Origin of the sequence: Leptolyngbya sp. FACHB-60, from assembly GCF_014695775.1 — a bacterium.
Taxonomy (GTDB): Bacteria; Cyanobacteriota; Cyanobacteriia; order Phormidesmidales; family Phormidesmidaceae; genus Nodosilinea.
Genome location: NZ_JACJOX010000047.1, coordinates 1 through 49,805 on the forward strand (window position 1 = coordinate 1; position 49,805 = coordinate 49,805).

A 49,805-nucleotide genomic window follows, 5' to 3' on the forward strand; every position below is an offset into this window, starting at 1 on the left:
CTGGATTCGCTCCCATTGGTCATCGCGCAGGGCATAGCGTCGGCTTGTCATTCCGCTGAGTCTTGCTTTAAGGACTACCCTTCAACCCTAACCTAATTGATGACACGCCCTAGTTCCGTTGCTGCTGCCTCACATCAAATTGGTATGGCGCACTATAGAATAGGAAGGTACGATGCAGCTGAAGTTGCTTATCGAAAATCTCTAGAAATAAATACTCAGATTGGCAATCGGGTTGGACAGGCAAGTAGCTTAGGAGAGCTAGGAAATCTCTATGATTATGGTTTGAAGCGACTAGAGGATGCAATTATCTTTTATAAGCAAGCAGCTGAGATTCATGTTGAATTAGGGGACTTGCGGCATCAAGGCATCGCGCATCATAATATTGCGAAGACTTTGTATAGACTTAATTTTTACGATGAAGCCCGTGAACAAATCTTACAGGCAATTAAATGCTATCAACCCTATGGCACTGCCGTAGGAATCTGGAAATCTTTCAACATTTTGTATAAAGTTGAAGTTGCCACAAAGAAATTGGCGGCAGCTCAGATAGCATGGCAGCAGGCCCGCAGAGCCTATTTCATTTACAGGCAGGAAGGAGGTCAAGCACAATTTGATGGCGGCAAACTCGTACAGCAGATCTTAGATCTGCTGAATCAACAGCAGAACGTTCCATCGCTGTTTGAGGAATTGGCTGCGTTGTCGAACGAGCCTGGTATAACAGCCTCGCTCAAGCAACTCATCCAGGCAATAGCCTTCATCCTCAATGGCTCCCGCGACCCCGCATTAGCCGACGACCCCGCCCTCGATTACGACGATGCCGCCGAGGTGTTGTTCTTGATTGAGCGGCTATCGTCCCAAGTGCCGGGTGCCTAATTTGGCTGTGTGGCAGGTTCACAGGTTTGCCCAGGCACCAGTAACTCACCCGTGAGATGGTTAGTTGAGAGGTTCGGGTAACGGTATATGGGGTCTTGCCCGTGGGTTTTGTGGTTTCGCATCACGCTTGGGCTCAGGAAGCGAGGGTATGCTATTGGCAGGGCAGGCAGGTAGAGTCGCCACCGACGGTATCGTCCCTGGTCCAACGTTGCGTCAACGACATCCCTATGAATTTTTCTGCCCTTAACCGTCCCCTATTTTTGGTCGCCAATTATCCCCCTCACAGGGCCTGGAAGTTCTGTTCCCTCTGGGTTGGCCTGACGGTTTTAGGCTGTGGATTAGCCATGATTAGCGTCCCTGCTGAGCCAACCCAAATCACTCCCTACGTTTTGGGAGCTGCAGTTGGTCTCTTGCAGGGTTCAATGCTGCGTTTGGGGGCTTCGGGAACGGTGCGATGGACCCTGGCCACTATGTTAGGGGTAGTGCTGAGCAGCATGATGCGGCCTTATATTGCCTTTTACAGCAGCTTAATCATGAGTGGAGCCGTAGGGGGCATAATAATCGGTGGTATTCAGGGGCTGGTCTTTTATACCCAGATTCCTGGTATGGCCTGGTGGGTTTTAGTTCAAGTCATTAGCGGTGCGGCTAGCTGGGGGCTGGGCTGGTTTATTTTGGGTTCTGTTACCCGAGCTATCGGCCATACAACCACCGGATTGATTTTGACGAGCTCTGTTGCGATCGCCATGATGTGGGGTATTTCTGCCACCATGACAGGTATGGTGATGTATCGGTTGCTGGCTCTACGCCATGATCGCCGTACGTGACGGGCTGCCCACCGCCGAGCCAATGAATCCATTCACGCCTGGCCTGCGCTCGCATCAACTAACCGCGCCAATTCTTCCTCCAGCGTATTGGCCGGCATGGTGACTCCGGCCTGCCGATACCAGTACCGGGCGTTGCTGTTGTCTCCCTCAACCCGATGCAGGTAGGCATGAATTAGGCAGGCGTTGCGATCGCAATAGGGCTGCACCAGCTCGTGGGCATCCTACTGGCCTGCTTTGGCGAGGGCTAACGCTTTGGCATGGTCACAGGTCATAATCTGTCCTCCTTCCTCGGTTACGACGACGCGGTGGCTGTGTTGCTCTTGGTTACGGCGGGTGAGCCGTTCTCCTAACCCGTAGGATACGCAAATCAGCACCTGCCGATCGCGTCCAATGTCGAAGCGTTACTCGATATCGCCCTCTTGTTATAAAGCAACGCTTCTCTGTTACTCTGTGACGCGCTTCCATGACAAAGCAACAGCCGCTTGTTATAAAGCAACGCGCTTCCATGACAAAGCAACAGCCTTCCATCGCGAAGTAACGTCCTTCCGTCATAGAGAAACAGCCTCCCGTTACTAAAAAACGGCCTCTCGTTACAAAGAAACGCTCCCCTGTTACAAAGCTACGCCCTCTAGTTCTTCTAGATCACTTCGTCCTTACCTGGCTCTCTGGGGATATCCACCTCGATTTAGGCAGTCAACTTCTGTCAATTGGGCTCCCAATTCTGGCCTCGCCCGCACTAGCGTAGAAGTAGGGTCGGGCAGCTAGCCCGCACCGAGACCCCAGAAGGTCAGACATGATAGAACTTTTAAGAACTCTTGCCCATGCAGAGCGATCGTGTGGTTGGCGTTAAAAGTGACGGCACGATTCACAAAGCTGCCTGATATCGGTGCAAAGCTTCCCCCAGAGAGTAAGGTTTCACCATGGTCTTACCCCTCACCCTTCAGCACCTCACGGCGCGACCCATTACCCCAGAGAACTTTGCTCCCTTTGGCCAGGTTATCTTCCCCAGTGCCGACGGAGCTACCTTTGGCCCCGCGGAAGCCCAGCTCAAGCTGGATGCTGGTATCCCCCGCTTTTACATCATGACGCTGAAGAACAAGGGTACCCGGTTTCGCACCATTACCCGGCATCAGCGCTGCACTCAGTGCCTAGGGGCGCTGGCGGGCAAAGATTGGTTCATGGCGGTGGCCCCGCCGGAGGCGACTGAGCAGCCCGACCCGAGTAAAATTTGCGCCTTTCACATCCCCGGCAACTGCTTTATCAAGCTAGAGGTGGGCACCTGGCACGCCGGGCCATACTTTTGCCATCCCACGGTGAATTTCTACAACCTAGAGCTGAGCGATACCAACATTACCGACCACCAAACCTGTAGTTTGGCCCAGGACTTTGGGCTGGAGTTTGAGATTGTCGGTGGGGAGTAGAAGAGTAGATGGGTGGATGAGTGGATGGGTAGATGAGTTAATGGGCCATTCGCGAAACGTTCCGTTCTGGAATCGCCGCCTCGGCTAATAGCGGTGGCAGCACGTAGGCCGTAGCTTGCTTAATGGCGGGCGATCGCAGCCCGTAGGGCACCTTGCCATTAGCGGCAGTGGCATACTGGCGGCAAAACTCTGCCAGGTCAGGGGCCGACTGGCTGGGCGAGAGGTTATTAAAGATAAACGTCAGCTTGCCGGGGGCGCTGAGGGCGGCATTGCAGGCGCGATCGCAGGCGGCCATGCAGCGCACCGACTGAAGGGTGATTTCGCCCTTGCTGATTTCGGCATTTAGGCAGTCGGTCAGCCGGTCGAGCAAGTGCTGCCCTCCGGGGGTATCGCCCGCGCCAGACTCAGCGGCGGGGAATTTGCACAGCGCACAGACAAACAGGGTGGGTTGGGTCATTGGTTCGAATCGATAGGTGAATAAGCTTTGCAGGCAGCCTTGAAGCTTGGACAGCCAACAAAACTAGGAAGATTAGAGCTGTGGGGCGACGGTGAACTCGGCGTGGCGATTCCGGGACGGATCGCTTCGCGAATCGCCCATCTGGCGCGAGCACTCCGGCGGCGGCACCGCCCAGCCCTTTAGGCAGCTCACGTAGGGGTGCGAGTCGCCAATCAAGAGCAAGATCGCATCCTGAGCGGGGTTGTAGGTCGCTATAGCCTCTGCCACAGCAGGCGATTGATCGGCTAGTAGGCTGAGGTCGTGACAGCAGGCAGCCCAGGCACCTGCGGCCACAAAGCGAGCAGTGTAAGGTACCGCCGTGCAGCTCCAGTCCACCGTGGCGGTGCTAGCGTGAACTTCGCACAGCACCAAGCCTCGGCCCTGTTGTAAAAAACCTTGCCAGGCAATGTGGCCCATGGGCAGCCAGTATTCGCGAATAAACAGCGGCTGCCAGTCGCTACAGCCTTGCCACACGCTGATGTCTACGCGCACAGCCAGCACCGGCGATGGCGTGGGGCTTGTTGCGGCATGTGAAAAATCCCTCCAGGACCACAGCGCCCTAGAGCAAACCAAAGACTATTCATAGTCATCTGTACCTCGCAGATGGAAATAACGTTGGGCATCCATCGGCGGGCATTCTGACTCACACGATTTTAGATTGGCAAACTGGCGATTTTGGCAGGAGTGAAGCCAAAATCTAAAGTCCAAAACCTAAAATCGGTTCACAGCTGCGGGACAGTGGCAGATTTGCGCTGCGCTTTCCCCGTTTCCTTTAGCGGCTGAACCCCGCTAAAACCGACAGAGCTGCATCCTAACACCTTAAGGGCGAAGCGATCAGCAACAAATCGTTGCGATTTGACAGCAAGGCTATTAATCGCTAGCACTACCGCTGCTAGGGGGTATGGCGACGACGGTAGGCATCCATATAGACCACGTTGTCTCCGGCGCGGTGGTCACCATGGCCAGCCAGCAACCCCGAGGCTTTGACCTGCTGAGCCAACGCCACCGTTAGAGTTGAGCCCGCCTCGGGAGGCACTAGCAGCTCCTTAAAGCTGACTTGGATCTCAGTACCGGGAGCCCAGTCTTGCTGGCGCACCCAGCAGCGATCGCGCTCGCACCGCACTACTACAAAATCGGGTATGTGGTCGCCTTGACCCTTGAGGCGAACCCGTGATCCTAAACAAATCGTTAAGGAAGCCATAGCGCTGCACCTGAAATAGGCTGGCCGTTATAGATTCAACAGTAGTTCACTTGAACTTATTTTTGAACGGGAAATTCACAAAAAATTGATTTTTTATTGGTTTCATTTTAAGGGATGTTTCTCCCCTTTGGGGTTAACTGTTGGCAACGGAGGTAACCAGCTAATCTAGACTGTCCAGCTGGCTACCTCTTCAGTGCTGGTGTGCTGTGGCAGACTAAGGAGGTTGTCGGCTTTGGTTGTCTATGCCCCCTCAGACTACCTCGTTATCGCTGGCTGCGGCACTGCGGCAGCGCCGCGATCGCCTGGCTGAGCTTCACCCAGGGCCAGTAGTGCTGTGGTCAGGGCAGGCGGTGTCGCGCAACTTTCCGGCCAACACTTATCCCTTTCGGGCCAACAGTCATTTTTTGTACTTTGCGGGCCTGCCCCTGGCCAACGCTGCCCTTCACCTCGAAGGGGGTCGGCTGACGCTGTTTATGAATGACACCTCTCCCGAAGCAGCTCTGTGGCACGGGCCAAGTCCCAGCCGAGAGGCGATCGCCGCTGCCATTGGAGCCGATGCCGCCTATCCTTGCCAAGACCTAGACTCCTATTTGGCTGAAGCGGCAACCCTCCCCGCTCAAACCGCTGCTGGCCCAGAGTGCAGCAGAGTCTTGGCCGCAGCCCTGGTGACCCTGCGACTGCACCACGATGACTACGCCCTCGACCAAATTAAACAGGCGGTGGCGGTCTCTGTCGCCGCCCACAAAGCCGGTATGGCCTCCACTCTAGGGGCGACCACTGAGGCCCAGGTGCGGGCCGCCATGGAGCAGGTGATTATCGGCCAGGGCATGACCTGTGCCTACAACAGCATTGTCACCGTCCATGGCGAAGTGCTCCACAATGAGCAGTACCACCATGCTCTGGCTCCGGGCGATCTGCTGCTAGCCGACGTGGGAGCCGAGGCCCCTAGCGGTTGGGCTTCGGATATCACTCGCACCTGGCCTGTGTCTGGGCAGTTCACCGCAGCCCAGCGAGATATATATAACCTGGTGCTGGCTGCCCACGATGCTTGCATTGCCGCCGCCCGCCCTGGAATTGAGTACCGGGATTTACACCTGCTGGCCTGCCGCACTCTGACGGCGGGGTTGGTCGACTTGGGAGTCCTGAAGGGAGATCCTGATGCCTTGGTTGAGCGGGATGTGCACGCCCTATTTTTTCCCCATGGAGTGGGGCATCTGCTGGGGCTCGATGTGCACGACATGGAAGATTTAGGGGATATGGCAGGCTACGCGCCGGGGCGATCGCGCAGCGATCGCTTTGGGCTCAAGTTTCTCCGCCTGGACCGGCCCCTAGCGGCCAACATGGTAGTCACTATCGAACCTGGCTTTTATCAAGTACCTGGTATCCTCGGCCCGGCGAGGCAGTCGGGCCGATATGACGACGCTATTAACTGGAACCGTCTCAAGACCTTTGACGGGGTACGCGGCATCCGTATTGAAAATGACGTGCACATTAACTCAACGGGCTGCATCGTATTAACCGCCGCCCTACCCACCCGCGCCGATGCTGTAGAAGCCCTAGTTAGCGGAGCCTAGGGCGTTTTCCCAACCGACTCCAACCTGGGGGTTTACAAAGTCTTAGCTTTTGCCAAGCTGTTCATCTCTCTGGGGCTGATATGATTTCAGTGAGCAGTTTTTAACCATTTCTTATGGATTCTGTAGACCTCGCGCCTCAGGCTCAGCCAAACCTACGGGTTGGCCTAGGGCGGGTACTCATCGTCGAAGATGAAGAACTGATTCGAGAAACACTGGCCCTTGGGTTGGCCGAGGAAGGGTTTGATGTTCTCGTTGCCGAAGATGGTTTGACTGCTCTCGATATGCTGGGCGGCACATCGGTGTCGAGCCGCACCGACCGGCCCGAAGTCAACCTGGTGGTGCTCGACCTCATGCTGCCCGGCATGAACGGGCTTGACCTCTGCCGCCTGCTGCGCCACCAGGGCATCGATGTGCCCATTCTAGTGCTGAGCGCCAAGGGTACCGAAACCGATCGCGTAGTGGGGCTCGAGATTGGTGCCGACGACTACTTGAGCAAGCCCTTTGGCATGCGGGAGCTGGTTGCCCGATGCCGGGCGCTGCTGCGCCGACAGCGGGGCAAAGCTAGCGTTGAAAAAGACAACGTGCTCCGATTTGAAGAAATCATGCTCCATCCCCAGGAGTGCCGCGTCTTCTTGAAGGGTGAAGAGGTTAACCTTTCCCCCAAAGAATTTCGAATTCTGGAACTGTTCATGAGCCAGCCCCGACGGGTGTGGTCTCGGGATCAGATTATCGACCAGGTTTGGGGGCACGATTTTATGGGCGACAACAAAACTGTAGACGTGCATATTCGCTGGATTCGCGAAAAGCTAGAGGTTGACCCCAGTCATCCGCAATACCTGAAAACCGTGCGTGGCTTTGGTTATCGCCTGGGTTAGGAGCTGTCAAAACCCGTCCCCAGGGGGCTATGTTAACTTCTGCGGAGTGCCACTTCACAGGACTTTAACTTCAGCAACAAACAAACCGAGTCCTTAGATTGTCGTTTAGGCTTAAGGGGCAGGAGCGAAAGTCGTCTGCGTGCCAAGGCTGAGAGCGTGGCCGTAGGCTGTGATGTTTGACCTGTCAGCAGCTCCAACCCTGGTAGAACGCTATGCCGCTCACCATTTTAATTGCCGAAGACGACGAGGGCACTCGCCTTGCGTTATGCGATTATTTAGAGCTTGAGGGCTATTCTGTGCTGATGGCTAGCCACGGCGAGATGGCGCTGAGTCAGGTGTTTAGCCACCAGCCCCAGCTTATTATTACCGACATCGGCATGCCCGGCCTCGATGGGTTTACTCTGGTGCAAAAAGTGCGGCAGTACCCGGCTTTTCGGCTGCTGCCAGTGATTTTCCTCACTGCTCACAATCAGACCCAAGACCGGATTCGAGGCTATCAGCTTGGCTGTGACCTCTACTTGCCTAAACCCTTCGAGCTGCGAGAGATAGGGGCGATCGTGCGCAATTTGCTGGAGCGATCGCAGCTGATCCAGTCCGCATGGATTCAGCAGGTGGCCCTCAGTACCGCTCAGCAGCGTGCTCTTCAGTCCAGTGAAGTAGTCAGTGAAGCGATTGCGCCCTGGACCCCTGATCCTGCCGATTTGGTAACTGAGTTTACAGCTCGGGAACAGGATGTGCTGACGCTGCTATCGGATGGGCTATCGAATGCTCAAATCGGCGATCGCCTGTTTTTGAGCCCCCGCACCGTCGAGAAGTATGTCAGCAGTCTGCTGCGCAAAACCGAGACCAGCAACCGTTCTGAGCTGCTGCGGTTTGCCATTAGCCACCACCTGGTGCCCTAGTCATCAACCCGTCCAAAACGACTGTGCCTTGGTCATAATTGAAGAGATAGCCCGGCTCCCTATCTGAAGCTCAGGCCGTTCGACTTGGGGAATCACCATGGTGCAATTCTGGATGACAGTAATTCTCAGTCTGTCGCTGGTACCTCTAACCGCCTGCCAACTCCAGGAGGCACAGCCCTCTGAGTCCACCACTACCGCTGAACAACCCGCTGCCGCAGTACCCGAGTTGCCCGGCGAGTATAACGACGGGCTGGTAGTTCCTGGCGAACGGGTGGGCCCAGTTACGGCCCAAACCAGCCGCGCCGATTTGGCCAATTTCTATGGCGAGGCTGCCCTGAGCGATCGCCCCATTTCCCTAGGAGAAGGCAGCACAGAGGTGGGCACAGTGGTCAATCCTGGTACTGACCAACAGTTTGCCGTGGTATGGAATGACGCCGCCCAAAGTCAGCCCCGGCTGCTCAAAGACTTTGGCAAGGCTTGGCAAATTCCAGAGGGGTTGGGGGTGGGTGCACCCTATACTACGGTTCAAGCCGTCCTAGGCGACTTCGACCTCTATGGCTTTGCCTGGGATTATGGCGGCACGATTGTGCTTGAGGGCACCGACCTAGACCAGTACGACGACACTCTATGGCTGCGCCTAGCCCCCTCGGACGAAGCCATAGCAGCGAACCTTAAGGCCTACGAGGCCATGATGGGTGACGGCATATTTGCTAGCCGTGACCCTAATTTAACGGTGCTTGATCTGTCGGTGTACGAAATGGTCGTGCCTTTCAACGTTAACCCTTAGCCCGTCAGGCCGCTGCGGGTTGGATAGCGGCGCAGCTGGCTAAAAAAGCTAGACGGATTAAAGCTGCGCGGATCCATACGGTTGCCGGAGCGATCGACTGCCTGGTGGGTAGTAATCCGGCTATCAGGAATGGTGGTCTGAGCCAGCAGCCAGGCTAGAGAATCGTACTGGGCTTGGGTATAGCCGCTGTGGCTACGGCGGTTGTTGAAGCCATCGCCAGGGGTCTCTAAAGACACGTGGTAAGCAAAGTTGTTCACCGAGGGGGGAAACGCTGAATTAGTGCGCACAGCCTCTGCTCCATTGGGGCCATTGAACACTGAATTGCCAGCCCCAAAAGCCCGTTTTTCAGGAGGCACAATGTAGTACACCGTGCCATCGCGACCAATTAGGGCATGGTAGCTGACTTGGTCTTGGTCGCGCGGGTGCCGTGTGCGAAATAGGTTGAGGGCACTCTGGGCCGACCCCACGGTTTCATGCAGCACGGCAATGAAGTCGTTGTGCACCACCTGGCCATTGATGTCAGTGAGAAAGCGATCGCCGTAGTTAGTGGGGTCGGCCAAGGCCGTCACCTGTCGGGGCGGAGCCGCCTGGGCCAGCTCTGGCGGGGCAGCAAAATCAGTTGGCCCCGGCTGAGCGGCCTTGAGCGGCTGGAGCGTTGCTGCCGCCGTAGTTTGCATAGGTGGCAAACCGCTCACGGTGAGCATAGGTTCTAAAGGGCCTGCCGCGCGGGCAGAGCCGAGCCCCAAGCTCAGCAGCGCCACTAGCACCCCCCCTAACCCTATCCAAATCCAGCGACGAGCCACGGCAACCTCCGGGTGCATTGTCAGACTATTTTGTAGCGCGAAATGGGCTCAATGAACCCTCATCCTGAGATGAAACCCCTAGACCGTCGCAGGCTCGTTAAGAAGCCCAGCGATCGAGGGCCCGCTGCCCCCCCCAGCGAGCGACAATTTCGTCGTCGTAGCTGTCAGCAATGCGAATCACGGTGGCAACGGAGTGATTTAGATCGAGGCGATCGCAGGTATCACCCACCAGACTGTGCTCAAACACAATGTCATCCTCAGCATCGTAGGCAAAGCGGCCAAAGTAGATGCCGTTGTTTTCCCGCAGCAGGTAGTAGCTCAGTTCGGGGGTCAGATCAATCGCGGTTACTACATAGGCTCGCGTAGTAATCAGCGTTTCATAGTCGTGCCAGGGCACCACTCGAGTCGAGGCCACCGCCGACCCCAAGTTCACAATGAAAAGGGGTTCATCCTCAAATACCACCAGCGCTTCGCCAAACAGCTCATGCATCCAGGGCAAAATTCGATGGTAAACCGCCTCCTGGCCAGGGGTCTTAAACTCCATACAACACTCGTAGAGGAACGAACAGCAGAACCTTAGCCGTAAACTAAAGCCTTAACAGATTAGCCCTAGAACGAACCCCAGGAAAAGCTGCATCCCAATTGTCTCACTCTTGCTTTAACGTCAGCTCTCGTTCGATGCCTATTTGCGGCTCAGCCGTATGGTGACACTGGCTGGCGCGCCATACTTCTGGCAGGGGTATTCAGCAGCCCCGTGCTCCTTGCCAGTCGCAAATTCCAGCCGTTCTAGACCAAAATCTGTCGTAGGCTACAGCGCCTTATAACTCTGAATTTGAGACGTCAGAATTAAGGGTGGCCCTTACAGTAGGCTTTGGATAGGTCCTCTGTCCTTATCTATAGCGCCCCCTCGTTATTTCTATGGCCTGCATTATCTTCACCGACCTCGACGGCACCCTGCTCAATGGCGAAACCTACGCCTACCAGGCGGCCTTGCCCACCCTGGCTAAGCTCGCTGACCAGGGCATTCCGGTGATACCGGTCACGAGCAAAACCCGTCAAGAGGTCGCCCAACTGCGGCAGGATGTCGGCCTGCGCGATCCCTTCGTGGTGGAAAACGGCAGCGCCATCTACATTCCCATCGACCACACAGGCTTTACCCTGCCGCCAGGCGACGATGTCGATGGCTACCGGGTGCTGCAACTGGGCTGTAGCTATGTCACCGCTCGCGCTGGGCTAAAGGCGATCGCCCAAGATCTCGGTCGCCCCCTCAAAGGCTTTGGCGACTGGACTGTAGACCAGGTGGTGCAACTCACCGGGCTATCCCCCGAAGAGGCCAAGCAGGCCAAGGCCAGGGAGTTCACCGAACCCTTTATGACTCCCAAAAATGTGCCCGCCGACCAGCTGCGTGAGGCCGTAGCAGCCATGGGGTTTCGGGTCGTGATTGGCGATCGCTTTTCCCATTTAATTGGCAGCGAAGCGGGCAAAGGCCGGGCCGTGCACCAGCTGGTGCAGCTCTACCAAGCCAGCGGTTCCGGGGCCACGTCCATCACTACCATTGGGCTAGGCAACAGCCCCAATGACCTCGACATGTTAGAAAACGTCGATTATCCGATTGTGCTACCCAGCGCTCACGGTCCCCATCCTCAGCTAGCTGACCGCGGTTGGCAGGTCGCGCCAGCCCCAGCGCCCGAAGGGTGGGCGATCGCCGTAGAGGCCGTCCTCGAAGCGGTCATGGCCTAGCAATGGGCTAGCACTACTGACAACACGGGTTTTTGAAGCTCTTGTAAATCTGGCGGAGCGAAATTAGTGAACTTGACCAGGGTTCGCTAAGGTACCTACTGCGGGCGTTAGCCTCAGCGATAAGCCAACCTGGCAATCTGGGCAACCTAGCAGAAAAGATTAAATTAACCACGTTGGGTAGTTATGAACGTAACTTTAGGCGACCTGGTCACGGTCATGCTCGCGGTTTTGCCGCTGCTGTTGCTGGCCACCTCAACCTTTTTTGCCCTCGAGTGCCTGATGGCTTTAAGCAGCGCCCAATCGTCCGCCAATTCCTCTACCCTACCTGCCGATCTTTCCCTAGCAGTGCTGGTGCCCGCCCACAACGAAGCTGAAGGCATTGCCGCGACCTTAGCCACCATTTTGCCCCAGCTGCGTCCTAGCGATCGCCTGCTGGTGATCGCCGACAACTGCACCGATGCCACGGCCGATGCCGCCCGCCAGGCTGGAGCCACCGTGATTGAGCGCCAGAACCTTACCCAGCGCGGCAAGGGTTATGCCCTCGACTTTGGCATCAGCCATCTCACGGCTAACCCACCCGACATCGTTGTTTTTGTCGATGCCGACTGCGATCTACAGCCCCACAGCTTAGCCGCCCTGGCCATTCAGGCCTGGCACAGCCAGCGCCCGGCCCAGGCTGTCTACCTCATGGAGAAGCCTCCTATTTCTGGGCTTAAAGACGGCATTTCAGCCTTTGCCTTCAAGGTGAAAAACTGGGTGCGCCCCCTCGGGCTATACCGCCTGGGGCAGCCCTGTCTGCTGACCGGCACTGGTATCGCCATGCCTTGGGAGGCCGCCATCGCCGTCAATATCGCTAGTGGTCACATTGTCGAAGACATGAAGCTCGGCCTCGATTTGGCTCTGGCCGGCTATGGGCCTCAATTTTGCCAAAGCGCCTGGGTCACCAGCCGCCTACCCAGCGGCAACCAGGCCGCCACGACCCAACGCACCCGCTGGGAGCATGGTCATCTGCAGATGTTGAGCGAGTACGTGCCCAAGCTGCTGGGTCAGGCCTTACGTCAGGGGCGGGTTGACGTCCTCGTTCTAGCTCTAGAGTTAGGAGTACTGCCCATTTCGCTACAGGTCATGGTGACCTTGGCGATCGCAGCCCTCTGCCTGGCTGCGGCCCTCGTTGGGTTGAGCTGGCTACCCGCCTACCTAGCCTTAGGGGCAGTACTCACCCTCAGCACCGGGGTCAGCCTAGCCTGGGTGGGCTACGGACGTAGCGATCTCTCCCTTAAAGATCTGCTAACCGTGCCGCTCTACGTGCTCAACAAAATTCCGTTGTACTTCAAATTTTTGGTTAAACCCGAAAAAAACTGGGTGCGCACCGAACGCGACGGGTAGCGTTCTACCTTTGCAGTAGCTCCCCTCAACCGCTAAGGCTACGCCATTAGGGAGGCTTCGGCCGTCCTTGAGGTCTTTGGCAACACCGCCAACAATACTGCGATTCTTTTAAGTTTGGTAACGCTTCCCCAAAGACTCCTCATAAAAGCGCTGGAAAACAACGCTTCATTTCAAAGCAATGGTGAGGGACATCGCTGTAGTGCTATGTCATGGGTACTCTACAGGTATCTTTGAGGGGTGACACCCCCCACAGCGCCCCTAACCTATGAAACTGCGCCACAAAACTCTGCTGCTAACTACGCTGCCTCTGCTAGGGCTGATGGCAATTCTTTACGGCAGTTTTTCCGTCATTTTGCAGCGTAGCTACGGTCGCTTTGAGCAGCAAGATGCCCACCGCAACCTGCAACGGGTCGATGAGGTGCTAGCCGGCGACCTCGCCCAGATCCAGAGCCTTACCGAAGACTGGGCCGCTTGGAATGACACCTACGCCTTTATCCAAAACGGCAACCCTGACTACCTCGAGTCGAATCTCAGCAAGTACGCCTTTGAACGACTACAGCTCAATGTTGTAGCCTTCATCAACCCCGACGGTGAGATCGTCTACGGCACGGGTTTTGACGTAGACAACAGAACCTTTCTACCCCTACCTTCCAATCTGACCCAGCAGCTTAATCCCACCAGCCCGCTGATGCAGTTTGAGCACCTGGCTTCCCACCACCAAGGGTTAATGATGGTGGATGGCCACCTGATGCTGGTTGTTGTAGAGCCTATTTTGCGCAGCGATGCCACCGGCCCATCCAGGGGTGCCCTCCTCATGGGGCGAACCCTAAGTGCCAGCGTCGTCGAATCCTTGGCGCAGCGCACGCGGCTCGATCTACAGCTCCATCCCCTAGGTCAGGGCGAATTGTCGGAGTCACTCCGCCCTATTCTTACGACCCTCAGCGATCGCACCGACTCGGCCACCCTAGTGCGCCCTCAAAATGACGATACCCTAATGGGCTACACGCTTTGGCCTGATGTCTACGGCACTCCCCAAGCGCTGCTAGAGGTCAAGCTGCCCCGCGATATCCACCGACAAGGGCTGATTAGCCGTCACTATCTCGGCTGGTCGCTGCTCGGATCCTGTCTTGTGTTTACCAGCGGTATGCTGCTGCTGCTCGACCGAGTAATTTTACGGCGGCTGCTGGGGCTCAGCCAGCAGGTGCAGCACATCGGGCGCTCTAACGATCTCACCCAGCGAGTGTCGGTGCAGGGAACCGATGAGCTTAACCACCTGGGCTGCCAGATCAACGACATGCTGAGTGAACTACAAATCAGCAATCAAAAACTGGCCCAGGAACAGCAAAAGGCTGAGCAGCTCTTGCTCAATATTCTTCCAGCACCGATCGCTGGCGAACTGATGCAGACCAAGGTGTCCGTTCCCCAGCACTTTGACGAGGTGACAATTCTGTTCGCCGACATTGTGGGGTTCACCAGCCTGTCGCACCATCTGTCACCCATTAAGCTGGTCGACCTGCTGAACCAAATCTTCTCGGCTTTCGACAGTCTGGCTGAGCAGCTAGATCTAGAGAAAATTAAAACTATTGGCGATGCCTACATGGTGGCGGCGGGGCTGCCCACACCTCGGGCTGATCACGCGGAGGCGATCGCCGAAATGGCCCTAGCAATGCAGCAAGTAACCGCCTCCTTTCAGGCCGAGTCGGGGGAACCGCTGGAGATTCGCATTGGCATCAACACCGGGGTAGCAGTTGCCGGAGTAATTGGCACGAAGAAATTTATTTACGATCTTTGGGGCGATGCTGTCAATGTGGCCAGCCGCATGGAGACCTCTAGCGAACCCGGTCAGATTCAAGTGACAGCCGCTACCTATGAGCGCCTCAAGGACAGCTACCGGTTCGAACGCCGCGGCTGCATCGCCATTAAAGGTCGTGGCGAAATGGAAACTTACTGGCTGCGCGGTCATCGACCCGAAGCCCTGTTTTGCGCGCTTCGCAGAGAAAGCATTCAACCCACCGCTCCCTAGGGCTCTGCTGGGTGCGATTTACAGGTTAGGGGTCTCCTAGTGCTTCAGCGCTAGAGGACTCCTAGCTTTTGGAGTCAATCCTGTTTAGTCATCCTCTAAGAGCGCTGTGGAGAATCCTCTACAGCTTTAGGATTGACTCCGCCCGCGTCTCCATAAGCATCCCCTGTCTATCTGGGGAATGTGGTTCGAGGTGACGTTGCTGACAGATCACTCATCAGGCATCTGTGGACGACCAGCCCTAAAATCTAATTAGATTCTAAAAGCTTAAAGTCGCACAACCTTTTAACAAGCGGGTAACGCGATTCGAACGCGCGACATTCACCTTGGCAAGGTGACGCTCTACCACTGAGCTATACCCGCATTAAAAACCAGTGTCAGGAGCAATTCCGTTTCGCTGGTTTTGACTTTATCTAGAATCTCAAAAAATTGTGACTATGTCAACATTTTTTTGGATTTTCTTGGGCAATCTTCAGCCCTAAAGCGAGTCCGCCTCCGGAATCACGACGGCTTGAGCTGCCACCGGCATCCCAGGCCCCAAGCGGGCTGAGCCATTGCCCGCACCACTGCCCATGGCGGAGTGAATCACTCCCATTAAACTGGCCATTTCTAAAGCGCTCATGGCATAGTCCCAACCGTGGTTGGCTTTAATACCCGCCCGCTCTAGGGCCTGCTGCAGCGTATCTGTAGTGAGTACGCCAAAGATGATCGGCACACCGGTTTGGAAACCCGCTGCTGCCACGCCCTTGGCTACCTCCGCCGCCACATAGTCAAAATGGGGCGTCGAGCCACGGATGACGGCTCCCAAGCAAATGATTGCGTTGTAGCGGCCGCTAAGGGCCAACTGCCGAGCCACCAGTGGAATTTCAAAACTGCCGGGCACCCAGGCGTAGTCAACCTGGGTGCCTTCGGGGTTAACGTCTATACCATGGCGCTTCAGGCAATCTTGGCAACCCTCCAGCAGCTTACCCGTAACTAAATCGTTGAATCGGCCTAGCACAATGGCAAACCGGGGAGACCCTGTGGAGACTAACGTGCCTTCAAAAACCGCCATAAATATTCTTTCTACACCACAAAATAGTTGAGGCTGCCTACGACTACCACCAGAGCGCCCCAAATAACAGAGCCGAACAAGATCAGTCGTTTGGACTGATCCCAGTCTTGAGGAGAGGCGTAGGCTACGGGCACATACACCACCAGCACAAATGACATCAGAACCAGGGCAAACAGCGCGAGTTGAAACAGAATTACCATGGGTTTATATTTGCTCTCTCAAACACAGCAGCGGAGACGGCGGTGAACAACCTGATCAGCCCAGGCTAACAGCCACACTACCCTAACCAGTACGCTATCAGAAAGAGGCCCCGCCGGAAAGTATGGCCCTAAAAAAGGCCCGAAATTTATGGACTTAGTCCTTTGCCACACCACTGCCGATTTTGACACCCTAGGGGCTGCCGTGGGGCTGGCACGCCTACAGCCAGGACGGCGTATTGTGCTGACCGGAGGCTGCCATCCGACGGTGCAACGATTTTTGGCCCTCCACCGTGACGAGTATCCGCTGATTGAGCGGCGAGCGGTAGATCCAAGTCAGATTAATCGCCTCACTTTGGTCGATGCTCAGCAGCGCGATCGCTTTGGCCCAGCAGCCGATTGGATTACCCAGGCCGAACACAACCAGGTGCCCATCGAGATCTACGATCACCATCCCACGAGTGCCGAGACGGTGCAGGCCCAGGAGACAATGATTGAGGCTGTGGGAGCAGCCACCACTCTAGTTGTGGAGTCCCTACAACAACAAAAGATTGAGCCAAGCGTCGCTGAAGCTACAGTCATGGCCCTGGGCATTCACGTCGATACCGGTTCGCTGCTGTATGAGGGGGCGACGGCGCGGGATGCCTCTGCTCTAGCCTGGCTGATGGCCCATGGGGCCAGCCTCGCGATTATTGCCGACTTTGTAGAACCAGGACTGAGCCCCACTCTGCAGGGGTTATTGACCGAGGCCATGGCCTCCCTCCACGTAGAGGCAGTGGGGGGCCACGCGTTGGCTTGGGTATTGCTGCGGGTTGACGGGTATGTGCCGGGTTTGTCGGGGCTGGCAGAGCGACTGATATCCCTAGTCGATGCTGATGCACTGCTATTTGGGGCCCACTACGCCGCTAAGGAAGAAGCGGACGCCGATGGGTTGGCAGACAGCGATCTATCCGACCCATCGCTGGGGATTCAAAAACTCACGTTGATTGGCCGAGCCCGAGGCCGAGTGAGCGCTCACCTCGACTGGGGCACGGTGCTGACTGCCTTGGGCGGCGGTGGGCATGCTGCGGCTGCCTCGGCCAATCTTACGACGGAGGACCCCTTAGGGACAGTGCAGGAGGTCATGGCGGCGGTGCGATCGCACTTACCCCGCCAGCCCACCGCCCGCGACCTGATGTCGTCGCCGGTACGCACCATTCGCCCCGACACCACGATCCACGAGGCCCAGCGGATTTTGCTGCGCTACGGCCATTCGGGTTTGTCGGTGGTCGATGAGGGCGATCGCCTGGTCGGCATCATCTCCCGCCGCGATCTGGATCTGGCACTCCACCACGGTTTTAGCCACGCTCCGGTCAAGGGCTATATGGCTACTAACCTCAAAACCATTGTCCCTGACACCCCCCTCACCGAGATCGAGCACCTGATGGTGACCTACGACATTGGTCGCCTGCCGGTGCTGCACCAGAGAGCGCTAGTTGGCATCGTTACCCGCACTGACCTGCTACGTCACCTGCACCAGGGGCAGCCCTCTCCCTCGGCCCAACCTGCTCTGCTAGACCCGCCTGCCGCCATTACCTTACAGCGAGCTTTGGAGGCTAGTCTGTCGTCTGTCTTGCAGGACATTTTGCAGCAAATCACCGCTGCTGCCGAGGAGCGAGGCTGGCACCTCTACCTGGTGGGCGGCGCGGTGCGCGATCTGCTGATCTGCACCGATTCAATTTCAGCGGCTCTACCGGACCTCGATTTAGTAGTTGATGGGTTCTTCAGCACGGCTCAAGTAGGGGCTGGCGTTGACCTGGCGACCGTGATCAAGGAACGGTTTCCAGAGGTCGATTTACAGGTGCATGGGCGCTTTCAAACGGCGTCGCTGGTCTGGCGCAAAGAGTTAGACCATCCCCTGGCCGGACTGATGATTGACATTGCCACCGCCCGCACGGAGTTTTACCCCTACCCCGCCGCCAATCCCGAAGTCGAAGCTAGCTCCATTCAGCAAGACCTCTACCGTCGCGACTTTACGATCAATGCTCTAGCGTTGCGGCTCACCAATCCTGGGTCTGGGCAGCTGCTTGACTACTTTGGCGGTCTCATTGACCTGCGCCAGGGCACCATTCGAGTGCTGCATGCCAACAGCTTTATTGAAGACCCAACCCGCATCTACCGAGCGGTGCGCTTTGCGGTGCGGCTAGGGTTTAGCCTTGACGCCCAGACCGAAGGCTATATTCACCACGCCATGGCCAGCGGTGTCTACAGCCAAATGCAGCACCAGATGCGGCGAGCCCCGGCCCTACAGGTGCGGCTCAAAAACGAGCTGAAATACATTCTTGAGGCACCCTACTGGCAATCAGCGCTAACTTTGCTAGACCAGCTTGGGGCCCTGCGCTGTCTCCACAGTGAGCTGACCATGACCCCAGCCCTATGGCAGCAGCTGCGACGCCTCAGCCGCTGGACCAAGCACTTTGGCTGGCCCGAGTTGGGACCGCCCTGGTTGCTGCGGCTACAGGGGCTGCTGGCCGCCATACCGGCTATGGCGCGATCGCCCCTGGCCACCCATTTACAGCTGCCCGATCGCGCCATTGAGCGTCTGACCCACCTCGATCAATGGGAACAGCAGTGGCAAATCCTGGTGGCCAACGAGCCCGCCCCCAGCCAGCTATATGCGGCCTTTAGTCAAGCTGATCTTCCTACTCACCTGCTCATCAGTGCTCGCCATCCTCGGCAGCTGGGCTCTGCCCTGTGGCGTTACCTCATGCAGTGGGCTTCCACTGCGCCCCTGATCGACGGTGACCAGCTCAAAACCCTGGGCTATCGTCCCGGCCCCAGTTTTAGGCCTATGCTGGAGGCGCTGTTTGCCGCTCAGCTTGACGGTGCGATCGCAACCCAGTCCGACGCGATCGCCTTTCTAGAGCAGCACTATCCTCAATGCTAAGGGAGCACAAGCTACTGCCACCTCTCCCCCGTCGGATGAAGAAAGGGGTAGAGTGGCAAAGATCATTGACTCCCTCTGCTTTTATGACCCTAGCCGTGGGCACTGCCCTGCAAAATGGCACCTACGTGATCGATGCGTGGGTGGCTGACGATGCCGTTGGCCCTGTCTATCTAGCGATGGATGTGTCTAAGGGGCAGTGGATACAGCTGCGCATTTTGGGCAGTCGTAGTCCAGAAAACTTGCCCGATGCCCCACAGCGACAGTTGTTTTATCAGTACCTCGACCAGGTTAATAGTCTTAAACAGGCTGCATTTCCAGCACGCTTGGGGGGGTTTGAAGAAGAGGGCGTTTGCTATCAAACCCTGGCCAGCCCCCCCGGCACCCCCCTCGATCGCCTGATGACTGAGGCCGGTTCCCTCGCACCTCGCACCAGCATGGCTATCATCCAGCGCCTTGTAGAAGCCTTTGAGATGCTTTACCCCCTGGGCTGGGCTGGGCTGCGATTGACCCCTGACCAGGTGTGGTACGAGCTACAAGAAGAAATCCTCACGTTTACGGGCTTTGATTTACCCCCCGCCATCCCCTACTCCACCGACAAAGAACAAGTGCCCTTAGAAGAATCAGCCATGGTGCGCGGGCTTACCCACCTGCTGTACTTTTTGCTAACTGGCCAGCGGGCTGAAGCTACCAACGCTCCCTTGGCAGTGGAGGTTCGTCGTCGCCACCCCGATCTACCCACTGCTGTCGATACGGTCTTGGCCCTGGGCAGCCCCAGGCTTTTGAACGGGGCCACGCCCACCTTAGCACCGCTGCCCACCGTTACCCTGGCGGAGTGGAAAGCCCTCCTGCCGCCCCTCGAACAGCTACCATCGACACCAGCACCCAGGGCAGTACCCCAGCCCTTCACTCGCCCCGCAACTAGGGCAGTATTTAACCAATCTGACCCTGGAGCCCAACCCCAAACGACCATTGACTATCCTGCGCAGGCCAGAGCCCCTGTTGGCACGACCCAGCCTCACCGCCGTTCGCTACCAATGCTGGCTTTGGTAACGACTGGGCTAATGGCCACGGCCAGTGGATTAGGATTTGGCCTCTATGCCCGGCTTCAGCCCGCTAGCTCTGCCAGCCAGGAGCTCCTCAGTCCCAATCAGTCGTTTCCTCCCCTACCCGACTGGGATGGCGACGACCTCTGGCAGCCCTGGGCTGACACTCCAGCCCAGCGCGATCGCCCCGACTACAGCAACACGCCACCGCCGGGGTCAGCGCCAGTACCTGACTTTGCCCCTGACCCCCAAGAACCTGCGGCCCCGCCCCCAGCGGTGCCCCAGCCTGAAAATGTCCCTGAGCCTGTGCCTGAATTTATTCCTGAACCCGTGGAAGACTGGGAGCCAGTAGCCCCCCAGCCCGAACCCGAGTTTGAACCCATATTCCCTAGTGACCCGGCACGACTGCCGGTTGAACCCGCTCGGGCACCGCAGCCGCTGCCCGCCCCAGTTCCTGTAGAGCCCGCTCCGGCGGAGGGAGCAGCCCCACCACCCCTAGCTCCACCGCTTCAGCCACCGGCCCCGGCTCCGTCCTCTAGCTAGACGGTTTGCTAAATAAACCAAAACTTAACCCAATATCCGCCCAGTGCTAGAGGAATAAGGACGTTATAATTCTCTACAGTTAAACGAATTCTGTTACATCACCCGTTTTCCCTGAGGTTTGCCATGAGTAGCCCCGTGCTGCATGCGTTTTATGTTGGCCGCGCCCTAGCCGATGCGGTTAATGAGCGCGCCGAGCGGTTGTTGACCGATGGATTGAGCCTGGTGGGTAAGTTTGACGCCGAACAGCGGGAACACTTTCGCCAGTTCACGGAAGAAGTAATGGCTCGGGCTCAGCAAGCAGAGGCGGAAGCTGGGGAACCCTACATGGGAAGCACAGCATCAGCTGCGCCAGGCTCAGTCACCGATTTACAAGCCACTATTGACACTCTGCGAGCCGAAATTGCCCAGGTGAGAGTTGCCTTGCAGCAGTATCGGGCTACTTCCCAGGTTTAAACACTGTTTTGGCTCTATGCCAGGGCTGAGTCTGCTGGGGCTGTTGCCCGAGGCTGTATTGGTCTATAAGTTGCTGCCATCCCTTCTGTTCTAGGAATCTGAGTGTCTGCTGTTTCTGACTCCTCCGCATCGGCCAAGCGGCCTTCTCCTCTCGACAACGGCGAGGGTAACTTAAGCTATGTTGAAGGCATGCATGGCAGCTTAAATACCTCAGGTTTCGAAGCACCCCTAGACGGAGCTGAGCCCGTTCCACTAGCCCTAGCCAGCACAGCAAGTCTGGCCGCTGCTGCTGGTGAAAAGACCCCGCCTTTCCGCCAAGACTCCTACCGCTGGAACCAGGGCCGATACTCCCGTCAGCGTCGGTTTGTCGATATTTGGGGTTTTGTGCTCCGGCTTTTGTGGGCCCGGTGGCTCTACGGCAAGGCTTGGAGCTACGGTGGCACCATCACCGCTGAGGCTCAGACAGTCCGGCGACGAGAGCTGGCCGTTTGGATTCGCGAAACCTTACTCGATTTAGGCCCAACCTTCATTAAGGTGGGGCAGCTTTTCTCGACCCGTGCTGATATTTTCCCCATTGAGTTTGTGGAGGAATTGTCGAAGCTTCAAGATCGGGTGCCGGCCTTTAGCTATGAGCAGGCCCGCGACATTATCGAGGCTGACCTGGGCAAGCCCATCCACACCCTTTACCGCACCTTTGATCCGATTCCACTGGCGGCAGCGAGCCTGGGGCAGGTGCATCGGGCTCAGACGCACAGCGGCGATGAGGTAGTGGTAAAGGTGCAGCGTCCGGGGCTGCGATCGCTCTTCACCATCGACCTATCTATTCTCAAAGGCATCGCCCGCTACTTTCAAAACCACCCTAGCTGGGGCAAAGGCCGTGACTGGCTAGGCATCTATGAAGAGTGCTGCCGCATTCTGTGGGAGGAGATCGATTATCTCAATGAAGGCCGCAATGCCGATACCTTTCGTCGCAACTTTCGCGGCGAAGACTGGGTCAATGTGCCCCGCGTCTTCTGGCGGTTGACTTCCTCTCGAGTGGTCACCCTGGAGTATATGCCCGGCATCAAGATTAGCCACTACGATGCCCTTGAAGCCGCTGGGTTAGACCGTAAGCGCCTAGCCCGATTGGGAGCTCAAGCGTATCTACACCAGCTATTAAACAACGGCTTTTTCCACGCTGACCCCCACCCGGGCAACATTGCTGTTAGCCTCGACGGGTCACTGATCTTCTACGATTTTGGCATGATGGGCCAGGTGCAGCCGATGACTCGCCAACGGCTGATGAGCACGTTCATGGGAGTCGCCCGGCGCGATGCCGGACAGGTAATGGATTCCCTGGTGGAACTGGGGGCACTGGCGCAAATTGACGACATGAGCCCGGTACGTCGCTCTATCCAATACATTTTGGATAACTTTATGGACAAACCCTTTGAGGAACAGTCCATCAATGCCATCAGCGATGACCTTTACGCTGTCGCCTACGATCAGCCTTTTCGTTTTCCGGCCACCTTTACGTTTGTGATGCGGGCGTTTTCTACCTTGGAAGGGGTAGGTAAAGGGCTCGACCCCGAGTTTAACTTTATGGAAGCGGCTAGGCCGTTTGCTGCACAGCTTATGTCTAATGGCAACCCGACCGATGGAGCTAACAGTTTGCTGGGAGAACTCAGCCGCCAGGCCGCCCAAGTCAGCACCTCTGCCCTGGGGCTACCCCGACGCATTGAAGACACCCTTGACAAACTAGAGCGCGGCGACATTCGCGTACGAGTGCGATCGATCGAGACCGATCGCGCCCTGCGCCGGATGAGTGGGGTGACGATGGCCAACAACTATGCCATTTTGGTGGGGGCGTTTACCCTTTCGGCAACAGTACTGTTACTATCGGAGTTTGTTTGGCTGGCCCTAGTACCTGGAGTGCTGGCGGTAGGCACTGGAATCGCGTTTTTGCGAGCGATGCTTCAGGTCAACCGGGCCGATCGTTTGCCTTAATGGTTTAGCCCAAATTTGCTATGGTGGATTGTGTTTTTTCAGGGTTATCGGATCCGGGCCTGCTGCGCACCAGCAACCAGGATGATTATTACATCGACCCTGAGGGACGATTTTTTATTGTGGCAGACGGCATGGGCGGGCATGCCGGGGGGCAGGAAGCTAGCCGCTTGGCCACTGCCGCTATTAAGACCTTTTTGCAGCAGCATTGGCATGGAGAGCTAGCCACGGTCCAGCTTCTAGAGCAAGCCCTGCGTCAAGCCAACAACGCCATTCTCGACGACCAGAGGCGTCACCCTGAACGAGCCGACATGGGGACTACTGTGGTGTTGGTCACCTTTCGCGACAGCGACCCGCAACCCTGGTGCGCCCATGTTGGCGACTCTCGCCTCTACCGTTTGCGGGGCCATCACTTAGAGCAGCTCACCGAAGACCATACCTGGATTGCCAAAGCTATTCGAGCGGGTGAGGTCAGCTCAGCCCAATCGCGCAGCCACCCGTGGCGACATGTGCTGTCTCAGTGTCTAGGACGCGACGACCTCACCGAAATTGATATTCAGCCTATTGAGGTGCACAGTGGCGATCGCCTACTGCTGTGCAGCGACGGTCTCACCGAAGAATTATCGGATCATCTCATTGCCTCTCACCTCAAGTCGATTCGCGCTTGCGAGGCAGCGGCCACTGCCCTAGTTAATTCTGCTAAACAGCGGGGGGGCCGCGACAACATTACGGTTGTGGTCGTGAATTTGTCAGCACCGCCTAACGGCGCTGACAGCTAGTTCGGGCAACAATTTTACCTGTCCAAAGGCAGGTCTTTTGCCGACACTAGACTGACCCTTCAGGCGATGCAATTGGGTTATAGACATCTCCAAAAGCCTCCATGAACGGAGGCTTGAGATGCTGTGACTACGCAGTAATGCGGTTTAAGCACCCTTGCACTAGCCCCGCCCCGGCTTAAACGAAGAATATATCAAGAAGTTTGCTCTGAGCATTTTTACTTAGCAGACATTGCTAAAAATTGTAAATTCTCTACCGGCAGATGACGGCTTGGGGACGACTTGTTATATTCGCTAACAAGACCAGTAAGTGGATCTTTGTCAAATGATCGTTATAATTTGTAAACCATTGCGCATTGGCCTCGGCCGGTACGGTGGTTACAACCTATTCCGGTAGAAAAGCCAGATGTGCTGGGATTGGTTTCCTTAAAGAAGCTAGCCCGTACATGAGGCCGTAACTCAGGCTCAGCGTGGTCGTTACAAACACTACTGGATTGTTGTTCTCTCTCTCTCTCAGGAGCAAATCCATGAACGAACCGATGCAACTCTCTTTGGAGCAACAGTTTAGTTTGAGGTCCTTTGAAACCCAGGTCGACAAAATGAGCCGGGAACAGGCTCAGCAGTTCCTAGTCAAGATGTATGAACAGATGATGATGCGAGAGACTATGTACAAGCATTTTCTCAAGCATGAATGGGGAATTGGGCCGAACCCTCAAATGTAGGTGCTAACGTCGCTAAAACAGCATGAAGACGGCGACCTCCCTCTCTTGCACGATTCTCTTGAATCAGGCCGGGGATGCCGGGGCGTCACCTTCGATGCTAAAGACCGTTTCATGAGCTGTACAATTGAAGTCTCCGTTGGCCTAGAGGCCACTTCGTTCAATCCGCTTGTTTCTGCAAAAGCTTGTTACAGCTATATCTTTACCAGAGATTTCATTCAACCGATCGCGACGCGCTTCAAATACCTTGCCCGCCGGTGAGCCAGCTATTTTTAACAGACCCAATGTCTCTATGCAGCGAGCGCATAGGAAGCCGGTCAATCCAGCCTTTTCTAGCTCTCAGTTTTGCCCACCTTCTGATTTTTGAGAAGTTGACATCGTTGCCGTCGAGATCTAAGCGGTCCAGCTTAGCCTACAGAACCTCTGTGCAAAAGGGAGCTACGACCTTTCAGGGGTTGAAACGGCCCTGTCTAACGTTATGGTAATGGGAAGGGCTTCCCCGAGGGCCGCTGAAGGTCTGGAGGAACACGCCGCAACGATTGCCAGATTGGGCGATCGCAAATTTTGTACGCTTTGTTGCACCTGGACGGGGGACATATGTTTCAGCGCGCGCTCATTTGTACCGACTTTACCGACGGTATTTACCGTCTCGCTCAGTTTGTGCCGAGCCTCGTTGCTGGAGGGTTCAAGTCGCTGGTATTTTTTCACAATGTTTCTGTCGACAGTGAGCGGGAGATTCCGCGAAACAGCCCAGAACTGCTAGAAAAGAACCGCCAGCGCTTGCAGACGCTGCTGCGGGATATACCCGACGGCATTGATGTAACCGTTGAGGTGCAGATGGGACGCGCCAGCGAGAGCATTTTGCGCTTGGCCAAAAAACACCAGAGCGACGTGATTTTTTTGGGCAGCCCAACCCGCACCCTGCTGGAGGAGAAACTGTTTGGCAGCACTACCGCTGGTCTAGCCGAAAAAACAATAATTCCCATTATTATTTTGCGGCCCCAGCTCGTGTCGACCTACACTACCGCTGAGCTAAAGTTGCGCTGTGCCCACCTGTTCCGCTACTTGCTGGTGCCCTACGACGGCACCCAGGGAGGCAAAAATCTGATCAAAAAAATTCACCAGCAGGTGAAGAGCAACCCTAACTCGGTGCTAGAACGAGTGCGCCTATTGTGGGTAATCGATGAAAATATGCGCCGGGAATTGCGGGGCGATAACCCGATGAAGCAAGCCGAACAGGAACTCGACCAGCTTCAGGCGGAGCTAGCTGCCCTCAATCTAGTGGTCAACACCACCATCGTCGAAGGCAGCCCTCTAGCAGAAATCTTAAAAGCAGCCGAAATGCACGATATTGGGGCGATCGCCACCTGCTCTAGCAACCTTGGCGGCATTCTCAAGTGGTCAGCCCCCAGCTTCACCCGCGAAATTCTGCGCAGCAGCTGGCATCCGGTGCTGTTTTTCCCCTCTTAAACACGCTCTCTAAGAGGGCTAACGACCCTAGTCAGAGAGGCTAGAGCCTGTATCGACGTAGATCGACTCCAGTTTTTGCAGCACCTTGGCTTTGAGCTTGGTCTGGAGTTCGTTGCGCAACAGGTCGCGGCTAATGGCGATCGCCCCAGTAGACGGGCGGCTGCGGGCCGTCAATGCCCACTCCTGAAGTAGGCTGCGCTGGGGGTCAGAGACATTACAGCTCAACACATGGGCACAGGGACGCGGGTTTTCTAGGGCAAAGAGCAGTAGCTTATAGCTGCCGGTTTTGCCCAACAGCCCAGCCATGTCTTGACCCAAAGCCGTTTTAAGATCGAGATAGCAGGGCAGCCAGCGAGCGCCATGGGAGCTGCTGTAAAGCACCGTCAGCCAAAGCATCATGGGGTGGGGAGCCATGGTGCAGATAAAGGTGTTGTAACGGGTGCTGACCAGCCGCCGGTTGATTTCGGCCTCGGGCATCATCGCCCATAGGGTGGCTAGAGGCCCCTGGCTGGTGGGCAGCGAGTAGGGAAAGACAATCTCAGCTACAGGCTTAGCGGTAGGCCACACGGTTAGCTTGCAGACCTGGTCGTCCTCAAGCGACTCGGTAGCCGTCGGCTGGCGCGTGACCGGTACCCGGCTGAGGGTGGTGCTAATCCGCTGGCTAATGCGAAAACCGTTGATGTAGCGAGATTGGAGCGGCTCTAGAGTTTTTAAAATTTCTTGGGTGCTCTGGGGGCGCTCCTCGGCGAGCTTGGCCATACAGCTCATAACCAGGTCTTCGAGCAGCTTAGGAATTTTAATGCCGCTGGCCACCTCGCTCATCAGCTTGGGTGACTGGGTCTGGTGCACCTTGTACCAGCCGCCAAAGGTATGGCTGCTGGCCCGCAGGGGCAAATGGCCAGTCAGCATTTGAAACATCATGACCCCGAGGCTGTAGATGTCGGAGCGACCGTCGAGCTCGTGGCCTTCCATTTGCTCAGGGGAAGCGTAGGCCAGAGTCCCCATGAAGCAGTTGGTCTGATCGCTATCCACCTGCATGAGTTTGGCAATGCCAAAGTCTAGGATCTTCGCCAGCTCCCCCAGGGTAGGATCTTGCACGATCATAATGTTGCTGGGCTTGATATCGCGGTGAATAATGGGCACCGGATCAGGCTGAGTCTTTAGAATAATGCCTTCGTGGGCCGTCTGAAGACCCAGGCAAATTTGCCAGATTAGGCCCAAAAAACGAGGCATAGGCAGGGGCTGAAGATTGAGCAGATGGCTGAGGCTTTGCCCCTGCAAATATTCCATGACGTAGAAGGGCACCCCTTCGTCGCTAACGCCATAGTCGGTGACACGCACCACGTGAATGCTTTTTTGGCCCAGCTGAGCGCAGGTCATGGCCTCCTGCATGAATCGCTCGCGCAATTTTTCGCCGGGCAGGGTTTGGGAAAGTAGCTTGATCGCCACCTTCACGCTACCCAGCAGCAGATCTTCGGCTAAATACACTCGACCCATCGAACCCTGGCCAAGAGGTTCTAGTAATTCGTAGCGGTTTGCTAATTTACAGCCCAGGTTTGAGTCAGCCATAGAACGGTATTAGCCAGAAGGCAGGGAGGGGCAGGCAAGGGGTATACATTGAAGCAGGCAATAAACGGGAGCGGCGACGGATTTGAGGCTAAAGAACGGACCGATTCACTCAACTCGGTGAGCTATCCATTGGCAATCGAGTCCACAAACCGCAGCTAGCCCAGTCGTATGACCGATAGGGTTAGCCCAGAGCATAGGGTGGCCCGCTGATGCCCTGCTGACTAACATCCAACCCAATTGTGCACCCTGCAATACTTCAGGCTGGGCTCAGGCAGCAGCCAAGAACCACATAGAATTAATATGCCCAGCTGCATCTCAAAGGTGTTGTTTTACTGTAGTACATTCTCCTGGAAGCACTTATAGAGAGGCGGTTCACATCCCTGGAACTGAGGTTCCTTGCAGATGCAGAGTTGCTTCCATAGCGCTGGTCAGGTAGTGCCCGGTCATAATGCCGCTAGAGAGGTGGTAGCGATCGTGGTCAAGGCGATATAGGGTCTCAAACCCCGTGCGGCGCTGGCGATCGCCCAGAGCCCAGTATCGCTGAATAATAGAGTCAGGGGCCACCCAGCCCTCGCCTTCTACGCGACCCAGCAAGCTGTGCTGCAGCACAAAAGTATACTGGCAGTCGCCACTGGTCAACCGACCCCGATACTGAAGCGCCATCTCATTGGGCTGGGTATCGGGCAAAGCCAGCTTCATCACCATGGTGAACCAGTCGTCGCGACTCCAGGCGACTAAAATTTTTCCCTTCACTGGCGTAGGCAGCCGATCGCGCTCCAGCCAGCTGCCCTGGAGCGTCCACCGGCCAGGCTCAATTAAAAAGCTATGGTCCACAGAATGCTCCCTCAGCCTTTGACATAGCTTGAGACATCGGTTGTGTCGCTGCTGATGTCCGGCATAGCCCGCTGTCCTCCGTCCCGTGCCTCTCAAGCATACGCCCTATTGCTCAGACTGGGGTATGGGCCTCGGCAACCCTTTAACCTAGTGAGGCGGGGCAATATCATTGCCGTGCCCAAGCACAACGGAGCGGCTGGCTCCTGTCACGGTGGGCAAGTTGCCAGGGAAACCCTGGCGATACCAGTAGCCGAGCACCGCGAAGGCGATCGCTTCCTTATAGCAAGCTGACAATCCTACAGCGTCGGTGGTCTGCACTACAACCTCGGGCAGCCGCGCCTGGAGGCGCGCCATCAGCACTGGGTTTTGGCTGCCGCCGCCGCACACCAGCAGGCGATCGGGCAGGGTAGGCAAGAAGGTGCGGTACTCGTGGGCTACCGAGGCGGCCGTGAACTCGGTCAGGGTCGCCACCAGATCCTGCGGCCCTAACCCCTCTCCCTGGGCATCTTGGCGGCAATGCTTAAAGAATTCCCAGCCAAACAGCTCACGCCCAGTGGACTTTGGCGGCGGCTGAGTGAAGTAGGGGTGCTCTAGCCACCGGCTGACCAGCGGTAGGCAGGGCGTACCCTGAGCCGCCCAAGCACCGTCAACATCGTAGGTGAGCGCCCCTGCCGATAAACTGTGCACCGCTATATCAATTAGGGAATTGGCCGGCCCTGTATCCCAACCCAGCACCTTAGGCGCGCTGTCTTGGCGATTCCAGACCGGCAGGTAGGCGACGTTGCCAATGCCGCCCAGGTTTTGCACGCAGCGCCGCTCGGTGGGGTGGCTGAGCAAGCAGAGATCGACGATCGGCGCGAGCGGTGCCCCTTCGCCCCCAGCTTCGATATCCGCTTGACGAAAGTTGCTGACCGTGGGCAGGCCGGTCTGCTGGGCGATCGCGACCCCGCGACCCAGTTGCATTGTGTATGCCAGCCGCGTTGGCCCCTGTTCGGGCAGCACCGGGCGGCCCACCGGCCGGTGAAATACCGTCTGCCCATGGGAGGCAATCAGGTCGGTGCGGCCAGCCTGAGCAATCAGCGCCTGGGCCGCCGCCGCGAAGGTCTCGGCCACAGCATCGTCAAGGGCAGCGAGCTGGTCGAGGGCGATCGCCTCCCCCGCACACAGCGCCAAGATCCGCTGGCGCAGCTCGTTGGGGTAGGGATAGGTCAGCCCCTCGACCAATGACACCGTCAGGTCGTAGCTCTGCCCCTCTAGCTCAACTAGGGCGGCATCAATGCCGTCAACAGAGGTGCCGCTAATTAATCCAATGACGCGCATGGGCTATACCGGTAGACGCTCTAAGCCTTTATTGCTGCCGATCACCACCATCAGCCCCCCCGCCTTGAGCCGGGTGACGGGGCTGGGGTTAATCTCAAACTGGTCGGGCTCGTTGTCTTGGCTAATCGCCAGCAGGGTGAGCTCGTAGCGGTTGCGCAGGTCGAGGTCAACGATGGTTTTTTGGTCAAAGGCCTGGGGCACGATGATCTCAGCAATGCAGTGATTGGGGTCGATCTCGAAGCGATCGAGGATGCCGGGGGAGGTTAGCGATCGCGCCAGCTCGCAGCCCATCTCGTGCTCCGGAAACACGACATGATCGGCTCCGACGCGATCGAGTAGCTTGCCGTGGATCTCTGAGGACGCCTTGGCGACCACATTTTTTACCCCCGCTTCCTTTAAATTGAGGGTGGTGATGATGCTTTCTTCAACATAGTTGCCGATCGCCACAATTACCGTATCAAAGTCGGTAATGCCCGCTTCCCGCAGGGCCGAAGGCTGGGTGGTATCGAGCTGAAGGGCATGGGCGGCAATTTGATCAGTTAGAGCCTGGCTAACATGGTTTTCGTTGGTATCGACAGCCAGCACTTCGTAACCCAGGTTGTTGAGGGTGCCACACACCGCCCGGCCAAACCGCCCTAAACCAATCACGGCAAACTGGCGATGGGGCGATCGCATTTTGCGCAAAAACGTCAGCGATGACAAATTCACAACCGTACTTTTACCTCGCTAAAAAATATCGCTCTGCGCCCAGACCTATCAGATCTTATCACTCACCACTGTATCCCCAGTATCAGCAGGGTTCAGCCCAATAGCTGTACGGCGAGAATTCTTTTTTGCTAGGCTAACCTAATGGTTTTGGCCCAGAGGGTAAAGTAGGGACGTGAATATACAACTTGGTCGCGGCAAAGTAGTCCGCAGAGCGTACGGCATTGACGAAATTGCCCTGGTGCCTGGGCCTCGCACCCTGGATCCAAGTCTAGCCGACACCCGTTGGCAAATTGGCGGCATTGAGCGTGAGATTCCCATTATCGCCAGCGCCATGGACGGCGTAGTCGATGTGGGCATGGCGATTCGGCTCTCGGAACTGGGGGCTCTTGGCGTGCTCAACTTGGAGGGCATTCAAACCCGCTACGACGACCCCAACCCCATCCTCGATAAAATTGCCTCGGTGGGCAAAGAAGAGTTCGTCGGCCTGATGCAGTCCCTCTACGCCGAACCAATTAAACCCGAGTTGATCACCAAGTGCATTCAAGCCATTAAAGCTGGGGGTGGGGTGGCAGCAGTGAGCGTCACTCCCGCTGGGGCTGCCCGGTTTGGGGCTACTATTGCCGAAGCTGGTGCTGACCTGGTGTTTGTGCAGGCCACGGTAGTGTCTACCGCCCACCTGTCTCCCGCAGATATTAGCCCGCTCGATCTGGCCGCTTTCTGCGCTGAAATGCCCATGCCGGTGATTTTGGGCAACTGCGTCACCTACGAAGTCGCCCTCAATCTGATGAAGGCCGGAGCTGCCGCCGTCATGGTGGGCATTGGCCCCGGTGCCGCCTGTACCTCTCGCGGGGTGCTGGGCATTGGCATTCCCCAGGCGACTGCCGTGGCCGACTGCGCCGCCGCCCGCGACGACTTTTTTGCTGAAACTGGGCGCTATGTGGCGATCGTCGCCGATGGCGGATTGGTTACCGGCGGCGATATCTGCAAGTGCATCGCCTGCGGGGCCGATGGGGTAATGATCGGCTCGCCTTTTGCCCGTGCCGCTGAAGCACCAGGTCGTGGCTTCCACTGGGGCATGGCCACCCCAAGCCCGGTGTTGCCCCGAGGCACCCGCATCAAAGTGGGTACCACCGGCAGTTTGGAACAAATTCTGCGCGGCCCCGCTGGGCTAGACGACGGCACCCACAACTTCCTGGGAGCGCTGCAAACTAGCATGGGCACCCTAGGTGCCAAAGACCTGAAGGAGATGCAGCAGGTGGAGGTAGTGATTGCCCCCTCGTTACTGACAGAGGGCAAGGTGTACCAGAAAGCCCAGCAGTTAGGCATGGGTAAATAAGCAAATCTGGCAGAGATTCAATTGCTTGAGAGATAGCTGTTGGGAATCTACATTCCCAACAGCTATTTTTTGTAGAAGTTCTAGGGCATCTCTACTGAAGTAGGCCACCCGAGATTTTGGCGGATCAGGAGGTGCCGAAGAAATGTATGGGCCTTGTGCTGACAGACAGGTAGTGCGGCAAAGCTTAGAGCTGGAGTTAGAGAGCTGACGCGTTAGGTCAAGTTGCCAATAAAGACTTTGGGGCATCAAGCATGAAAAAACTGGCTTTGACAATACTTTGTCAAAGCCAGTCAGCTTAGGGGGTTAGAAAGAAACTGAACGATCGCCCACTACCAGCTCCGACTCGGAGCTAGCGCATGACCACGAATCAGGCTGCCCATGGTCTTGGCGGTGATTTTCATCTGCACCAAGGGGTTGGCGGGCACCACGGTTTTATAGAGGTAGCTGTCGAAGGTGAGCTTCTGCACGTCAATGTCAGAGCACATCTCGACAAAGGCCTCGCGGGTGGCATCGGAGCGGTAGAACACGGTTTGCAGCAGATCCAGCACTTTGTAGGTGATACCGTACTGCTTATCCCACCGCTTGAGGTAGACCTTGAGGTCGTCTTCGGTGGGGATACGCTGGCCATTGTTAGAGAATTCCACAATGGTTTCGGCGCACATGCGGGCCGACTTGGCGGCAAAGTAGATGCCCTCACCCGAGGACTTGGTGACGGTACCGGCAGCATCGCCCACCAGCGCTACCCGACCGACGACGCGGCGGGGTCTGGGATGCTCAGGAATGGGGTGCGCTTCTACTTTGATAATTTCACCGCCCTCTAGGCGCTTGGCGGCGCGGGCGCGAATACCTGCCTGAAGCTTCTTGATTTGGGCCTGGTTGACCCGCATGGTACCGGTGCCTACGGCGACGTGGTCATACTTGGGAAATACCCAGGCGTAGAAGTCGGGGGAAACATCGTTACCCACGTACATTTCGGCCAGGTCTTCGTAATAGGCCATTTTGTCTTCAGGCAGGCGAATGCGCTCTTGGAAGGCGATCGCGTAGTTGTAATCCCCAGCCTTGATGGCCTTGGCGACGCGGGAGTTGGCCCCATCGGCCCCAATCACTAGATCGACCTGAAGCGACTTGTTGTCACCTACCAAACCGTCTTCGCGGTGCTCGGTGTAGTGGAGGGTATAGGCCCCCGTCTCGGTGGTGGGAATTTCGAGGGTGTGAACGGTGCCGTTGATCAGCTTAGCGCCGTGCTGGGCGGCGCGATCGCGCAAAAAGCCATCCATCACCTCGCGGCGGCACATGCCAATGTACTCGTCCTCTTTGAGGGTGCTGCCGATGTTGACCTCAACGTTGGAGGGCGAGATCATTTTCATCTTGCGCACGCGGCGATCGATGATTTCAGGCGGCAAATCGAATTCTTCGACCATGCATAGGGGAATGGCCCCACCGCAGGGCTTGGCGTTGTCGAGCTTGCGCTCAAAGAGGTACGTTTCAATACCGGCTCTAACTAGTGTCTCAGCAGCCGAGGAGCCTGCTGGACCTGATCCTACTACTGCTACCCGAAGTACCAAGGGTGCTTACTCCACTATTGCGAAAAGCTACGAGGGCATCGTATCACGGGATTTTTGGCATTTTGGGCCACTCTCAAGGGTTGTAACTCGATTGAAACACTCGTTTACATTGAGATACGGCGAACGGACGCAGATCTATTCGTTGGCCAGAGATAAATCTATGGAGAATGAACGTTTACCCTTCACGCTCTATAGCCCCGCTTAAGTCTCCAGTTCTTCGGTTAGCTCAACGCCCAACTCGTCTACCAGCCAGTTAATCACCTGCTGACGCTCGCCGGGGGTGAGGTAAAAGCGACCGGTTTGGCGGAGGCGATCGTTCATGTCTTCGACATCGGCTAGGGTAAATAGCCCAGCGGTGGTGCCTAGGGTGCAGAGAATGTCGTCTTGCCCTTGCTCGTTGAGCCCACCGTAGCGGTAGCGGGCAATGTGCTGACCCAGGCGGGTAAAGTCGTAGCTGTCTTGGGAAAGCCGCTGCTTTTTGGCGTCGGGAATGGGCTCCCCCGCCGCGATTTTGGCGTAGTCGGTGTCGAGCATTTCGAGGTGGACAATGCGGGGCTGCGGGTGAGAACTCACGCTTTTTCCTTTGGCCTTAGCGGGCCAGATAGCCTGGCCAGAAATGATCTAACCAGAGGTATCAGGGTAACTGAGTGGCCTGGGGTGGCCTTGATTCTGCTGAATGTTTTTCAAAATCGGGCTAGGGCCGTTGCATTCTGAAATACAGGCCATCAAGACGTAATTGGCCCAGCGCCGGGAACTGATGAGGGCAGGCCCTTGACAACCTACTAGCCAAGAGCGGCAATCTCCATCGCCTGATAGGCGGCTTCGGTGAGGAGGTCAGCCTCAGACTGCACCCGATCGAGAAACACCTTGCCCTCTAGATGGTCGACTTCGTGCTGAAAGATGCGGGCAACGAAGCCCTCCCAAATCTGGCGGTGGGGTTGCCCGTGGCGATCGCAGTATTCCACCTCCACAGTTTGATGGCGCGGCACCTGGCCTCGCATCCCTGGCACACTGAGACAGCCCTCCCAGCCCATTCCCATTTCATCGCTGGCCGCTACCAAACGGGGGTTGATCAGCACCGTCGGCTCCATCAGAGGAGCGTGGGGGTAGCGCAGGTTGGGGCGCGAGGCAATCACCAGAATCCGCAGCGAGTGGCCTAGCTGAGGGGCGGCAATGCCAACGCCATTGGCGTTGCGCACTGTTACCAACAGCTGGTCAATCAGCTGTTGTACAGCTCCATCGTCCACTGCGACCACGGGCTGGGCAATCTGGCGCAGCACCGGATTGCCCAGGGTTAGTAGCGGGGTCGGCGCTGGCGCTGGCGACGAAGACTCTAGGGTGGTCATAAATAGGCCTTAGGGGACAAAAAGTGAGCCGGGGCAGGGTAGCTGAGCAATATTGTATACATCTTCCCCAGAGGCTGGGGTCCTATGGTTCAATAGACCAGCGGGAGGCCTCTGGTGCCCGGCTCATTGGAGCACTACGGGATCCATTTTTTGCTAAAACGCTATATGTAGAATTAGGGACATTTTTTATCTATCTATCTAGTACCCTATAGATCCAACGATCGCTGTTTGGCCTGAGCTGTCCCAGTCTACGGCTAAGTTTCGGGAGAGCGGTTTCACCGCCTTGGAAAGCCCCGGTTCTGGTGTCAGAATGCTAGCGGGCTAAGGAGTGGTGGCCCAATCAGCTACTCATGCGCGATGTCTGCCTTCGGGCAGCGGTTATTTACGAGGTAGACCGTGGATCAGGCCCTAAATCGGTTGTGGGAAGAGGTGCTGAACCAGCTTCAGATGGAGCTGAGCCGCCCCACCTTTGAAACCTGGATTAAGCCTGCTCAGGCACAGACCCTGAGCGATCGCGCCCTGGTGATATCGACCCCCAACCCTTTTGCCCGCAACTGGGTGCAGAAGCACTACGCAGGCACCATTATTCAAGTCGTCAACAATATTTTGGGCAGGGCCATTGAACTTCAGGTGACGGTGGTGCCCGACGGGGATGACGCCTCGGCGGCGCTGCGGCCCATGGCTGAGGTCAACTGGCCGGCCTCGGCCCCGTCCCTGCCCGCTCGCTCGACCCCGGCGTTGCCCGCCCGTTCAATATCGGCGGAGCCACCCGCCTCGACTCAAGAGCATTACAACGACCTCAACCACAAAGCGGTGTTTTCGCGCTTTGTGGTGGGGGCCAACAACCGCATGGCCCACGCGGCGGCTCTAGCGGTGGCCGAGTTGCCAGGGCGTGAGTTTAACCCGCTGTTTTTGTGCGGCGGGGTGGGCCTGGGCAAAACCCATCTGATGCAGTCCATCGGCCATTACCGGCGAGAAATTGCCCCCCAGGCGCGGGTGGCCTACGTTAGCACAGAACAGTTCACCAACGACCTGATCACTGCCATCCGCCGCGACAGCATGCAGCACTTTCGCTCTCACTACCGGGATGTGGATATTTTGCTGGTGGATGACATTCAGTTTATTGAGGGCAAGGAGTACACCCAAGAGGAGTTCTTCCACACCTTTAATACGCTCCACGAGGCGGGCAAGCAGATTGTGCTGGCCTCAGACCGGCCCCCCAACCAGATTATGCGGCTGCAAGACCGGCTGATCTCGCGGTTTTCTATGGGCCTGATTGCCGACATTCAGCCCCCCGACTATGAGACTCGGATCGCCATTCTGCAAAAGAAGGCGGAGTACGAGCAGGTAGATCTACCTCGGGAGGCGATCGAGTACATCGCCGCCAGCTATACCTCCAACATTCGTGAGCTGGAGGGGGCGTTGATTCGCGCGATCGCCTACACTTCGATCTCGGGCCTGCCCATGACCGTCGAAAACCTGATGGTGGTGCTGAATCCGCCAGGGGACAAAATCGAAGCGTCACCCAGTTCAGTCTTAGCGGTGGTGTCCGAGCAGTTTGGCGTCTCGGTGGAAGATTTAAAGGGGGCCTCGCGACGGCGGGAGATTAGCCAGGCCCGCCAAATCGGCATGTACCTGATGCGCCGTCACACCGACCTTAGCCTGCCCAAAATTGGCGATGCCTTTGGCGGCAAAGACCACACCACGGTGCTCTACAGCTATACCAAAATCGAGAAGCTGCTGAAGCGCGATTTGGATTTGGCCCAGACCATTCGGCAGCTAGGCGATCGCCTGAGTATGAGCGAGCGGGGCCGGTGAAGGCTAGCGAGTAGGCGGGTAGGTAAATGATGCGGGAATGTCGCCGAGGCCGCAGGGACAATGGGCGTGAATTGAGTATTCTGAGACTTGAGGATGGCTTAACTTCTGACTGCAATGTCGACCGAAGCGCCCCAAAATTCTGTCCAAGTTGAAAGCCGTGCGGAGTGGCGAGCGTGGTTGGCGGAAAACCATGCCCGCACAGAGGGGCTGTGGCTAATCACCTACAAAAAACGGCCGGGCAGGCCTCACGTTTCCTACGATGAGGTAGTAGAAGAAGCGCTGTGCTTTGGCTGGATCGACAGCAAAGGCAATAAGCTCGACGATGAGCGCACCATGCTGTGGATGGCTCCCCGCAAGCCGGACACAGGCTGGTCGGCGCTTAACAAAAAGCGGATTACCGTCCTAGCCGAGGCGGAGCTGATCATGCCGCCGGGGCTGGCGAAGATTGAGGCGGCGAAACTGGATGGATCGTGGGAACTGCTGGATGCGATCGAGCGGTTGGAGGTGCCAGCGGATCTGGCGGCGGCTTTTCGGGCCAATGAGGTCGCCTGGGACAATTTCGACGCTTTCCCCCGCTCTGCCAAGCGGGGTATTTTGGAATGGATTGCCAGCGCCAAACGGGCCGAAACGCGCGAGCGCCGCATTGCCAAGACCGTAGAGCTTGCCGCCCAAAACCTGCGCGCCAATAGCTGGCCCAAGCGCCCTGGCTAGGAGCTAAGGCAACCGGCGATCGCCCTTGAGTATCTGAGTCGCTGCCTCTACGGGCAGGGGCCGAGCGAAAAAATAGCCCTGGGCCGCCTCACACCCCAGGGTGAGCAGTTGGGTAAGCTGTAGCTCGGTCTCGACTCCTTCGGCAATGCAGGTCATCTCCAGGTTGTGGGCCAAATCGATAATGGCCTGCACGATGCCCTGGCGGGTGGGCTGCATTTGGCTGACAAAGGAGCGATCAATCTTGAGGGTTTGCACCGAAAACTGGCTGAGGTAGCGCAGGGACGAGTAGCCAGTGCCGAAATCATCAATGCTGAGCTGAATGCCTCGACTACGAATCGCCGCTAGGGTACAGGCAATGCTCTCGGACTGCTCTAGCAAAATGCGCTCGGTGATCTCAAACTTTAGCCAGTGACCGGCCACTCCGGTGTCGATCAAAATCTGATCGACGGTGTGAATAAAGACCGGGTCGCGAAACTGCTGCCCCGACACATTGACGCTGATCTGAAAACCATCGTCGAGGCGTTGAGCAGCGCTCCACTGAGCGATGGTTTCGCACACCTGGCGCAGAATTTGGCCGCCGAGGGGCTTAATCAACCCCGTGTCTTCGGCTAGATCGATAAACTCGCCGGGCATGATCAGCCCTCGGGTGGGGTGCTGCCACCGGGCCAGAGCCTCGAACCCCAGCAGCGATCGCGTCTGAAGCGACACAATCGGCTGATAGTGCACCACAAAATTCTGCTGCTTAATGGCAAGACGCAGATCGTTTTCGAGGTTGAGCCGGGCGATCGCCTCCTGATACATCTCAAAGCCAAAGATTTCGTAGCGGTTGCGGCCCAGCTCCTTGGCCCGATAGAGGGCAATATCCACATCTCTAAAAATGTCGTTGCTGTTGGCGTAGGAGCCATCGCCAATCAAAATACCGATGCTGACCGAGGTAAAGATAATTTTGCCGTCGAGGGTAATGGGGGTTTCGAGCATGGTCTGAATGCGATCGGCCACCTGAATGACCTCGCTGGCGTCGGCAATTTTCTCTAGGAAAATGACAAACTCGTCGCCGCCCCAGCGCGACACCATATCGATATCGCGAACGCAATCTTTCAGCAAGGTGGCTACGGCTACTAGCAGTTTGTCGCCGAGCAGGTGACCCAGGCTGTCGTTTACTGCCTTGAAGCGATCGAGGTCAATCATCAGCAGGCCAAAGCGATTGCCCCCATACCAGCTGCACTGCATCAGCTCCAGCTCTAGGCGTTTGGCCAGCCAATCGCGGTTGGGCAGCTGGGTGAGAGCATCATGCAGGGCATCGTGGCGCAGCCGCCGTTCAACTTCGACTCGGCGGCTGACATCCCGCGAGCTGGTGACAATGCCCGTAATCACGCCAGCGTCATCTATAACTGGTTTCGCTAGGGTTTCGAGCCAGATGTGATCGCCCGACTGACACCGAAATCGGTAGCAGCTGGTGCTTGATTCGGCCTGCCCTGGCGAGGGCAGAAACCGTAGCTGAATGCAATGATTGTCGGCCGGGTGGCAAAAGTCTTGGAGCCGCTTGCCGATCAGATCGGCGGCATCGTAGCCCAGCAGGGCTTGAGCCGACGGGCTGACGTATAAAAACTCCCCCTGGGTGCTGTGCAGGCAGACCAAATCACTCATGTTGTCGGCAATCAGGCGATAGCGAATTTCGCTGGTGTGCAGGTCTTGCTCTGTCTGCTGCCGCACCTGAATTTCGGCAATCAGCGATTGGTTTACGGCTGCTAGCTCGGCAGTGCGCTGCTGCACCTGGTGCTCTAGCGCTTGGTTAAACTGCTGGAGCTGGAGCTGGGCCTGCCGCAGGCTGAGTTGGGTGTTCACCCGAGCCATCATCTCGGCGGTCTTAAAAGGTTTAGAGATATAGTCTACACCGCCCACCTCAAAGGCCTTAACCTTGTCGAGGGCTTCGTCGAGGGCGCTGATAAAAATTACCGGAATATCGCGGGTGGCGGGGTCAGCCTTGAGGGTTTTGCAGACGGTATAACCGTCGGTGTCGGGCAGCATAATGTCGAGCAAAATCAAGTCGATGGGGGTTGAACGGGCCACCATCAGGGCCATGGCTCCGGTCAACACGCCCCGCGTTTCATAGGCCTGCTCCCCCAGCTCCCGAGTCAGCAGGTGCAGATTGTCGGTAATGTCATCGACGACCAAAATAATGGGCTTGGGGTTAGGGCGTTCGCTCATCTTCGCGCTGGCAGAGGGACATAAGCTTATCAAATTGAAAGTTGGCCACCCAGCCCTGCAAAGTCTGACGTTGAGACGCCTGCTCGCTGGGCAAGGCGTCGAGTAGGTGAAACAGAGCTTTTTGGTCAGCCTGGGTAGCAGCGTTGTATAGGCGATCGCGCCAGTCTTGGGGCATCGTAGCTAGGCTACCCGCCGGGCAGGACGCCGTTTTAGCGGCGGGGGCCAGGGCTGGGGGCTCGGCATAGACAAACTGTACCCCTAGGTGTTGTGCCAGCTTGTCAACAATCACCGTCGGCTGAAAGGGTTTGCGAACAAAGTCGTCGCAGCCCGCCGACAGCACCAGCGATTTTTCTTCGTCAAAGACGCTGGCGGTGAGGGCAATGATGGCGGTGGCCTGACCCTGCACCTGGGCTTTGATCTGACGAGTGGCCTCGTAGCCATCCATCACCGGCATGCGCATATCCATCCAGATTAGGTGGGGCTGCCAGCCTTGCCATTGGGCGATCGCCTCCTGACCATGGCAGGCCTCGCGCACCTCAAACCCTAAATCGCTTAACAACTGCATCAGCAACCGGCGATTGCTGAGCTGGTCGTCGACGACCAGCAGCCGATAGGGTGGCTGGTCAGGAGCCAGCCCCGTAGCCTGACGGGTTGAGTGGGTCGGTGTCAGCGGCTCGGCGATCGCCCCCTGCACTGGCACCTGCACCGTAAACTGCGATCCCTGGTCAGGCTGGCTTTGCACCTCAATAGTGCCTCCCATCAGCTGAATCAGCTGATGGCAAATGCGCAGTCCGAGGCCAGTGCCTTCATTGCTACCCCGCCCAGACTCGGTTTGCGAAAATGATTGGAACAGCAGACTTAGCTCCTCAGGGGCAATGCCAAAGCCAGAATCAACCACCTCAAAGCGTAGCCAGCCGCCCTGCTGAGCAGACCACAGCACCCGCAGCGTCACTTTCCCCGCCTCGGTAAATTTGATCGCATTGTTGAGCAGGTTCATGATCACCTGGCGCAGCTTGCGCTCATCGGCCTGCACAAACTGCGGCAGCTCAGCGTCGCACTCAACGGTGAAGCCAATCGACTTAGCCTGAGCCCGCAGCGAGAACATACTCTCCAGACTGGCGATGAAGTCAGTCAGGTTAAAGACAGCGGCATTGAGGGTCATGCGCCCAGCCTCAATTTTGGCCAGGTCAAGCACATCGTTGATGAGGTCAAGCAAGTGCTCGCCGCTAGATTTAATTAAGTCGAGCTCCGCTCGGTGGAGGGCTAGGGTGGGCTGGCGATACAGCAAGTTCGTAAAACCCAGAATAGCGTTGAGGGGAGTACGCAGTTCGTGGCTCATGTTGGCCAAAAACTCGCTTTTGGCTTGGTTGGCCACTTCCGCGGTTTGCTTAGCCTGCTGCAACTCCTGAAATTTTTGGGTCAGGGTGGTGGCCATCTGCTGGAAGTTTTGCACCAGCGATCGCAACTCTATCAACGGGCTGGTCGGCCACTGAATCGTCCGGCAATCTTGCACCTGGGTGGGCAGGTTGGTGGTCGCCTGGGCCAGTTCAAACAGCGGCTTCACAAACCGCCGACTGAGCCAGTGCGCAACGGCCAGGGTCAGCCCCGTTACCACCATCAGAATGAATAGACCTCTAGTGTGCTGTTGCTGCACCGGTTGAACGTGGGGCTGGGCCCGTGACTCAACAATCAGCTTCCACCCGGCGATCGCTGGCAGGGGCAGCTCGTCTACAAATCGTGAATTGCGCCAGCGAACAGCGTATAGGGGGCTACCGTTGGTCGGCAACCAGTGATACATCCCCTCGCTGAGGGGCACCACTTCGCCCGTTTGGCGCAGGTCAAAGGTGCTCTTCCAGCCCCGCTCCGGGTCTGTGCTCAGCAGCACCTGCTGGTCTTGATTAACCAACGTCACCTGAAAATTCAGATTGGCGGCAGTTTCTGTCAGCATACCTTTCATGGGAGACAGATCAATTTCGCCCCAAACGCGACCTTGCACCTGGCCCTGGTTGAGCACAGGCTGGCTGAGCAGCACAGTACTGTCTTGAGCGGAGTGGTCTCCCAGGCGATCGCCCGATAGGAAAGGCTCCAGGCCGCTGGCAGCCTGGCTCAGCTCAGGCAGCCTAAGCTCATGGGCTGAGCCGTGGTCATTGTCAGCCTCAGCCACAATCTCATTAACACCGTTGGTGACCACCAAATGCCGAAAATCTGGAATCAGCGCCTGAATCGTATTGGTCTGGGCTTGCAGAATTGCCTGGTTCTGCAGGGATAGGGGAGCAGACCCCACCGCCTGAGCGGCAGTGTCAGCCAGAGCCGTGGTTGCCTGCACATGGCGGTCGTACCAGGCCTGAATGCGAACGGCCAAAGGCTGGGCAAACATATTGAGGTGAATCTGCTCCTCGGTCACCACCTGGGCGACCACCCCGTGGCTAGCTTGGGCCATCAAAATTAACGTCGGGAAAAAGGCAGCGGCCACCAGCAGATTAAACAGGGTTTGCTGAAGTGACAGCGCGCTGACCGCCTGGGGTCGTCCTATCCAGCGGTGGATGGGGGTGTAGGACAGCAGCAGACTAGCCACTAGGGCGTTAAAGATGCCATTGACTCCCTGCTTGAGCATAATGATTTGGGCTTGGTTTGGGTCTACCTTTAAAACTAGGCAGTACAACAACCACGCCAGCGGCATGCCGATGAGTACCCAGTAAAGGGCATTGACCAGCACCAGGTTACGCCGAGAGTGGCGATCATAAAAAAACGCGACAAACAAAAATTCGGTGGTAAAAATAACAATGGCGTAGGGGTGCTTCCAGAGAAAGTAGGTAATGCTGGAGGCCACAATCGCCGCCACTGCGCCCCATCGAACGCCATAGTAGCTAAGCACAAGCCATACGGCGATTGTGCCAAAGAGAAAATCAATATGAAAAAAGAATGACCAGCGAAAGTAATTCCCCAGCACCCCTAAAATCAGCAGAATAATTAACCCGAAGGAACTCTGCCGAGCGATCGCCCTTTGCTGTTGTGCAGACAAGTCTCCCGCAACGTTGTTCATAGTTTCTGGTTGCTGTGATCCATGCCGATAGGGCCGCATCTCTAGTTACGCTTGAGACCCTTGGGGTCTTGTGATGCTAGCCTTGGGTCTGTCAGCGCCGCTACCGCCGATCTTAGGGTTCCCAGCCTATGACTAAACCCCCTTGGCAACCGCAGTTAGCCAGCCAAGCATCAGTCAACATCAAGCGATACCTCAAGTGAACGCTGTTTGGCCTAAATTCGACGTATATCCTTACTTTTCTTAACCTGATCGTCTAGCCCCTAGCGCTACTGTTTAATCGGTCTTGAAAGTGGGTTTTTTCCTAATCTCTGTCCACGCTAAAGTAAATTTGGGCCAGCTAAATTCTCGCTGCGCTAAACGCGAAGTTGGCATCCCAGGAGCAGTAGGCTAGGCCATAGGAATCAAAAACGCGCTATCAGGATTAGGTTCAATACGAGATATTGGGCCATCGCGCTAACAAAACACAGAGTGCATTACCTGTTTTAAAGAACGTGTTTAATAGCGCATAGATCGGTTGCCAGAGGGCTGTTTGGGCGAAGTGAAAAGGTAAAACTTAAAGCAATGAATCACTGTGAAGCTAAAGTTTTAGTTATTTTTATCCCTAAATTAGCTGACAAACCGAAACCTATGACACAGGTGAATGACGGGGCTCACTCTAGACTATGGCTATGAGCGATCGCCCCCCCAATTAAAAACCAAGGCATGCGATCGCAGCCTTATAGCCTGGAAGAGGACGACAACAATGACTCTATTTGCCAGCGACAATGTTCTAGTGCCCACAGACTTTTCTGAGCAATCTCACCAAGCGCTCACCCAGGCAATAGAGACTTTTGGTAGCACTACTAAAATTCATGTTGTTCATGTTTTGCCGCCGCTAGAGCCGACCCAGCCCGGTATGGTTTGGCAAACCGTCGATCAACAAACTCGCAGCGATCGCATCACCGCTCTTTTTCATGAAACCTTTCCGGGTGAGGCCTACCAGCAGATTAAATTTTCTGTCATCGCTGGCAACCCTAGCTCTGAAATTATTGATTACGCCGCTAGCCAAAACATCGATTTAATTGTTATCTCATCCCATGGGCGCACTGGTCTATCTAGGTTTTTGCTGGGGTCGGTGGCTGAACGAGTGGTGCGATTTGCTCCCTGCCCAGTTTTGGTTTTGCGTCATTAATGTATGGGAATGCATAGGGCTGGCCCTGCCCCAAGCGACTGGGCTATTGTTTTTTTGAATAGATGGCATCGACGCTATCTTTTGCCGGCTAAAAACGGGCTTCCTAAGATTGAAACAGCGTTTAAAGGGCTAGCCCCAATCGAGGAAGTGACCATGTTTTGGCTTTCTATCGCTCAGAGGTCTGAAGCCTTTGACCCCATCACGACCAATCGTCGCCCCTGGGCTAAGGTAAAAAAGTTTTGGCAATTTTGCCGGTTCTATGGTGACTACCAGGCCACACCGCCTAGCCTGCGCCGACAGTTCATTATTGATAGAGCACAGTCTCGTCACCCAGCCAAATCCTGTTCTACCCAGCTTCAATAGTGGGTTCAGATCAGCTCATCAACTTCGCCTGAACTGAGGTTACGATCGCTCAGACGAGCTGACCGCCACTGGCTCATAGGCCCGCATTTCCCCAGAGGACAGCCGTTGCCAGTAATCTTTCAGGTCGCCCGCGATTTCATTGGAGAGGATGTAGCAACCGACCAGGTTGGGAAAGGCCATGCCCAGCAGCATCAGGTCGCTGAAGTCGATAATCACCCCCAGGCTGGTCAGGCAGCCAAGGAAAGTACACACTACATAGATAATTTTGAACACGATGGTGGTGCGATCGCCAAACAGGTAGGCCCAGGCCTGGATGCCATAGTAGCTCCAGGAAATGATGGTGGAAAAGGCAAACAGGCATACCGCAATACTCAGCACAATGGGAAACCAGTCAATCACCGTTGCAAAGGCGTTAGCGGTCATGGCGACGCCGCTGAGTTCGGTGCCGGTGTCTTGGTAGACGCCAGTCAACACAATGGTGATCGCCGTCATGTTGCAAATAATGATGGTGTCAATGAAGGGCTCTAGCAGCGCCACAATGCCCTCACGGATGTGCTCGTCGGTGCGGGCGGCGGCGTGAGCAATGGGGGCCGAACCCACCCCCGCCTCATTCGAGAACGAGCTGCGCCGAATGCCCTGCACCATCACTCCGACAACACCGCCTACCGCAGCAGTAGGCGCAAAGGCCTCTCTCAAGATCGTGCCAATGGCGGCGGGCACCTGGCCAAGGTTGGCTCCGATCACAAATAGGCAGGCGATCGCATAGATTGCCGCCATGGCGGGCACCAGCTTCTCGGCCACCGCCCCAATGCGGCGAATGCCGCCGATAATCACAAACCCGGCCAATGCGGCGAGAATTAACCCAAATAGCCAGGCGGGCAGCCCCGGAATTAGGCTCGAAATGGCGGCGTAGGCCTGGTTGGACTGAAACATATTCGCCCCACCTAGGCTAGCGCCCAGGCACAGCAGGCTAAACAGCACTGCCAGCCCCTGCCCCAGGGGCCGCATGCCCTTGGGCGTCAACCCTCGGGTCAGGTAGTACATTGGCCCACCCAGCACCGTGCCGTCGTTTTCAATCCGGCGATACTTCACCGCCAGCGAGCACTCGACAAACTTGGTCACCATGCCGCAAAATCCGGCCAGAGTGAGCCACACCATGGCCCCAGGGCCGCCGAGCTGAATGGCGATCGCCACCCCTGCAATATTCCCCAGCCCCACCGTGCCTGACACTGCCGTCGCCAGCGCTTGAAAGTGGGATACCTCCCCCTCATCGTGGGGGTCATCGTACTTGCCCCGCACCACCTCAACGGCGTGCTTAAAGCCCCGCACATTGATAAACCCCAGGCGTAGGGTAAAAAACAGCGCCGCCACAAACAGCCACAGCACAATAAACGGAAACCCGTTTTCTCCCCCAATGGGGAAAAAGAGCACCAGCGCCATGACATCAACGATGGGCGCAAAGAGGGCATCGACCCCAGTGGCCCCGCCGTCTTGAGCCCAGACGGGTTCTGCGACCACGCCCAGCAGAACGATCGCTAGCCCAGCTATTCCCCAGTGGTGGCGCTGGTTGATGGCGCGCCAGGCCTTGGCCATCAGGGTCACAACGGGCGGCGGGACAGGTTGCTTTCGCTGGGTGAGGCTCATAGATATTGTTTAATTGAGGTCTGAGCTGCCAACGCTCCACGCCGAGAGAGGGCTGCGCGAACGGCACAAATCAATACATAAAATTCTTACTTTGCTTAGGTACAGATAGCAATTTTTTTAGGCTGTAACTGTTACTTCAGGCACGCTCTGGCCGGCTGAGTAGGGTCAACCGAACCTCTCAGTACAGAAATCGCCGCTTGTGAAATTCGTCGTCTCGGTCAAAAATTGCCCTTAAGTAACCCATAGTTGAACCACCACCGAACCGCCATGACGACGATTCTGGAACAGGGTAATATCTCGATTCATACCGAGAATATTTTTCCGATCATCAAAAAAGCGCTCTACTCAGAGCACGAGATCTTTCTGCGCGAGCTAGTCTCTAACGCTGTCGATGCCATCAAAAAGCTCTCCATGGTGGCGCGATCGGGCGAATACTCCGGCGACATCAGCGCCCCCGAGATCGAGATCAAATTCGATAAAGACAAAAAGACCCTCAGCATCGCCGACACCGGCATCGGCATGACCGCTGAGGAGATCAAGAAGTACATCAACCAGGTGGCCTTCTCCAGCGCCGAAGAGTTTATCACCAAGTACAAAGACAGCGCCGCCGCCGACCCGATCATCGGTCACTTTGGCCTGGGCTTTTACTCTTCGTTCATGGTGGCCTCCACGGTCGAGATCGACACCCTCTCCTACAGAGAGGGAGCCGAAGCCGTGCACTGGAGCTGCGACGGCTCGACCCAATTTGAGCTGAGCGCCTTGGAGCGCACCACCGTCGGCACCACCATCACCCTCACCCTGATGGAGGGCGAAGAGGAATATCTAGAGCCCGCCCGCATTCGGCAGTTGATTAAGACCTACTGCGACTTCATGCCGGTGCCGATCAAGATCGAGGGCGAGGTCGCCAACAAGCACGAAGCCCCCTGGAAGCAGTCGCCCAGCAGCCTCACTGACGAAGACTACCTGGAGTTTTACCGCTACCTTTATCCCTTCCAAGAAGACCCCCTGTTGTGGATTCACCTCAACACTGACTACCCCTTTGTGGTCAACGGCATTCTCTACTTTCCCAAGCTCAAGCCCGATATCGACATCACCAAGAGCAGCATTAAGCTCTACTGCAACCAGGTTTTCGTCACCGACAACTGCGAGGAAGTGGTGCCCCGCTTCCTGCTGCCCCTGCGCGGCGTTATCGACAGCACCGACATTCCGCTGAACGTGAGTCGGAGCTTCTTGCAGGGCGATCGCACCGTCCGTCGCATCGCCGACTACATTGCCAAAAAAGTCGGTGACAGTCTCAAAGCGCTGTATCGCGACGACCCCGCCAAATACATCGCCAGCTGGCAAGACCTGGGCAACTTCGTCAAGTTTGGCTCCCTCAACGACGACAAGTTCAAGGAGCAGGTCAAAGACATCCTGATCTTCCGCACCACGGCGAAGCTGGGGGAAGCTGAAGAAGTCCCCAAAGTCGAAGTGCAAACCGACGAGGGCGATGCCTGGTCGGAAGTCGCTGACGCGGCCAAGCCCGCCACCGATGCCAAGGGCAACTTCTACACCACCCTAAGTGAGTACCTGGAGCGCAACAAAGACAAGCACGAAAACCGCGTCTTTTACGCCACCGACGAGGTTTCCCAGGCCACCTATATCCAGCTATTTAAGAGCCAGAACCTGGAACTGCTGTTCATGGATTCGTTCATCGACACGCACTTTATTCCTACCCTGGAGCGGGAGTACTCCGATGTGAAATTTGTGCGGGTGGATGCGGATCTGGACGACACCCTGCTCGACAAAGAGAAGCAGAGCGAAATTGTTGACCCGGCCACCAACAAAACCCGCGATGACGAAGTCAAGGAGATGTTTGAGCAGGCGATCAACCGCCCGCGCGTGAACGTCAAGCCCCAGGCGCTGAAAGGCGAAGGCGCACCCCCGGCCATGGTGCTGCTGCCCGAAGAAGCCCGCCGCATGCAGGAAACCATGGCGATGATTCAGCAGCAGGAGATGCAGTTCCCTGACGACCACGTGCTGATGGTGAACACGGGGCACCCGCTGATTCAAAACCTGCTGGGGCTGAGCCAGAGCACGATTATTGGTGCCGACGGTGGCAGCTCGCCCGCTGGTGACCTGGCGAAGATGATCTGCAACCAGGTCTACGACACGGCGCTGATGGCTCAAAAGGGCTTTGATGCCGATGGCATGAAGACCTTTGTGGAGCGATCGAACACCCTGCTAACGAAGCTCACCGAGCGATAGAGCAAGAAGAGAGTTAGTCTGTATGAAGAACCCCGGATTTTGAAGATCCGGGGTTCTTTGCCTTTTAAGAACTAGGGCATCCATGAGTCAGGGGCAGTGGGAGCTTCAGAAATACGTGACACCAGAAGGAGCTTGTCCCTTTGATGTTTGGTTCGCCAATCTCGATGCTCAAACCCAGGCCAGAATTGATGCTCGGCTTGACCGGGTGAGTTTAGGAAACTTTGGCGATCGCAAAAGCATTGGCGAAGGAGTTTACAAGCTACGGTTCTTTTTTGGTCCAGGCTATCGGGTTTACTATGGTTTAGTAGGTAGGCGAGTTGTGCTGTTGCTGGTTGGTGGTGATAAGAAAGGTCAGAATAAAGATATTCAAACAGCGCAACGGCTCTGGGCAGCGTATCAGGATGAACAGTAGGAGGGTTGAGCTATGCCAGTGAAAGATTATCGAACTGACTTGCTGGTGAGGTTAGCTAACCCAGACTATGCGGCTCTGTACCTCAAGACGGCTTTAGACGAGACGCTGAAGGATGGCGACAGGGAGGCTTTCGTGCTGGCCCTAAGAAATGTGGTTGAAGCTAGGCAGGTCGCGCAAGAGAGCAGCGCTGATGCTCCTCAGAAGTCTTTGCAACGGGTCTTGGCGGAGGGAGAAAACCCAACTCTTGAAACCTTTGTGGCGGTGCTCAGTGCTGTAGGGCTGACTATTGACTTTAAGCCCGCTTGAGCACGTTATGAGTAGAGAGATGGGGGGAAGAACGAGTAAAGAGATGGGGGAAGAACAGCAATTGCTTTAACGGGGCAACATAGTAATTAGCTATGGCTTAGCTTCACTTTGAGTAAGCCAAGCTGGTGAGTTGGCTAATATCAGCCCAACAGATTATATCGGGAAATGAGTCGCAAACAGCCTTGTTTTTGGCTAATTAAGAATTGAGTTTGTTGCTCTTTAATAGCATCCAAAGTCAGTTTTTTATATTCTGCGCCTTCAATTAACCTAATGTCATTCCTTCCATCAATGCTAGGGCCATACTTGCAAGAGATTGTGCCCGTTGGGATTTACTTCGCTATGATAGATATCTTGGCGAAGTATTTTTTGGATGACTAGTAGAAATTGGCAAACTGTAAATGGCCTTGTAGAGCATGGCCATCAAGTAGCTTCCGGTTCTGCTGCGGATAGTCCCTATCCGAGTGGGACAATCGAAATGCAAACACCGTTCTTTGGAGCTTTAGGGTTAGATCTAACAGAATACTTTAAAGGAACCCTCAATATTTCCATTAGCCCACACACCTTTCAACTCACCAATCCTGAACTCACCTTTCGGCAGGTCGAGTGGACCGATCGCCATCCTCCCGAAGACTTTTCCTTTTCTCGCTGTCGAGTCTTGTTTCAAGCCTCAACTTATAATTGCTGGATATATTATCCCCACCCAGAAACCAAAAAACGAAACTTTCAAAACCCATCTATCCTCGAAATAATTGCCCCGCCAATACCAAATATCCAGTATGGTGACAAGGTCGAGATCGAGTACAACTCGTTAGAAGTTTCTGTAGATTAGACTTTGTGAAATGAAAAGCTTACTAAAACAAAATCTTAAGCTGATTTGAGCTTGTCAACTTAATGAATATCTTTTAGTTGCTAAGACATTAAGAGTAACGATATCCAGGTGAGTTACAGCTTTCATTACAACAGTCGTTGACTCACTAATTATGTATGCCATTATTTCGCCATCGCAGTTCCCGTAGCGATAGCTTATACCAATTCTTTAAATTCCAGCTACACATAGGGCATCAATAAGCCAACCCCACTGAGTCAAAGAACGAACCTGGGTGGGCGATAACCGATTCAGCCAATGGCTAATCGCCTG

At 56.2% G+C, this 49,805-nt stretch carries 45 protein-coding genes, 1 tRNA gene and 1 riboswitch; of the genes, 26 read left to right on the plus strand and 20 right to left on the minus strand.

The genetic code is table 11. The features are described from left to right. Positions 1-99 precede the first annotated feature (99 nt). Together H6F57_RS17315 and H6F57_RS17320 are read left to right on the plus strand one after the other, a co-directional pair. Positions 100-873 carry a tetratricopeptide repeat protein gene (locus H6F57_RS17315; RefSeq protein ID WP_190625477.1) on the plus strand — a complete coding sequence of 258 codons (774 nt, stop codon included), beginning with the start codon at positions 100-102 and terminating at the stop codon, positions 871-873. A 227-nt stretch (positions 874-1,100) separates the two neighbouring features. After that, positions 1,101-1,697 (plus strand): hypothetical protein, encoded by a 597-nt coding sequence (locus H6F57_RS17320; protein WP_190795022.1) that lies wholly within the window; start codon positions 1,101-1,103, stop codon positions 1,695-1,697. A 32-nt stretch (positions 1,698-1,729) separates the two neighbouring features. On the opposite strand, the gene H6F57_RS17325 is transcribed toward H6F57_RS17320, so the two are convergent. After that, positions 1,730-1,903 carry a hypothetical protein gene (locus tag H6F57_RS17325; RefSeq protein ID WP_199289567.1) on the minus strand — a complete coding sequence of 58 codons (174 nt, stop codon included), beginning with the start codon at positions 1,901-1,903 and terminating at the stop codon, positions 1,730-1,732. A 15-nt stretch (positions 1,904-1,918) separates the two neighbouring features. Further along, positions 1,919-2,071, minus strand: a complete 153-nt coding sequence (locus H6F57_RS27645; RefSeq protein ID WP_199289568.1) for a hypothetical protein — start codon at positions 2,069-2,071, stop codon at positions 1,919-1,921. A 546-nt stretch (positions 2,072-2,617) separates the two neighbouring features. Here H6F57_RS27645 and H6F57_RS17330 point away from each other — a divergent pair. Next, positions 2,618-3,118: an ureidoglycolate lyase gene (locus H6F57_RS17330; protein WP_190625479.1), complete on the plus strand. Its 501-nt coding sequence runs from the start codon at positions 2,618-2,620 to the stop codon at positions 3,116-3,118. 37 nt (positions 3,119-3,155) lie between these two features. Here H6F57_RS17330 and H6F57_RS17335 read toward each other — a convergent pair whose 3' ends face one another. The 3 genes from H6F57_RS17335 to H6F57_RS17345 form a co-directional block, all read right to left on the minus strand. After that, on the minus strand, positions 3,156-3,575 hold the full coding sequence (locus H6F57_RS17335; protein ID WP_190625480.1) for a DUF1636 domain-containing protein: 420 nt from the start codon (positions 3,573-3,575) through the stop codon (positions 3,156-3,158). Between the two features lie 72 nt (positions 3,576-3,647). Continuing rightward, a complete protein-coding gene (locus H6F57_RS17340; RefSeq protein WP_190625481.1) occupies positions 3,648-4,115 on the minus strand; it encodes a hypothetical protein in 468 nt (155 codons plus the stop codon). Between the two features lie 109 nt (positions 4,116-4,224). Next, positions 4,225-4,429: riboswitch (cobalamin riboswitch) on the minus strand. A 77-nt stretch (positions 4,430-4,506) separates the two neighbouring features. After that, the gene (locus H6F57_RS17345) at positions 4,507-4,815 is read right to left on the minus strand and encodes a hypothetical protein (protein WP_190625518.1); all 309 of its coding nucleotides are present in this window, start codon (positions 4,813-4,815) and stop codon (positions 4,507-4,509) included. Positions 4,816-5,057: 242 nt separating this feature from the next. On the opposite strand from H6F57_RS17345, the gene H6F57_RS17350 reads away from it, so the two are divergent. The 4 genes from H6F57_RS17350 to H6F57_RS17365 all read left to right on the plus strand — a co-directional run bounded on the left by H6F57_RS17350 (position 5,058) and on the right by H6F57_RS17365 (position 8,953). Next, positions 5,058-6,389, plus strand: a complete 1,332-nt coding sequence (locus H6F57_RS17350; RefSeq protein ID WP_190625482.1) for an aminopeptidase P family protein — start codon at positions 5,058-5,060, stop codon at positions 6,387-6,389. A gap of 113 nt (positions 6,390-6,502) precedes the next feature. Next, positions 6,503-7,264: a response regulator transcription factor gene (locus H6F57_RS17355; protein ID WP_190625483.1), complete on the plus strand. Its 762-nt coding sequence runs from the start codon at positions 6,503-6,505 to the stop codon at positions 7,262-7,264. 212 nt (positions 7,265-7,476) lie between these two features. Further along, positions 7,477-8,166: a response regulator transcription factor gene (locus H6F57_RS17360; protein ID WP_190625484.1), complete on the plus strand. Its 690-nt coding sequence runs from the start codon at positions 7,477-7,479 to the stop codon at positions 8,164-8,166. 97 nt (positions 8,167-8,263) lie between these two features. Next, the gene (locus tag H6F57_RS17365; protein WP_190625485.1) at positions 8,264-8,953 is read left to right on the plus strand and encodes a hypothetical protein; all 690 of its coding nucleotides are present in this window, start codon (positions 8,264-8,266) and stop codon (positions 8,951-8,953) included. On the opposite strand, the gene H6F57_RS17370 is transcribed toward H6F57_RS17365, so the two are convergent. Both H6F57_RS17370 and H6F57_RS17375 read right to left on the minus strand, forming a co-directional pair. Then, positions 8,950-9,756: a peptidoglycan recognition family protein gene (locus tag H6F57_RS17370; protein WP_313933559.1), complete on the minus strand. Its 807-nt coding sequence runs from the start codon at positions 9,754-9,756 to the stop codon at positions 8,950-8,952. The two genes, H6F57_RS17365 and H6F57_RS17370, sit on opposite strands and share 4 nt — an antisense overlap. A 97-nt stretch (positions 9,757-9,853) precedes the next feature. Beyond that, the gene (locus H6F57_RS17375; protein WP_190625486.1) at positions 9,854-10,300 is read right to left on the minus strand and encodes a YbjN domain-containing protein; all 447 of its coding nucleotides are present in this window, start codon (positions 10,298-10,300) and stop codon (positions 9,854-9,856) included. 374 nt (positions 10,301-10,674) lie between these two features. Between H6F57_RS17375 and H6F57_RS17380 the strand changes: the two genes are divergently transcribed. The 3 genes from H6F57_RS17380 to H6F57_RS17390 all read left to right on the plus strand — a co-directional run bounded on the left by H6F57_RS17380 (position 10,675) and on the right by H6F57_RS17390 (position 14,905). Beyond that, positions 10,675-11,496 carry an HAD-IIB family hydrolase gene (locus H6F57_RS17380; RefSeq protein WP_190625487.1) on the plus strand — a complete coding sequence of 274 codons (822 nt, stop codon included), beginning with the start codon at positions 10,675-10,677 and terminating at the stop codon, positions 11,494-11,496. Between the two features lie 183 nt (positions 11,497-11,679). After that, on the plus strand, positions 11,680-12,882 hold the full coding sequence (locus tag H6F57_RS17385; RefSeq protein WP_190625488.1) for a glycosyltransferase family 2 protein: 1,203 nt from the start codon (positions 11,680-11,682) through the stop codon (positions 12,880-12,882). 265 nt (positions 12,883-13,147) lie between these two features. After that, entirely contained in the window at positions 13,148-14,905 is a 1,758-nt protein-coding gene (locus H6F57_RS17390; protein ID WP_190625489.1) for an adenylate/guanylate cyclase domain-containing protein, read from the plus strand. Positions 14,906-15,193: 288 nt separating this feature from the next. On the opposite strand, the gene H6F57_RS17395 is transcribed toward H6F57_RS17390, so the two are convergent. The 3 genes from H6F57_RS17395 to psbZ form a co-directional block, all read right to left on the minus strand. Beyond that, positions 15,194-15,265, minus strand: a tRNA-Gly gene (locus H6F57_RS17395). 115 nt (positions 15,266-15,380) lie between these two features. Continuing rightward, positions 15,381-15,956, minus strand: a complete 576-nt coding sequence (gene ribH / locus H6F57_RS17400; protein WP_190625490.1) for a 6,7-dimethyl-8-ribityllumazine synthase — start codon at positions 15,954-15,956, stop codon at positions 15,381-15,383. Positions 15,957-15,967: 11 nt separating this feature from the next. Continuing rightward, positions 15,968-16,156 carry a photosystem II reaction center protein PsbZ gene (gene psbZ / locus H6F57_RS17405; RefSeq protein WP_190625491.1) on the minus strand — a complete coding sequence of 63 codons (189 nt, stop codon included), beginning with the start codon at positions 16,154-16,156 and terminating at the stop codon, positions 15,968-15,970. Between the two features lie 148 nt (positions 16,157-16,304). On the opposite strand from psbZ, the gene H6F57_RS17410 reads away from it, so the two are divergent. The 7 genes from H6F57_RS17410 (at position 16,305) to H6F57_RS17440 (ending at position 26,066) form a co-directional block, all read left to right on the plus strand. Then, entirely contained in the window at positions 16,305-19,079 is a 2,775-nt protein-coding gene (locus H6F57_RS17410; protein WP_190625492.1) for a CBS domain-containing protein, read from the plus strand. A gap of 83 nt (positions 19,080-19,162) precedes the next feature. Then, complete coding sequence (locus tag H6F57_RS17415; protein ID WP_190625493.1) at positions 19,163-20,665, plus strand: hypothetical protein; 1,503 nt, start codon at positions 19,163-19,165, stop codon at positions 20,663-20,665. A 123-nt stretch (positions 20,666-20,788) separates the two neighbouring features. Beyond that, a complete protein-coding gene (locus tag H6F57_RS17420; RefSeq protein ID WP_190625494.1) occupies positions 20,789-21,118 on the plus strand; it encodes a DUF6825 family protein in 330 nt (109 codons plus the stop codon). 189 nt (positions 21,119-21,307) lie between these two features. Then, positions 21,308-23,104, plus strand: a complete 1,797-nt coding sequence (locus H6F57_RS17425; protein ID WP_190625515.1) for an AarF/ABC1/UbiB kinase family protein — start codon at positions 21,308-21,310, stop codon at positions 23,102-23,104. A gap of 20 nt (positions 23,105-23,124) precedes the next feature. Further along, entirely contained in the window at positions 23,125-23,880 is a 756-nt protein-coding gene (locus H6F57_RS17430) for a PP2C family serine/threonine-protein phosphatase (protein ID WP_190625495.1), read from the plus strand. Between the two features lie 524 nt (positions 23,881-24,404). Then, the gene (locus H6F57_RS17435) at positions 24,405-24,599 is read left to right on the plus strand and encodes an NblA/ycf18 family protein (protein WP_073608309.1); all 195 of its coding nucleotides are present in this window, start codon (positions 24,405-24,407) and stop codon (positions 24,597-24,599) included. A gap of 594 nt (positions 24,600-25,193) precedes the next feature. Beyond that, on the plus strand, positions 25,194-26,066 hold the full coding sequence (locus H6F57_RS17440) for a universal stress protein (RefSeq protein WP_190625496.1): 873 nt from the start codon (positions 25,194-25,196) through the stop codon (positions 26,064-26,066). Between the two features lie 27 nt (positions 26,067-26,093). Here the strand turns inward: H6F57_RS17440 and H6F57_RS17445 are convergent, their stop codons facing one another. The 4 genes from H6F57_RS17445 to H6F57_RS17460 form a co-directional block, all read right to left on the minus strand. Further along, positions 26,094-27,635 carry a serine/threonine-protein kinase gene (locus H6F57_RS17445; RefSeq protein ID WP_190625497.1) on the minus strand — a complete coding sequence of 514 codons (1,542 nt, stop codon included), beginning with the start codon at positions 27,633-27,635 and terminating at the stop codon, positions 26,094-26,096. 372 nt (positions 27,636-28,007) lie between these two features. Continuing rightward, on the minus strand, positions 28,008-28,469 hold the full coding sequence (locus H6F57_RS17450) for a hypothetical protein (protein ID WP_190625498.1): 462 nt from the start codon (positions 28,467-28,469) through the stop codon (positions 28,008-28,010). Between the two features lie 147 nt (positions 28,470-28,616). Then, positions 28,617-29,789: an anhydro-N-acetylmuramic acid kinase gene (locus H6F57_RS17455; protein ID WP_190625499.1), complete on the minus strand. Its 1,173-nt coding sequence runs from the start codon at positions 29,787-29,789 to the stop codon at positions 28,617-28,619. 3 nt (positions 29,790-29,792) lie between these two features. Continuing rightward, complete coding sequence (locus tag H6F57_RS17460; RefSeq protein ID WP_190625500.1) at positions 29,793-30,497, minus strand: NAD-binding protein; 705 nt, start codon at positions 30,495-30,497, stop codon at positions 29,793-29,795. Between the two features lie 172 nt (positions 30,498-30,669). Between H6F57_RS17460 and H6F57_RS17465 the strand changes: the two genes are divergently transcribed. After that, positions 30,670-31,833, plus strand: coding sequence for a GuaB3 family IMP dehydrogenase-related protein (locus tag H6F57_RS17465; RefSeq protein ID WP_190625501.1), 1,164 nt, complete (start codon positions 30,670-30,672; stop codon positions 31,831-31,833). A 329-nt stretch (positions 31,834-32,162) separates the two neighbouring features. On the opposite strand, the gene chlP is transcribed toward H6F57_RS17465, so the two are convergent. The 3 genes from chlP to def form a co-directional block, all read right to left on the minus strand. Next, positions 32,163-33,398, minus strand: coding sequence for a geranylgeranyl reductase (gene chlP, locus H6F57_RS17470; protein ID WP_190625502.1), 1,236 nt, complete (start codon positions 33,396-33,398; stop codon positions 32,163-32,165). A 201-nt stretch (positions 33,399-33,599) separates the two neighbouring features. Then, positions 33,600-33,971 carry a hypothetical protein gene (locus tag H6F57_RS17475; protein ID WP_199289570.1) on the minus strand — a complete coding sequence of 124 codons (372 nt, stop codon included), beginning with the start codon at positions 33,969-33,971 and terminating at the stop codon, positions 33,600-33,602. 209 nt (positions 33,972-34,180) lie between these two features. After that, on the minus strand, positions 34,181-34,744 hold the full coding sequence (gene def / locus H6F57_RS17480; protein ID WP_190625503.1) for a peptide deformylase: 564 nt from the start codon (positions 34,742-34,744) through the stop codon (positions 34,181-34,183). Between the two features lie 396 nt (positions 34,745-35,140). On the opposite strand from def, the gene dnaA reads away from it, so the two are divergent. Beyond that, positions 35,141-36,562, plus strand: a complete 1,422-nt coding sequence (gene dnaA, locus H6F57_RS17485; protein ID WP_190625504.1) for a chromosomal replication initiator protein DnaA — start codon at positions 35,141-35,143, stop codon at positions 36,560-36,562. A 114-nt stretch (positions 36,563-36,676) separates the two neighbouring features. Beyond that, entirely contained in the window at positions 36,677-37,273 is a 597-nt protein-coding gene (locus H6F57_RS17490) for a YdeI/OmpD-associated family protein (protein ID WP_190625505.1), read from the plus strand. Positions 37,274-37,276: 3 nt separating this feature from the next. Here the strand turns inward: H6F57_RS17490 and H6F57_RS17495 are convergent, their stop codons facing one another. Together H6F57_RS17495 and H6F57_RS17500 are read right to left on the minus strand one after the other, a co-directional pair. Continuing rightward, positions 37,277-39,481 (minus strand): EAL domain-containing protein, encoded by a 2,205-nt coding sequence (locus tag H6F57_RS17495; protein WP_190625506.1) that lies wholly within the window; start codon positions 39,479-39,481, stop codon positions 37,277-37,279. Further along, on the minus strand, positions 39,465-42,524 hold the full coding sequence (locus H6F57_RS17500) for an ATP-binding protein (RefSeq protein WP_190625507.1): 3,060 nt from the start codon (positions 42,522-42,524) through the stop codon (positions 39,465-39,467). The genes H6F57_RS17495 and H6F57_RS17500 overlap by 17 nt, the downstream gene beginning before the upstream one ends. A gap of 742 nt (positions 42,525-43,266) precedes the next feature. On the opposite strand from H6F57_RS17500, the gene H6F57_RS17505 reads away from it, so the two are divergent. Both H6F57_RS17505 and H6F57_RS17510 read left to right on the plus strand, forming a co-directional pair. Then, positions 43,267-43,695, plus strand: coding sequence for a universal stress protein (locus H6F57_RS17505; RefSeq protein WP_190625508.1), 429 nt, complete (start codon positions 43,267-43,269; stop codon positions 43,693-43,695). 153 nt (positions 43,696-43,848) lie between these two features. Further along, on the plus strand, positions 43,849-44,058 hold the full coding sequence (locus H6F57_RS17510; RefSeq protein WP_190625509.1) for a hypothetical protein: 210 nt from the start codon (positions 43,849-43,851) through the stop codon (positions 44,056-44,058). Between the two features lie 39 nt (positions 44,059-44,097). On the opposite strand, the gene H6F57_RS17515 is transcribed toward H6F57_RS17510, so the two are convergent. Beyond that, entirely contained in the window at positions 44,098-45,498 is a 1,401-nt protein-coding gene (locus tag H6F57_RS17515; RefSeq protein ID WP_242024790.1) for an alanine/glycine:cation symporter family protein, read from the minus strand. Positions 45,499-45,969: 471 nt separating this feature from the next. Here H6F57_RS17515 and htpG point away from each other — a divergent pair, with 471 nt between their 5' ends. The 4 genes from htpG to H6F57_RS17535 all read left to right on the plus strand — a co-directional run bounded on the left by htpG (position 45,970) and on the right by H6F57_RS17535 (position 49,496). After that, positions 45,970-47,949 (plus strand): molecular chaperone HtpG, encoded by a 1,980-nt coding sequence (htpG, locus tag H6F57_RS17520; RefSeq protein ID WP_190625510.1) that lies wholly within the window; start codon positions 45,970-45,972, stop codon positions 47,947-47,949. A gap of 82 nt (positions 47,950-48,031) precedes the next feature. Then, positions 48,032-48,361, plus strand: coding sequence for a type II toxin-antitoxin system RelE/ParE family toxin (locus tag H6F57_RS17525; RefSeq protein WP_190625511.1), 330 nt, complete (start codon positions 48,032-48,034; stop codon positions 48,359-48,361). Positions 48,362-48,373: 12 nt separating this feature from the next. Then, positions 48,374-48,667: a transcriptional regulator gene (locus tag H6F57_RS17530; RefSeq protein WP_190625512.1), complete on the plus strand. Its 294-nt coding sequence runs from the start codon at positions 48,374-48,376 to the stop codon at positions 48,665-48,667. Between the two features lie 370 nt (positions 48,668-49,037). Next, positions 49,038-49,496, plus strand: a complete 459-nt coding sequence (locus tag H6F57_RS17535) for a hypothetical protein (protein WP_190625513.1) — start codon at positions 49,038-49,040, stop codon at positions 49,494-49,496. Positions 49,497-49,805: the final 309 nt, after the last annotated feature.

Excerpts from the sequence above, each read along its gene's own strand:
- H6F57_RS17315 (WP_190625477.1), top strand. The coding sequence starts at position 100 with ATGACACGCCCTAGTTCCGTTGCTGCTGCCTCACATCAAATTGGTATG.
- H6F57_RS17320 (WP_190795022.1), top strand. The coding sequence starts at position 1,101 with ATGAATTTTTCTGCCCTTAACCGTCCCCTATTTTTGGTCGCCAATTAT.
- H6F57_RS17330 (WP_190625479.1), top strand. The coding sequence starts at position 2,618 with ATGGTCTTACCCCTCACCCTTCAGCACCTCACGGCGCGACCCATTACC.
- H6F57_RS17335 (WP_190625480.1), bottom strand. The coding sequence starts at position 3,575 with ATGACCCAACCCACCCTGTTTGTCTGTGCGCTGTGCAAATTCCCCGCC.
- H6F57_RS17345 (WP_190625518.1), bottom strand. The coding sequence starts at position 4,815 with ATGGCTTCCTTAACGATTTGTTTAGGATCACGGGTTCGCCTCAAGGGT.
- H6F57_RS17350 (WP_190625482.1), top strand. The coding sequence starts at position 5,058 with ATGCCCCCTCAGACTACCTCGTTATCGCTGGCTGCGGCACTGCGGCAG.
- H6F57_RS17355 (WP_190625483.1), top strand. The coding sequence starts at position 6,503 with ATGGATTCTGTAGACCTCGCGCCTCAGGCTCAGCCAAACCTACGGGTT.
- H6F57_RS17360 (WP_190625484.1), top strand. The coding sequence starts at position 7,477 with ATGCCGCTCACCATTTTAATTGCCGAAGACGACGAGGGCACTCGCCTT.
- H6F57_RS17365 (WP_190625485.1), top strand. The coding sequence starts at position 8,264 with ATGGTGCAATTCTGGATGACAGTAATTCTCAGTCTGTCGCTGGTACCT.
- H6F57_RS17375 (WP_190625486.1), bottom strand. The coding sequence starts at position 10,300 with ATGGAGTTTAAGACCCCTGGCCAGGAGGCGGTTTACCATCGAATTTTG.
- H6F57_RS17380 (WP_190625487.1), top strand. The coding sequence starts at position 10,675 with ATGGCCTGCATTATCTTCACCGACCTCGACGGCACCCTGCTCAATGGC.
- H6F57_RS17385 (WP_190625488.1), top strand. The coding sequence starts at position 11,680 with ATGAACGTAACTTTAGGCGACCTGGTCACGGTCATGCTCGCGGTTTTG.
- H6F57_RS17390 (WP_190625489.1), top strand. The coding sequence starts at position 13,148 with ATGAAACTGCGCCACAAAACTCTGCTGCTAACTACGCTGCCTCTGCTA.
- ribH (WP_190625490.1), bottom strand. The coding sequence starts at position 15,956 with ATGGCGGTTTTTGAAGGCACGTTAGTCTCCACAGGGTCTCCCCGGTTT.
- psbZ (WP_190625491.1), bottom strand. The coding sequence starts at position 16,156 with ATGGTAATTCTGTTTCAACTCGCGCTGTTTGCCCTGGTTCTGATGTCA.
- H6F57_RS17410 (WP_190625492.1), top strand. The coding sequence starts at position 16,305 with ATGGACTTAGTCCTTTGCCACACCACTGCCGATTTTGACACCCTAGGG.
- H6F57_RS17415 (WP_190625493.1), top strand. The coding sequence starts at position 19,163 with ATGACCCTAGCCGTGGGCACTGCCCTGCAAAATGGCACCTACGTGATC.
- H6F57_RS17420 (WP_190625494.1), top strand. The coding sequence starts at position 20,789 with ATGAGTAGCCCCGTGCTGCATGCGTTTTATGTTGGCCGCGCCCTAGCC.
- H6F57_RS17425 (WP_190625515.1), top strand. The coding sequence starts at position 21,308 with ATGCATGGCAGCTTAAATACCTCAGGTTTCGAAGCACCCCTAGACGGA.
- H6F57_RS17430 (WP_190625495.1), top strand. The coding sequence starts at position 23,125 with ATGGTGGATTGTGTTTTTTCAGGGTTATCGGATCCGGGCCTGCTGCGC.
- H6F57_RS17435 (WP_073608309.1), top strand. The coding sequence starts at position 24,405 with ATGAACGAACCGATGCAACTCTCTTTGGAGCAACAGTTTAGTTTGAGG.
- H6F57_RS17440 (WP_190625496.1), top strand. The coding sequence starts at position 25,194 with ATGTTTCAGCGCGCGCTCATTTGTACCGACTTTACCGACGGTATTTAC.
- H6F57_RS17445 (WP_190625497.1), bottom strand. The coding sequence starts at position 27,635 with ATGGCTGACTCAAACCTGGGCTGTAAATTAGCAAACCGCTACGAATTA.
- H6F57_RS17455 (WP_190625499.1), bottom strand. The coding sequence starts at position 29,789 with ATGCGCGTCATTGGATTAATTAGCGGCACCTCTGTTGACGGCATTGAT.
- def (WP_190625503.1), bottom strand. The coding sequence starts at position 34,744 with ATGACCACCCTAGAGTCTTCGTCGCCAGCGCCAGCGCCGACCCCGCTA.
- H6F57_RS17490 (WP_190625505.1), top strand. The coding sequence starts at position 36,677 with ATGTCGACCGAAGCGCCCCAAAATTCTGTCCAAGTTGAAAGCCGTGCG.
- H6F57_RS17495 (WP_190625506.1), bottom strand. The coding sequence starts at position 39,481 with ATGAGCGAACGCCCTAACCCCAAGCCCATTATTTTGGTCGTCGATGAC.
- H6F57_RS17500 (WP_190625507.1), bottom strand. The coding sequence starts at position 42,524 with ATGAACAACGTTGCGGGAGACTTGTCTGCACAACAGCAAAGGGCGATC.
- H6F57_RS17505 (WP_190625508.1), top strand. The coding sequence starts at position 43,267 with ATGACTCTATTTGCCAGCGACAATGTTCTAGTGCCCACAGACTTTTCT.
- H6F57_RS17510 (WP_190625509.1), top strand. The coding sequence starts at position 43,849 with ATGTTTTGGCTTTCTATCGCTCAGAGGTCTGAAGCCTTTGACCCCATC.
- H6F57_RS17515 (WP_242024790.1), bottom strand. The coding sequence starts at position 45,498 with ATGGCGCTGGTGCTCTTTTTCCCCATTGGGGGAGAAAACGGGTTTCCG.
- htpG (WP_190625510.1), top strand. The coding sequence starts at position 45,970 with ATGACGACGATTCTGGAACAGGGTAATATCTCGATTCATACCGAGAAT.
- H6F57_RS17525 (WP_190625511.1), top strand. The coding sequence starts at position 48,032 with ATGAGTCAGGGGCAGTGGGAGCTTCAGAAATACGTGACACCAGAAGGA.
- H6F57_RS17530 (WP_190625512.1), top strand. The coding sequence starts at position 48,374 with ATGCCAGTGAAAGATTATCGAACTGACTTGCTGGTGAGGTTAGCTAAC.
- H6F57_RS17535 (WP_190625513.1), top strand. The coding sequence starts at position 49,038 with ATGACTAGTAGAAATTGGCAAACTGTAAATGGCCTTGTAGAGCATGGC.